This window comes from Ruegeria sp. C8, from assembly GCF_056537565.1.
Window position 1 is genome coordinate 114,758 of record NZ_JBQFRV010000002.1, and the last position, 56,849, is coordinate 171,606.

Consider the following 56,849-nt stretch of genomic DNA (forward strand, 5'->3'; position numbering starts at 1 on the left):
GCGAAATCAGATGGGGATCGGTGCGGCCTCGGCCACGATCATGCTGATGACCATTGCGGCGATCATGATCCCCTATCTCTACGCCGAATTGCGGGAGAAACGCTGATGTCCCAAGCAACTCAGGATACCGCAATCCGCACGGGCCGCGTTACGCGCACGCTGATCTATCTGGTGCTGCTGTTGTTTGGTCTTTTCTACCTGCTACCGCTCTACGTGATGCTGGTGAACTCGGTGAAGCCTTTGGAAGAGATCACCGGTGGCGGCATGATGAACCTGCCACAGGTGTTCACGATTGAGCCGTGGCTCAAGGCATGGTCTTCGGCGCAGATCGGCGTCGATCCGACAGGGCTGAAGCCCTACTTCTGGAACTCGATCAAGATGGTAGTTCCTGCGGTGATTGTCTCGACCATTCTTGGGGCGTTGAACGGCTATGTGCTGACCAAGTGGCGCTTCAAGTACGACACCATCCTATTCGGTCTGATGCTGTTTGCCTGCTTCATCCCGTTCCAGATTGTTCTGATCCCAATGGCGCGGATGTTGGGTATAATCGGGCTGGCAGGCACCACTTGGGGTCTTGCGCTTGTCCATGTTGTCTACGGGATTGGCTTCACCACGCTGTACTTCCGCAACTACTACGCCGTGTTCCCGACCGAGCTGATCCGGGCAGCGCAGATCGATGGCGCCGGGTTCTTCCAGATATTCTGGCGCATTCTTCTGCCCAGTTCTGGGCCGATCGCCGTGGTGTCGATCATCTGGCAGTTCACCAACATCTGGAATGACTTCTTGTTCGGCGCGTCCTTTGCCGATGCCAACAGCCAACCGATGACGGTAGCACTGAACAATCTGGTGCAGTCGTCAACCGGTGTGAAGGAATACAACGTTCATTTTGCAGGCGCCATTCTGGCGGCCATGCCAACTCTACTCGTCTACATCGTGGCCGGTCGATACTTCGTCCGCGGCCTGATGGCGGGTTCGGTGAAAGGATAAGACCTCATGGGTTTTCTAGACATAGACAACGCGACTAAATCCTACGGGGCGGTCGAGGTTCTGCACAAGGTCGATATCTCGGTGCAGGAGGGAGAGTTCCTGGTGCTGGTCGGCCCCTCGGGCTGTGGCAAATCCACTCTGCTGAACATGATCGCGGGGCTGGAAGAGATTACCAGCGGTGAAATCCGCATCAAAGATCAGGTGATGAACGGGGTGCACCCGTCCAACCGCAACATTGCCATGGTTTTCCAAAGCTATGCCTTGTATCCCAATATGACGGTCGGGCAGAACATCACTTTCGGGCTTGAGATGCACGGGGTGCCCAAGCCTGAACGCGACAAAGCGATGCAAGAAGTTGCCAAGCTCTTGCAGATCGAGCAATTGCTGGATCGCAAGCCCGGTCAGTTGTCGGGCGGTCAACGTCAGCGGGTTGCAATGGGTCGCGCGCTGGTGCGGAATCCTGATGTCTTCCTGTTCGATGAACCGCTCTCGAACCTCGATGCCAAGCTTCGCGTCGACATGCGAACCGAGATCAAGAAGCTGCATCAGAACCTCGGCACCACCATCGTTTATGTGACTCATGACCAGATCGAGGCGATGACGCTTTCAAGCCGCATCGCCGTGATGAACGGCGGCTATGTCCAGCAACTGGGCACGCCGCAGGAAATCTATGACACGCCTGCGAATATCTTCGTTGCAACGTTCATGGGCTCGCCTGCGATGAACGTGTTACCGGCCAAGGTTACGGTTTTGAATGGCCGCCCCCATGCAGAGGTCGCCGTTCACGACGGATCTATGGCGCAACTTCCGTTCAGCCAAGACAACTTGGCCGCATGGGATGGGCGCGAGATCTTGTTGGGAATCCGCCCAGAGACTATCACCGATATGGATGGTGCGGATCGAAAGTCGTCGAACATCGCGCAGATGACCAACCGTATCGTGGTGACGGAGCCCGCTGGATCGGACACCTTTGTCTCGATGCAATTGGGCGGGCGAGATGTGATCGCGCGTATGCGTTCGGATGCAGAGGTCGCACCGGGGCAGGATTTCAACTTTGCAGTAAACATGGAAAAGGCCGTGGCTTTTGATCCCGAAAGCGAGATGCGGATCCTTCCATGAATCGGGCTGACGTCATAATCATCGGGTCGGGTATCGGGGGGGCAACGCTGGCTGCGGCGTTGGCCCCGTCCGGTCGTCGCATTCTGATCCTTGAACGAGGTGAGAGATTGCAGCCCTCACCTCAGGATCGAGACCCAAGGGCGATCTTTGCTAGTGGGCACTTTCGCCCCGATGAAACATGGCTGGATGGAGCAGGCAAGCCTTTCAACCCCGGAAACTACTACTGCGTTGGTGGCAATTCCAAGTTCTACGGCGCAGCTTTGATACGTTATCGGAAAGAGGATTTTGAGCCGCGTCAGCATATGGGGGGCTACTCTAACGGCTGGCCCATGCCCTACGAAGAGCTGGAGCCGGACTACACCGCCGCGGAACAGATTTACGACGCGCGTGGGACCACCAAAGAAGATCCCACCGAGCCACCGCACAGTGGGGGTTACCCGCACCCACCTGTGCCGGATGAGGTTGATATTGCAGACCTGAGAAACCGGCTAAGCCATGCAGGCCTGACGCCGTCCTCAGTGCCTTTGGGCGTGGAAATTGAGACCTGGCTAGAGGCTGGGCAAACAACTTGGGATGCGTTTCCCAATACATGCGGCGGCAAAATGGATGCCGAAACCTGTGCGCTGGCCGAGGCATTGAAACACGGCAATGTCGAACTGCTAACTGACGCGCGTGTCCGTAAACTGAAGGCTGATGCCGTTGGTCGCGTCACAAGCGTCGAGGTTGAAGGCCACGGTGCTCTGCGCGCGCCGGTCATAGTGCTTGCAGCAGGTGCGGTACAGTCCTCAGTCCTGTTGCTGCAGTCCGCGAACGACGATTGTCCAACCGGTCTTGCCAATCGGTCCGATCAGGTCGGGCGGAACTTCATGAACCACAATTGCTCGGCGGTGCTGGCCCTTCATCCGCTGCGTCGCAACAGAGCTGTCTATCAAAAGACATTGATGTTCAACGACTATTACAACAGCGACGGGCAGGGTGGTTTGCCTTTGGGCAACATTCAGATGTTGGGAAAAATCACCGGACCGATTCTTGCGTCGCAAACCCATCTACCGGGTCCACTTGCAGCACTGATCGCCAATCGCAGTTTTGATTTTTATGCCATGTCCGAAGATCTGCCGAACCCAGACAGCCGGGTGACGGTCGAAGGTGACCAGATCAGGCTGGATTGGAAACGCTCGAATTGGGCCGCGCACGAGGCCTTGGTTGCGCGGCTAAAGGCGCATCTGAAGCAGGCCGGGTTTCCTGTTGTATTGTCGCGACCATTTGATCGGCGCACTCCGTCACATCAATGCGGCACAGCGCGGATGGGCAATGATCCGTCAAGCAGTGTCGTCGATACGTTCTGTCGTAGCCACGACCACAAGAACCTGTTCATCGTTGACGCGTCAATTCTTCCGACATCTGCGGCGGTGAATCCGGCCCTCACGATAGCCGCACTCGCACTCCGTGCGGGGCGTCATATCATTGAAACGGAGTTCGCCGCATGACCGGAACAGTATTGGTGACCGGAGGACAACAGGGCATTGGACTAGGGGTGGCGCGCGCCTTGATCGCGGCGGGGTATAAGGTCGCAATAGCCTCTCGCTCTGCACCCGACAATCCGGTCGTGAGGGCGGCTTTGGAAGAGCTTGGCCCAAGCGCAATTTATGTGCAGCACGACGTGTCCGACATTGATCACGTTCCGGCGCTACTGGATCAGATCGAAGCCGTTTTGGGCCCGATCACCGCGTTGATAAACAACGCAGGCGTAGGGGCACCGGTGCGCGGCGACATGCTGGATCTGAAGCCCGAGAATTGGGATTTCGTGCAGAATATCAACTTGCGTGGCGCGTTTTTTCTGGCGCAAGAAGTGGCTCGGCGCATGTTGGGGCAGCCGCACGATACCTATCGATCAATCACCTTTGTCACCTCTGTCAGCGCGACAATGGTGTCGATCGAACGTGCCGAGTACTGCGTGTCCAAAGCGGCCGCAGCGATGATGGCTCAGTTGTTCGCAGTACGCATGGCCCCCGAAGGCATCGGCGTCTTTGAGCTGCGACCGGGCATCATCGCGACTGAAATGACGGCTGGCGTGCGCGACAAGTACACCGACCGTATCGAAGGCGGACTTGTTCCGGCGGCTCGCTGGGGTGAGCCCGAGGATATTGGATCCGTCGTCGTCCCACTGGTTCAGGGCCAGATGCACTTTGCGAACGGCGCTGTCATCCCGGTGGATGGCGGCTTGTCGATTTCACGTCTGTAAGTCAGGGCGCATAAGAATGTCTGAAGGATATGATTTCATTGTCATTGGGGGCGGCTCCGCAGGCTCGGTGATCGCTGCGCGTCTTTCCGAAGAACCGTCGGCGCGTGTGCTGTTGCTAGAGGCCGGCTCCACCGACCGTCACCCGTTCTTTCACTTACCCGCCGGGTTCGCGAAGATGACCAAGGGTATCGGCAGCTGGGGTTGGTCCACGGTTCCGCAAAAGCACATGCAGAACAAGGTCTTCAACTACACCCAGGCCAAGGTGATCGGCGGCGGGTCTGCGATCAACGCGCAAATCTACACGCGGGGTGCAGCACAGGATTACGATGACTGGAGACAGATGGGGTGCGAGGGTTGGAGCTATGCCGACGTGCTGCCCTATTTCAAAAAATCCGAGGACAACGACACCTACGACGACGAATTTCACGGCAAGGGTGGACCGCTGGGCGTGTCCATGCCCGCAGCACCTTTGCCAATCTGCGATGCCTACATCAAGGCCGCAGGCGAAGTGGGGATTCCCGAAACGCGCGATGTGAATGGGGCGAAGCAGGATGGCGCGGGGTACTATCAGCTGACCCAACGCAATGCGCGACGATCCTCTGCTGCGATGGCGTTTATCGCACCGAACCGCAGCCGCCCGAACCTGACGGTGCGCACCGGCGCACAGGTCCGCCGCATCATGGTGGACAAGGGCAGGGCGACTGGTGTCGAGATGATGAACGGGGACAAGATCGTCGCCGCGAAAGAGGTCATTCTGTCCTCAGGTGCCATCGGTTCGCCGCGCTTGTTGCAACTGTCTGGTATTGGCCCAGCGGATCATTTGGACAGTCTTGGTATCGACGCGGTTTATCATCAACCTCAGGTCGGTGCGAACCTACAAGACCATTTGGACTTGTACTCCATCTGCGAAGTGACCGGCCCGCACACCTACGACCGTTTCGCCAAGCTGCACCTTTCAGCCTTCGCGGGCCTGCAATATCTTTTGACGCGCAAGGGACCGGTCGCGTCCAGCTTGTTCGAAACGGGTGGGTTCTGGTACGCAGACCCGGATGCGCGTTCACCGGATCTTCAGATGCATCTGGGTCTTGGTACCGGCATTGAGGCTGGGGTCGAGGCGATGCCCAACGGCGGGGTTACGCTGAACGCCTGTTTCCTGCGCCCCAGGTCACGCGGAACCGTTCGGTTGCAAAGCTCGGACCCCGCGGTGATGCCGCTTATTGATCCCAACTATCTGGCGGATCCTTACGATCGCGAGATGTCCATTCGGGGGCTGAAACTGGTGCAGAATATCCTCGCACAGGATGCGCTGAAGCCGTACATCCTGGCCGAACGTTTGCCGGGCCCGGACGTGCGGACCGAGCAGGAGTATTTCGAATTTATCTGCGTACATTCGAAAACATCGCACCACTGTGCTGGAACCTGTCGTATGGGCAGTGACGCCGAAGCTGTTCTGGACCCGCGCCTGCGATTCAATGGGATCGAAGGGCTTCGCGTCGCGGATGCGTCGATTATGCCGACGGTCAATTCATCGAACACCAATGCACCTACAATCATGATCGGGGAAAAAGCTGCCGACATGATCAAACAAGATCAGGGTTTCTGAACATGATCCGCCACATCGTACTGACCAAATTCCGCGCCGACGTAACCGAAGAGAAAATCGGAGCCATCTACAAAGGCCTCGAGGACGTGTCCAAGGCCCTTCCCGGAGCCAGCGGGTTCACCGGGGGCCGAAGTCAAAGCCCCGAGCAGATCGAACGCGGATACATGCATGGGTTCGTTATCGATTTCGACGATTGGGTCGCGCTGGAGACCTATCAGAACAACAAAACGCACAGGGCGCTGGGCGCGCAACTGGTTGAGAACGCCGTGGGTGGTATCGACGGCATTCTGGTTCTGGATTTGGAGGTTTGAGACAATGAAATTGATTTTGCCAAACCCTGATGGGCAGTTGGAACCCTATGCGTTGACCGGAACGCCGCTAGTTCCGCGTGCGCCGCAGGTGCCTCTGACGCGCACGGCCTTTGCAGCGGCTCATGTGGTTTCTGATCCGCTGGCAGAACGTAACCCCTGGGATGGACGCCCCGCAGTTGATTGGGAAGCGACCCTGCGATTTCGTCGGGGGCTCTGGGATCAGGGGCTGGGTCTGGCCGAAGCCATGGATACCGCGCAACGGGGTATGGGCGTCGATTGGGCGACCGCGTTGGAGCTGATCCAACGCACGATGAAGGCTGCACAGGCGCATCCATTGTCGCCTCGGGTGGCTTGTGGGGCAGGAACCGATCATCTGCCTCTAAGCGCGTTGAACACAGCAGGTGAAATCCTGTCAGCCTACGAGCATCAGACCGAGGCGATCGAAGCCGCCGGAGGGCAACTGATCCTCATGGCGTCACGCGCCTTTCCAGCGATCAACGCGGGTCCGGACGCCTACCATGATGTATACCGCGCGCTGATCGATGGGGCTGCGGAGCCTATAATCCTGCACTGGCTGGGCGATATGTTCGATCCTGCATTGACGGGCTATTGGGGGAGCACGGATATCGACGCGGCCAGCGATTTTGTGCTGTCCCTGATCAACGAAAACCCTGCCAAGGTTGATGGGATAAAGATATCCCTGCTGGATCAGGCACATGAAGAAGCCTTCCGCGCACGGTTGCCAGACGGTGTGCGCCTCTACACCGGTGACGATTTCAACTACGCTGATCTTATTGCCGGGGACGGAACGCATTTTTCCCACGCTCTGCTTGGCATTTTCGCTGCTATCGCCCCCGCCGCCAGCCAGGCGCTTGAGGCGTTGGCTATGGGTAACATGGAGCGCTACAACGCGCTGTTCTCACCGACTGTTCCCCTCAGTCGAGAGATTTTTAAGGCTCCGACGCGGTTCTACAAAGCCGGGATTGCCTATCTGGCATGGCTGAACGGAGTCCAGTCTCATTTCATCATGCCGAGTGGGTTCCAATCCAGCCGTGACATCTGCCACTACGCGCAAGTGTTCAGATTGGCGGATCAGGCCGGTTTACTCTCGGACCCTGAACTGGCTAAAGCACGGATGACCACGCTTCTCAGCTTGCATGGAGTTGAACAATAGCCTGAATGCGAAGACCCACGATCATAGATGTCGCCAACTCGGCGGGCGTTTCAAAGTCGACGGTAAGCCTTGTGTTGCAAGGCAGCACGCAGGTGAAGCCTGAGACACGCAAGCTCGTCCATACCGCGATGAAAGAGATCGGGTATGTCTACAACCGATCGGCGGCAAATCTGCGATCCACGGGAACGGCGCTAATAGGTTTAGTAATTAACGACCTAACCAACCCGTTTTTCACCGAGTTTGCGACTTCTTTGCAGATGGCGCTGGGGTCCCGAGGCTATGCGGTCGTATTGGCGAACACAAACGAAGACCCCGAACTTCAGGATCAGGTGGTGGGCGCTATGCTTGAGCATGGTGTTTCTGCCTTGATCCTGTCGCCTGCTTATGGCGATGTCACAAACACCCTCTCCGCGGTAGAGCGAGCTGGCATTCCATTGATGCAAGTCTTGCGACAGGTTGAACGCGAAACGGGCAGATTTCCCTTTATCGCTCCTGATTACGCAGAGGGTGGACGCGCGGCAACACAGTACCTGATCGAAACAGGCGCGCGAAACATCGCCTTTATCGGTGGTCTGGATGGTGCCGAAGTCACTCAGGAAAGGCTGTCCGGCTATATCAGTGCGATGAAAGACAACCACTTGCAGCCTATTGTAAAAACAGGGAAATCCAGCCGATCATTTGGACATGAAGCAACGGTTGGCCTCTTCAAAGAACACCCTGAATGCGATGCCGCAGTTTGTTTCAATGATCTCGTTGCTTTTGGGATGATCAATGCCTGCCATGAAACTCAGGTCAAGATTGGAACGGAGTTTCAGATCGTCGGTTTCGACGACATCAAGGAAGCATCAGAATGCTGGCCAGCTTTGTCTACAGTACATTGCGGCGTCTCTGAGTTTGGAGAACAAGTTGCGGACACTGTTTTGCTGTGGTTGCAGGATGGTGTCGCGCCTGCGCAACACACGCGGACTTCAACGCGCTTGGTATTGAGGCAAACTACGAAAGACACAGTGTAACAAAAGGCTATACCAGCCCTTGTCGAGAGGTCTTGTCGGAGGAACTATGGTTGAAGCGGGCAGGGCGGTTGCGTAGCTTTTGCCAAAACCAGACCTGACTTTTTTAAAACACTTTGAATCTTGTCCCGAGATCATCCGCATTGCGTTCACGCTATTCACTCGATTGCCGCTCTCGCTTCGGAATCTCCAAGATCTGCTGCACAAGCTTGGCATCGACGTGAGTCCCGAAACTTTCCACCAATGTGCTTATTGATCCTTGTCAAGAATTGAGCGGGCAAGAAGTGGTAGACTCAATGGCAATCTAGGGGAGGGGATTCATGGAAGACTTGATTGAAATCGGTAGATCCTTTGTCCAGGCGATGCGTGAGCGCCGGGGCCTCGGAAGTGTTGATGAAATGTATGCCGAAAACGCACAGTCGATAGAGGCCGTTGTGCCTCCGGTTCGACAATTCCGCGTTTCAAAGGGTCGCGAAGCTATCAAGGGAAAAAGAGAGGATTGGTTGGCATCGCATGAAATCCAGGAACTAGAAGTGGATGGCCCCTACGTCCACCCACCCAACCGCTTTGGAGTGCGCTTCAGAGCTGAAGTGGTTCAGAAGGCGACGGGTGAGCGTATGACCCTGCGCGAGATCGCAGTGTATTCGGTGGCGGAAGGCAAGATTGTGCTGGAAGAGTTCTTCATGCTGCCGAAGTAACATCATCGGCGATTTGTTGGTTCAGTCGGTGCGCACGGCTCTTGGGTGAAGTGAAATTCCGGGCGGAGGTCGGGAATGCAACACAGAACAGTGGCATATTATGTAGGAGTTGATGCGGAAGACGCGTCGATTTTGGAATGCGCTGAAACTGCCCGTACCCAGAACGACCACTTGAATTGCGTAGTGACCGGGGCACTACCAAACCTGCCTTACCTGAAGTATGGATCAAACAGGTTCGTTGAAGCGGGTCTTCCCTCAAACTGGTTGGACGTTCTTCACGCGAATAATGCCGCCTTGAAGTCTCGCGCCACTGAAGTTGAAGCGCTTCTTGCTGGGCAAGGCGTATCTGCAAATGTAACTGGCTTCATGGGACTTGGAGCAGAGTTACAGCAACTTGTAGCAGAACAAGCCAAATGCTCTGATATCGCTTATCTAGACGCTGGATTGCGAAAAGATCCTGATTTATTTCACAAGATCGCGTGCGGAGTTTTGTTTCATTCGCCGGTCGCTCTGATGATCAATGGAGACCCGTTTGCCCAACGCGAGCGCGTTTTTTTGGCATGGAATGACAGCTTGCCTGCGTCCAGGGCGACGCATTTAGCTTTACCCATTCTCGTGGTGGCCAAAGAAGTTGTGATTGGGTGTTTTGATTTGCCGTCGCCTGAGGACTTAGAAAGTAGCGTGCCCGGAACGGACCTAGCTGAATGGCTCGGCCATCACGGTTGCAACGTGACCGTGTCGCAGTTTCAGTGCGGGGGGAATTCAATCGCAGACTGCATTCAAGAACGAGCAAGCGAAGCGCGGGCCGATCTCGTTGTTATGGGCGCTTATGGGCATTCCCATTTGCGAGAGTCAGTTTTTGGGGGCACGACGCAAGCAATGTTGGAGCAGACAAGTTTACAAGTGCTTTTCGGACACTGATGAAGTGAGCCGATGACTGTAATTTTCTGGGAGCCATCGCTATTAAAATTCGTCAGTAAATAGTTGAGAAACCATTTTTTAAGAGTTTTCTTGAGGTTGAAGCGTATTTGCCTGACTGTTTTCGCCAAGGAAATCTATCACAATTGACGTTAGCTCATCCCAGTCAGTAAACTCCCTTGCCCCTTCTCGTGGATCGATTTTTCGACCGAGCAAGACGACGTGCTTGAGGATCTCCCTCTCAAAATACCCGTAGTTTTCGGGCCTTACCGCGCCTGCGATCAAAGCCGTTGCATTTGGTTCAAAACCTGTTCGAAGAAGCATTTCGTCAAGATAGTCGCGTGCTTCTTCTCGACCTGACGCGAAAGCAGCTTTTAAACCGATGGAAAGCACGAGAGACTTTCGCTTCATTAAGGCATCTCTATTTGAAGCGATAAATGCCTCGAATGAATTGGGGTGCCTACGCTCGTGGACAGGGGCCAGGAGAATAACCTTGACCACATCGTCAAGCGAAACGTGGCTGGGTATTTCATCGGTATTGATCAGCTTTGCGTCGAAACCGGCCTTCTTAGCGAGATCGGTGATGAAGCGCGCAATTTTTGCAGTTTGGCCTTCGACCGTCGCGAATGCGATGAGTACGGTCATTCCGATCCTCCCATAAACCGGTCTGAATAGATTGCTTATTATGAATAAGTGACGTGCGTTGCCCTTGATCTCTATCAAAGGCGTTTCTTCGGACCATATCGGGATCGTTGTAGTACGCTTTTGCTGTCTACGCAGTGCAAGTTTTTAGGGAAGTTCGCGGCGGCATCCATCTCGGAGAAAACCTGCCTTTTCGGCCGATAGCCTTGAAGCTAGCCAACCCTTGGTAGTCTAGCTTGCTACCTTAAGCAAAAGGCTAAGACAGCAACGAAGATTGTAAAACTGATGAACCACACTGCGAGTTTCACTTGTTGGCGTGCAGGCAGGTTTCCGAGCATTCTAATCATAGTCAAACCTTTCAGACAAAATCCGGCGTGACGCAGTGCCCCGCTCAATCAGATGATCTTCGACGGTGTCCATCATGGCAGGGGGTCCGCAAAGAACAAAAAGCCAGCTTTCAAATTGTTCAGAAGACAAATTGCGGTCCAAAAGAGGACCGTCGATTAAGCCTGTTTCTCCGCACCAGTCCTTTGGCGGTTCGGATGGAACAAAAACTGTGTCTTCTTTGGACAACTCCTGACGAAAAACAATCTGCTCCTCCGCCCGGTTTCCATAGATAAGCTTGAGATCGTGCCGTGTTCCACTCAGTCGAACTTGACGCATAATGCTCAACATGGGCGCGATCCCTACACCACCTGCGATCAGAACAATACCTGTCTCAGTGCGGTGGCTGATCGACAGATTCCCGTGCGGGGCATCCAGATAGGCCGTGGTTCGCGGAGCGATCTGTCCGAGGCCGCATGTGAAATCCCCAAGCTCCTTTATCACGAATGAAACCTCAGGGCCTTCTGCTGGTGCCGAACTAATCGAGAATGGGTTCTCATGCAGAGAAAAGGCACTGTGGCCGACGTTTAGCCAGGCAAACTGCCCTGCTTCGAAGTTTAGTCCGTTGTGACCATGGGGCATGAGGCGCAACTCCCATTGCTTCTGTGATAGTCGAGACACAGATGAGACGCGCCACGACCTTTTCCTCTGACGTAAAGGGCGAACGAGATAGACATACAGCAAAGTTCCAACCGCAATACTGGTCAAGGCAAGCCAGAGATACATCAACAGCGGATGCCCACCGTAGCGCCCAGCATAGACTGTGTGATGTAACAGCAGGCATGCAATCACCAAGGCTCCCAGCCCGTGTAAGAGGCGCCATGTTTCGTATTTGTAATCAAGGGATTTGTGGGCAATTGCGGAGGCGACCAGAATGAACAGTAAAAAATATGCGCCGATACCCGATACCAGCGTAGAAAAGTCGGTCGAAATCGTAAGTTGGCTTGTTACATCCCACGGGCGGCGTCCGCCAGAGGGCGTGCCCTGATACAGCAGCGGGTGTATCAGCGCAAAGCCGAGTGCTGCACGCGCCATCAACTGATGCACGCGCATGGTTACATCCATACCCAGTCCGGAAGAGATGAACCTGAACCGCCCAGACAGCAGGAACTCGACTAAGATTATTGAAAAAGCAAGCATCCCAAGCCCGGACGCGAGCTCTTGATGAAACGATCGTGGGGGCCATCCCAAAGACCAAGAAAAACCCATGGGAGCCAAAATCAGCAAAACGTAAATCAGCGCCAGATAAGGCCATTTCATACAGTTTTGCTCCACTGTGCTAAAGCTAGGCAGCTCGGGCTCATTCAAAATAAACGCTAAGCTGACCTGGGATTCCGATCAAGCCTACTGAGATTGGTGCTAACTCCACCACGACGTGGCAGGTTTAGTGCACGAGGGTTCCCGTTTCAGTTCGTTCAGCCGCTGAGTTCGGTCTGGCTGATGCTGAGGTTGCATGCTTGCGCAAGATCAAGGTCCTTGACCGCTTTTCCTGTCATAATGTCGCGCGCGCGAAATTCGACCAAAGGAGGAGGCTCAAAATGTTGGAAGACAAAAAGTCACCGCAACTTTTCACTGGAATGCAACCGCTCTCTGACAACTTTCGGCGTGAAATGGAAACACTGATGTCGCGTTTTTTTGGGGGAGTATCACCCTTCCTGCCGATGGAAACGGCTGCGCAACGCACGGGTTTTCCGTCTCTTGATATGACAGGTGCGATTTCACCGGCAATCGATGTCCAAGAAACGGATTCTGCGATTGTCCTGACGGCTGAATTGCCGGGGCTCGAAGAGGATGATGTGGAAATTGAAATCAAGGACCGCAAACTAGTCTTGAGCGGTCAGAAGAAGATTGCGCATGATGAAACGGGCGATTTGCGTGTCAGCGAAAGAAGCTATGGCAGCTTTTCCAGAGCCATGTCGCTGCCAGACACGGTGGAAATCGACAAGATTTCAGCTGAATTCGACAAAGGCGTTCTGCATATCGAAATGCCGAAGACTGAGCCTCAGGATCCAAGCCGTAAGATCAAGGTATCTTCGAAATAGACGGTCTGGTGGCTCGATACCGTGCAAAAAAATGCCAAGGCAGAAGGTCGATCATGGATCGGCCTTCTTAGAGTTGTGGCCTGATAAGTGTCTTTGGTTGAGTCCTAGCAGACATCGCAAGTATCTGTACAAACGTGTTTTTTGCACATTCGTACCAGGCCATGGGTTTGGCGTTGAAGCGTGGTAGAATGCCCTCACGCGTTTGGGTAGGGGGCCACAATGCGAAAACCAGAAGAGAGTGGCATGACACCCTCAGGACATGCTGGTGAAGGTGAGGTGCGGGCCTTTCTGGAGAGCCTGACCGGACCATCGCGCGGCCAGGTGAACTGGCTGGTCGACAAAGCCCTAACTGTTTCAGTTGACGAGGGCAGGGTGCTAAGCCTTCGACCTAAAGACGACCTGCCTCAGCATGACAACGATATTGCGACCCTACAGTGGGCTGACGACGGTTACACGATAACCGCGTCGGTTGGGCGTAATGTGTGGGTAAACGGGCAAAAAGCCTCGTTAGCGTCGCTTAGGCATGGCGACATGATCGAGTTCGGTGAAAAGGGTCCTATGTCTCGATACAGGTCGTGCGATCACTCATTTCCCGCGCACCATACTGTCGAGGATATCCTCAGTGATGCATATGCTTACACCCGAACGAGCCGCAGGCCTTTCGCTAAAAAGATGTCTGGTGCCCTACGCGATAGTGGGCGGCGGCTTGCCTCCCAAACCACGATATTGTTCAGGATCACAGTTATAGCGACGCTTCTTGTGATCGCGGGGTTTGGGTACCTGCTCTACCAAAACGACCGGCGCCTGGCGGCTAGTATCGAACAGGAGGCCCGCAAGATCGAAGCGGTCGCGGTTATGCTCGCTCAGACGCGAGAAGACGCACTTACGCCTGATGACTTGGCTTCGTTGCGTGACGCTTTTGAGAACCAGGTCATGTCGACCGAGGAGCGTCTTGGAACCTTGGAGCAGCGTGCGGGAGCACCCACGCGCGTGATCGCTGCGTCAATTCGATCCGTCGCTTTCCTTCAGGGGGCTTATGGGCTGCGCCACGTGGAAAGCGGCAAGATTTTGCGGCATGTGTTGGGACCGAACGGAGAAAACCTGAAAACTCCGTTTGGCCAGCCTTGGATCGAACCGGACGGGACCGGCGAACCCGCAGAATTTCAGTTTACCGGAACCGGGTTTTTGATTGCTGGGGTACCGTTGATGGCCACCAACCGTCATGTTGCGTTGCCTTGGACATCAGGGGACCGAGAGAAGGCGCTGAGAGACGCGGGTCTTGAGCCAGAGATGTTGAGGCTGCTGGCCTATTTGCCTGATCAGACGGAACCAATAGAGGCGCGTCTGGTCCGATTCAGCGACGCGGCGGACTTGGCGATTTTGGCAGTTGAGCCAAGCCGCGTTCAGGACCTCGGAATTCCTTTGGCGGATGTCACGTCGCGCGTAGGTGAAGAGCTGTATCTGTTGGGATATCCAACGGGTTTGAAAGCTTTGATCGCGCAGGCTGGTCCGGGCTTTTTAGAGGAACTGGAAGCAGAAGGAACGTTGAACTTCTGGTCGATCGCGTCCCGGCTTTCATCTCAAAGCAAGATACACCCGCTAGCAAGCAGAGGGATTGTCGCGCGGACAAGTGGGAGCGCCATCGTTTATGACGCCGAGACCACGACCGGTGGAAGCGGGGGGCCAGCATTGAACCGGCGGGGTGAGGTCGTTGCCATCAATGCTGCGATCCTGCCCGAGTTTGGTGGCTCAAACATCGGCGTCCCGGTCTCACATCTCAGAGCTCTGCTGGAAGAGGCGGAAAGTCAGTGATCATTCGCTCGTTCGGAAGCGTGAGTTTTGAACGAAAAACACTGTGACCAGTGGAACGATCACCGAGATCACGGCCACGGAGATCAGCAAGTACCCAAGTTGACTGTAGTCAGCGGTTGACGTGACCTCACCGGTTTCCGGGTTTGTGACAGCGCGCGTGACGACGTATGTCTGGTTGAGGTATTTGGTGCTTAGGCTGCTGGCCGACAGAGCCATGTTTGTGAACGATGCCATCACCGCAAAGAAGGTCGCTTTCAACTGAACAGGGGCATTGCGTGCGATCCAAGCCAACATCGGGACCATGGCGATCTGTCCAAGCGGCGACTCAACGGCTGTATCAAGAATGGCAATGAACCTTGCATCGATAACTCCGCCGGTACGCGCCGCCGTCCATTCGTGCACGCCATAGTAGAGCGCAAGGTTGGGCAGGGCGAGAACGCCCGCCGCAATCGTCAGCAACACCACCACATGCGCAATGGAGCGGTTGGCCATAAATGGTCGAAGGACGATTAACCCGAGCAGGGCCAGCAGCGAAGTCAGCAAAGCCAGGATTGCCAGGAACTGTTCATCGAACCCCAGTTCATCGATTTCAAACCATGTCAGGCCTGGTCCTGGTAGCGGCACAGCGCGAAACACAAAAATGATTGTTGCTGTCCCGATCAAGGCTTTGGCTTGGGCCGGTTCCAGCTCTTTCAGCAGACGCGACATGAGGTAGAGGATCACCGTCAGGGAAACCGCAAAAACAGTCTCTTGCGCAAACTCGAAATCTGCGGTTCCCAGCACGATGCTGAGCAAAACGAATGCAAGACCGCCGAGCAATATGGACCATTTGACTTCGGTGACTTCATCCGGTGTGTGAGGCGGGTGGCCGCGCTTGACAAGCTGACGCTGGATAAAGCTATGAAGAACCACTCCACTGACGGACAACACCGGGATGGCCAGAGCTATCAGGTATACTTGGCCATAGAGCGCAAGGCGTTCGGATTTTTGCAGTTCTTCGGTCCCAGAGAATATCCAGATGTTTACAGCCGCAACCGCCGCGAACCCGGAAATGATCGAAACTCTGCCCAAGGTTTGCATCGTCGTGTGCTGAGCACGGGTTTCTTCTGGCGTAAACGGTAGGCCGCGCTGGTCAACCTTTGGGACCGCCTCAACAGTCATGGCGTCAGCGACAACATCCTGAATGGCATAGCCGGAAGGCGCCAAGAGCAGGGCAACAACGTACCAGTCTTCCAACGGCATGAACTTGGACATCTGTGCAGGCGCGGTCACGAGACCGTGCATTGTGAGTAAAGACAAAGTGATCAGGGATGCGCCGAACAAGATCAGCAGGGACTTCCAGCGCCAGAACAGGTCCACGACATGGCCAAGTGGCATTTTGAGGATCCAAGGGAGACCGGCCCAAAATGCAAGTCCTGCAACGAAAGAGGCGGATAAATCGAGATAGTCTTTTAGGAAAAAAGCTCCGACGACCGAGGTTAGGCCGGACACACCAGCCGCGAAATAGACCATCAGTGGCGGCAAATAGGACCATTGCAGCTGCTGAACCAGATCCACAAACGTTCTATGCCACCAGGCCGAAATTTTTGATCCTATGGAAGCTTGGTCAGTCGTCATATGCCGTGGCAGTTCGTTGAGGCCTTTGGGTCGTTGTATCTAGTTAGAGAAATCCAGATCCGAAAAGCAATGCACTGGTGATCACTCCAAGGATCGGTACCACAAGAGGAACGCGGAAGTGTTTGGCGGCCTCGTCCGGCTTCATCTTCAGCAGGATCAGCGAGACATTGACCAGTACAAAGACACCGAGAACGATCTGAGACGTGCGCTCTGCCAGAGTACCAATCGGTATAGTTTGGGTCAGCAAAACGATGGTTGCGACGACCAACAAAGTAGCGACAACAGGTGTCTGAGTTGCTTTCGGGACAATCGCCAGATCCTTCGGCAAATGGTCACGGTCCGCCAGGCCGTAGATCACCCGTGAGGCCATGATCATCTGGATAAGTACTCCATTGACTGTCGCCACAATCGCGACTGCGGAAAAGCCCTGTTTGATCACCTCGGGCGCGTTTGAAAACACAAGCGCGAGGGGCGCTGCAGATGTCGACAGAACATCGATCGGAACAACAAGTAGAACCGTCATTGAAGTTCCCAGATACAACACGGCCGCCAGAACGAGCGTAAGTAAAATCGCTTTTGGGATCGTGCGGACTGGGTCTTTGACCTCTTCTGCGACATTGGCCATGTCCTCGAAGCCAACAAATGCAAAGAAGGCGAGGAGCGATGCTGCGAAAATGCCTCTCCACGCGTCGATTTCAAGCGGGGGAAGCATCGAACTGATCTCGTATCCCTGCCGATCCTGAATCGACATACCCCAGCCAATCACAAAGAGAAGGCCTGCGATCTCGATGATCGTAATGACAGCCGCAACAAAGACCGACTCAGTGATCCCCCAAAGCGCGATTAGACCCATGATCAAAACGACGCTGATGGTCAAAACAGGGATCGCAAAACCGGTTAAAGCGTGCAGGTATGACGCCGCGCCAATTGCAACTGCAGAAGCAGAGACAATCCCCGAAGCTGCGACCGCGAGCCCGACGAAAACCGCCATCCATCTTTTCCGAAATCCGGCTTCAACATAGGCAGCTTCGCCTGCGCTGACGGGAAATCGTGTTGCGAGTTCTGCATACGAAAGCGCGGTGAGTGATACGACGAGCGCGGCTACAACGAACGAAAACGCTGCAAACGGTCCGGCAATGTCTGCTGTCGCGCCGACTAAAACATAAATGCCCGCTCCGACCGTTACCCCAAGGCCATAAAGCGTGAGCAAAGGCGTAGTAAGGGCTCGACGGAGTTTCTGTTCGTTTGGATCAACAGAGTTCATTAGCGATTTCCACCAACTGCCCATTCAGAATGTCGTCTGTGGCGTCCCTCCCAGTTTTGTCCGTGATCGGCGGAGCGGCGCGATCCGATGGTCAAAGCTGCACCGAATGCCTTGTATCTCAACGTCTGGGCGCATCGGACGCCAATAAACTAACTGGGGGCTCGCCACCACTTCTGCCGAGCCCCCAGTGGGTGGAACTTCCACTCCTTCAGAATTCCGTTCACCTTTGTGTTTGCTTGGGGACAGACCGGTGAACGTAGAACAAGCTGAAACATTCGTATTTCACTATGTGATTCCTATTGGTGCTTTGATCTATGTCAATCAACTCGCGGTCGCCGGTCTGCGAGGCTGAATCCCAACCAACTGTCGTTTGCCGTCGAACTTAAAGGCATAGCAAACATGTCAGGCGGTTTGAGATTTAGGGTGGAAGGCAATTCGCAATGCTCTGGAACCTGTTACCAGCACTGGGCGGCATCGGCCTGTTCCTTATCGGCATGCTGTTGATGACGGACGGTTTGAAGGCGTTGGCAGGGGCGCGATTGCGAGATATTTTGGGCCGGTTCACGTCGACACCGTTTACCGGGGCGATAACAGGCGCGGTCACGACAGCTGCGATCCAGTCTTCCAGCGCGACGACTGTCGCAGCCGTCGGATTTGTCGCGTCTGGCCTGCTCACCTTTCCCCAAGCGCTTGGGATCATCTTTGGGGCCAATATCGGAACGACCATGACAGGTTGGCTCGTCGCGCTCTTGGGGTTCAAGCTGGACTTGGGGCAAGTGATGTTGCCCGTTGTTTTTGTTGGGGCTTTGCTGGCGCTTTCAGGAAAAAAAGCGGTTGCCGGCCTTGGGCTGGCGTTGGCTGGATTCAGCTTGATTTTTATTGGGATCGAGCAGCTCAAGTCCGGGCTGGACGCCTTTCGCGGCGTAGTTACCCCAGCCGATTTTCCACCTGACACATTGCTGGGCAGGCTGAAGCTTGTATTGATCGGCGTCCTTATCACGATGGTGACGCAGTCTTCGAGTGCTGGTGTTGCAACGACATTGGCTGCGTTGAGCGCAGGTGCCGTGAACTTCCCTCAAGCAGCAGCTCTCGTCATTGGAATGGACGTGGGGACAACTTTCACTGCTGTTCTGGCTACCTTGGGTGGGGGCACGATGGCGCGTCGAACCGGTTTTGCGCATGTGATCTACAATGTGATGACAGGAGCAATGGCATTTTTTCTGCTGGGGCCGTTTACTTCGGTCTTTGTAAGTGGGACGGGGGCCGGAAACTCACTGACTGCGCTTGTCGCGTTCCATAGTTTCTTCAACGCCATAGGCGTAGCGCTGATCTTGCCGTTCGCGAAACCCTTCGCCAGATTTATCGAGGCGCTCGTACCCGACAGAGGTGCTGAGTTGACGAGGTCTCTGGATCCGCTCGTTCTTGGGGTGCCGGAAATAGCGGTGGATGCAGCAAAAGCTTCAGTCGAACAAATTGCTAGGGCCGAAGTGGCGCACCTTCGTTCATGTATGGGGGCATCTCAGCCAAGCGGAGCCGACTTTGGGCAGGACAACATTGAGACGGCTGTTTCTGAGGCGCGCTCGTACCTAGACAAGATTGAACTGCCAAGCAGGTCCGAGGCAGAGATATCCAGCATCAAGGGTATGTACCATGTCCTCGATCACCTTGACCGGCTGCTTTACCGGTGTAGCCAAGATGATCGGATAAGCGAGTTACCGAAAGACCGGCGTTTGAAGCGGCTCGCTTCGGTGTTGATTACAGCAACGGATGGCTACTTGGAGATCGACAATCCGGTGCAGTGTGAAAACACGCTGAACCGTCTTCGCCGTTTTCTGCGGCGACAGAGGAAACTTCGCAGAGACTTGCTCATTTCCGACGCGGCAACTGACAATCTGCCGGACGACGTGGTTTGGGCTCGGCTGGATGCCCTCAGATGGTTACATCGCGTGTCTTATCACCTCTGGCGAATTCGTTGGCATTTGAACGCATTGGAACGAGAGTCGCCTGGGCGCAAGGGTGGTGAGGTCAATGTCGAGCTGGCGTAGTTGGAGGCCGGCCTGGAATGGCCTTGGCACGTGCCCAAACGCTGTTCGACCGAAACGCCAATCTTCGTGCCGAAGGGTGCAACATGAGCAAGGTCAAAGAAGTTTCTTAAGGATGCGGTTTAATAAGATCTGTATCCGGGGCAGCAAATTGGAGGAGCATATGCAGATTGTTCGCGGGATTTTACTGGCACTGTTCGTCACGGGACCTGCGCTGGCACAGGACGTCAGCGTCGATGAGGGACGTGATTTGTACCGGACGTATTGCTGGCAATGTCACGGTTTCGAAGCGACTGGAGACGGGCCGATGGCCGAAATGATGGCTATTCGAACGCCCGACCTTACCAAATTGGCGGGCCAAAACGACGGTGTGTTTCCGACAGATCGCATAGCTGAACAGATTGATGGTCGTTCACAATTGCTCGCCCATGGGGGCGAGATGCCGATCTTTGGCGCGGTGTTTGAAACAGACCAACAAATCGCGGTGGCTTTGCCTAACGGGCAACGAATGATGGTTGGCCTGCCGTTGGCGAATTTGCTCGCCTTTTTGGACTCGATCCAAGCCGACTAGTCACGGACCAATCTGCTAGTCCGTATCAGCCGTGCGTCTGATTGACATGAGAGTCAGTGGCGGCCCCAACACTTCGAAGGCCACAGTGCTGGCAAGAGTAAACGCCATGATGGACGATGCCCAGTTCGGAAATTGCTCTCCGGCAACGAGGGCCATTCCTACCGCGACACCAGCCTGTGGCAACAAAGCGGGGCCGTACCAGCGGGTCTGATGGCGAGGCAGGCCGCCCAGTCTCGCTCCGCAATACCCTCCGACAAGACGGGCCACGGCGCGTAAGATCAGGAAAAGAGCACCAGCCCAGCCCATCAAGCCGAAGGCTTCGATATCCAATGTGGCGCCAGCCAACAGGAAGAACAGGATCATGAATGGCCACTGAATGTGCTCGATCTCATGAAATGCACGGTCGTGATGGCGGGCAAGATTCCCTATGACGGCCCCCGCGACCATGCCTGCTACCAAGAATGAAACCTCCAGCCAAAGCGCGAGGCCGGCTGTAAGAAAGACTATACCCACTGCTTCTGCCTGCATTGGCTCTCCCGGTTTCAAGCGGCCGGTCAGGTAAGCGGATGGGACGCCTAGTGCGATACCCAACAAAATAGCCCCTCCGAAATCCCACATCGCTGTGGTCGTGACGGTTGCCCAGCCATCCGAATGACCGGCCAGAACCAGGGCGATACTGAATACGATCAGACCCCAAGCGTCATCAATTGCGACGACGCCCTTTAATGTCTCGGTGAAGCTGTTGGACACCCCAGATTGCTTGATCACGTCTGTCATGGCGGCCGGAGCTGTAGCTGTAGCAATTGCCGCCAGCACCAATGCCAACCCGAAGGGTACGCCGATTGCGGTCAATCCAGCAGACACGATAACAAGGGTTGCAACCACGATTGAAATCGAAATCGTCAGAATGGCTCGGCCGTGCCGAACCAGGTTCTCGCGGGTCAAAGATCCTCCAAGAAGGAACGCGACCATCGTCAAGGCCACGATGGAAATCTCGTCGAACCACATTGCAACGTCGAGTGGGATCAACCCCATTCCGGCGTTTCCGGCGATCAGACCGAGGAAAAGTAAGGTTGTAACACGAGGAAGATGCGTGGCCCGGCCAAGTTGGTCAGCCGCCAATCCGGCAAGGAAGAGGACACCAAGGGTAATCAGAAAGCCGGCAATGTGCATAGAAAACCAAGCATTTAGTTCTTGTCTAAACTATTCTAACTCCAACACTGCCTTCTAGGAACCGATGTCGGAGAGAATGCGGGTGTCCCGTCGCAGCTTAGGCCGAAGACCTGAAGAATAAGGGATATTGATCTGTGTTAAGGCGACGGCGCGCCGCAAGTGGCACAATAACTCATTCAGGAAATGAGGAGGAACATTCGATGCCGACAAAGAAAACTAACACAAACAGCCCGACCTCACTGTTGGATGTTTTCAAGCAAATGCAGCCACCCATTTCTGGCAATCCAGCCTTCGGAGCCCAGATCGAACAATTTTGGGACGCGCAAGAAAAATTGCTCGAAGAAACTGAGGCCTTTGCACAGCATTGGTTCGAACGGCGTCATGAGGCGGTCCGGACGGCTCTACAAGCTGCACGCAAAGTGTCTTCCGCGAACCCGTCCGATCCATCGAAAGCCTTTCAGAGCATGGCGGAATGGCAGCGCCATTCGGCTGAACGGTTGGTTGCAGACGCGCAGGAATGGTTCGAAACCGTTTCCCGTTGTGCATCTTATGTCGCTGAAACAGAAGCTGAAGCTGTTGAGAAAACAGTTGGTGATGTTGCAGCTGCTACAAAGAGCGCGGGGAAATCCTCGAAATCTGAGCCTGTGTAGGGTGCCTGCTGCCGAAAAATTATACCGAAATCATCCGAGCAGTAGATAGGAGGTCAAATGTACAAGAATATCCTGATCCCGGTTGCTCTGGACAAAGAACACGACACACAAGCATCGTTTGAGGCCGCGCGCCAATTGGCTGATGCCGACGCTGTTTTCACCGTTGTGCACGTCCAAGAACCTATTCCGGCATATGTAGGGTCTCAGATTCCAAGCGAAGTGCTGGCACATACGCGGCATGAGATATTGGAAAACCTGAATCAGACTGCCTCTGAAATTTCAGACGCGAAGGTACAGCTCATCTCTGGGCACGCGGGTAGGGCTATCGTTGACTTCGCAAATCAGAACGACGTTGATTGCATCGTCTTAGCGTCACACAAGCCAGGATTCGAGGACATATTTCTAGGCTCCACTGCGAACAGAGTCGTGCATCATGCCAAGTGTTCGGTTCACGTAATTCGGTGATCCAAAGCTAGCGATACGAGATTCTTTTGTAATGGCCCCTTACTTGCTGAACCAAAATAAAGGCTTCTCAGAGGAACTTGTCTTGAGTCGGGTAGGGGGCTTTTGTAGCCCCTGCTCGTGAAAAGACGAGTTCCCTTCAAGTGTTATAAAACCAGCCCAGAAATCATTCTCTTGGCGGTAATGCTACGTGTTTGGTTTCCTCTGTCGCTTAAAAATGTGGGAGACCTGATGCGTAAGCATGGCATCGAAGTCAGCCACAAGACCGTGCGGTAGTAGCGGAACTGGTTTAGCCCGATTTTCGCATCGGAAATTCGGAAAAAACGGATCCAGCAGTTGCGGGCATACCCAAAATTGAAATGGCATGTCGACGAAGCGTTTGTTTAGATCAATGGAAAGCGGCTAGACCTGCGGAGCGTCATTGATCACGAAAGAGAGGTGTTCGAAGCTGTCGTTACCAATCGCCGAACCAGGCGGAAAGCATAAAAAATAGTAGAGAAATTTTGGAAACGCTACGGTGTTGCGAAGAATGTGGTCACGGATCGTTTCGTATCATATCGGGCAGTTCTCAGGGAACTTGGTGCCAAGGGAAAACAACAAACGAACAGGTGGCTCCACAATCGCGTTGAGATTTCGCACCTTCCTTTCCGACGACAAGAATCCGATTGCCGTTACTTAAACTTGTCAGCTTGCGTCGGGTTGGTTTTCCGGGCGCGCCTGATCAAAAGCGGTAAGGGACAGCGCGTGTTTTTCGATCTCGAACAGTCGCGGAAAGTGTGTCATGTTCACCCCCCAGCGATGCGCGTTATAGAGCTGGGGGACAAGGCAGATATCGGCGAGGGTTGGGGTGTCTGTGAAACTGAAACGGGTGTTTTGCGGCAACAGCGCCTGGTAGGCGGCAAACCCTTCGGTCATCCAATGGTGGAACCAATCGGTTTGTCCGGCAGAGTCCATTCCCATTTGAGATTTGAGGTAGGTCATGACCCTCAGGTTGTTCACCGGGTGGATGTCCATCGCGATGGTGTGTGCGGCGGCTTGGACGCGCGCGCGCAGCAGGGGTTGGGGTGGAAGGAGCCGAAGTTCTGGCGCGATGGCCTCCAGATAGTCGATGATTGCAAGCGATTGGGTCAGGACCCGGGCCGTCCTCAAGAACCATGGTCGGAACACCCTTGCCAGGGTTGAGCGCGGTGTACCCGGGTTCGCTTTGCTTTCCGGCGACCAGATCGACCGGGCATTAATCGTAGCCGACGCCCTTGAGGTACAAGGCGATGCGAACCCGGTATGAAGTCGTTGAGCGCCAGTAGGAATGGAGTTTCATGTTATCATCCTGTAGTTGTTCCAAGGTTGTTGCATTTGCAGCGAAATTCAACTCGAAGAAAATCGACGCGAGTCTGGCGTTCTTCCGAGGTCGGTTTCAGTAACCCTCTGAACACTCGATGTTGACAAGGTAGGGGTGTTGCTATGACAAGCAGAAGGGGGTGCGCGAACTTGAAGTTGTGTCCTTATGTGGCGGAAGAACATGCTAAAACTTCGTGCTGCGGCGTGCCTGCGATAACATCTGTCAACCCGATTGAGGGGTCTTGAAAAATGAACATAGCCTGCTGGTCTGGCCCCAGAAATCTGTCCACTGCGATGATGTATGCTTTCGGCGCGCGCGAGGACTGCGCCGTCTGGGATGAGCCGTTCTACGCGGCCTATCTGGCCGAGACCGGGCTAGATCATCCGATGGGAGATCGGATCATCGCCGAGGGTGAAACGGACCCCCTTCAGGTCGGACAGGGTTGCGCAGCGCAGCCGCCAGAGGGCAAGGCGCATATCTACCAGAAACACATGACGCAGCATATGGTTTGGGGCTTGGATCAGCCCTGGATGGATGGGCTGAAACATATCTTTCTGATCCGCCACCCCGCGCGTGTGTTGGCCAGCTATGCCGCAAAACGCGAAAACCCGACGCTTGAGGATATTGGTTTTGTGCAACAGGCCGAGATCTACAATCTGATCTGCGCTCGAACCGGGGCAGGGGTGATCGTCGACAGCTATGACATTCGTCAGGCGCCCGAACGGATGTTGCGAAAACTATGTGCGGCAATTGATCTGCCCTTTGACCCGGCCATGTTGTCTTGGCCTGCGGGCGGCCATCCCTCGGACGGCGTGTGGGCCAGCCACTGGTACGGGGCCGTACATGCCTCAACCGGTTTTGCGGGCGCTGAGGGGGCGCTCCCGACCTTGCCGCCCGCGCTTCAATCCATATGCGACGCGGCAATGCCGTATTATGAGCGGCTCAGGTCGGATGCGCTTGTTCTGGAAGGTGATGCATGACAACCGAACTCTCAACCCATGACGCGGAATACGATGCCCGCAACGAGGACCTGAAAATCTGGGTCGATGGCGTACTGGTTCACAAGGATGAAGCCAAGGTCTCGGTCTATGATTCCGGCTTCATGCTGGGCGACGGCATGTGGGAAGGGCTGCGGCTCTATGATGGATGCTGGGCCTTTTTTGACGAACACATGGATCGGCTGTTTGACAGCTGCAAGGCCGTGTCTCTGGACATCGGCAAAACGCGTGAGGATATTCGCGAGATTCTGGACGCCACCGCTGCCGCCAATGGTGCGACAACCGATGCTCACGCGCGGCTGATGATCACACGCGGTCGCAAGGCCAAGCCGTTTCAGCATCCCAAGCTTTCGCGCTGGGGGCCGACCATCGTGGCCATCGTCGAACACTCCAAACCCGCCGAGGCGCTGACCGCGCGGGGGATACGTTTGGCGACTGTGCCCCAGGTGCGGGGGTTGCCGACCAGCCAGGACGCGAAGTTCAACAGCCACTCCAAACTGAACTGTGTCATCGCCTGTTTGCAGGCGGAACAGGCAGGCGCGGATGAGGGGCTGATGCTGGACCCGCATGGCTTTGTGAACACCACCAACGCCTGCAATTTCTTTATCGTGCGCAAGGGCGAGGTTTGGACCTCGACCGGGGACTACTGCATGAACGGGGTGACGCGGCGGAAGGTGATCGACCTGTGCCGCGCCAATGACATACCGGTTTTCGAAAAGAACTACTCACTCTACGAGGCCTACGGTGCGGATGAGGTGTTTCTGACCGGCACCTTCGGCGCGCAAACCCCAGTGGCCGAGATCGACGGCAAACAGATCGGAGAGGGCAAGGCTGGTCCGATGACATTGCGGATTCGCGCGCTCTACAAGGAACTGGTCGCCCGGAACGTGGCCGCGCAAACGTGATCCTTGGCCAACCAGCGGGGTCGTGATCGCGCTGTTTGAAGTGCCCTGCCTCAAGGAAAGTAAGTGCAATTTAGTGCGGACAAAAAAGCAATTTTCATCTGGTCTAAGCGTTCAACAATATCTATGATAGCGCTAACTCTGAGGCGAGAGCAGCCGCCATTCAGACGTAACGCTAAGACATCCGCCGCCTTGGGTGGAGTTGGGACCTGTTCGGCGGTCTTATGAGCGCAATAACTTGGGCCAGTCTTCAAGACTGCCACTGGATAGGGTCTGAGATGTCGTGGCCCGCTGGCGAAAATGGGGGCGGATTTGCAGATCGAACAGGCGCGCTTGCAGGACAGAAACATGTCCGTCAGCCTTCTAAACTATGGTGCGATCACCCAAGGGTGGTGGATAGATGATACCCCGTTGATCCTCGGATATGACGATCCTCAAGCCTATCTGCGCGATCCCTTCTATCACGGGGCAATTGTCGGGCGGGTCGCGAACAGGATAAAGGGCGCAGGCTTTGATCTTGCAGGCATGCGATACCGGCTGGACCCGAACGAGGGTGCCAACACACTGCATGGCGGGGCCGAGGGCCTGTCTCGCCAAGTCTGGATCCTACAGCAGCTCTCGGATCGTGAGGCGGTGATGAGCTATCTCTCCCCGGATGGCGAAGGCGGCTTTCCGGGCGAGGTCAGGTTTGAGCTGCACGTCTCGCTCAGTTTTCCCAATCTGACCTATACCATCACGGCCCAGCCGGACCGACCAACGCCGATCAGCATTGCGCAACATAACTACTATACACTTGGCAGTCCCGCAGGCGTTGAGGATTTTAGCCTCCGAATAGATGCCGGGCATGTGCTTGAGACCGATGCGCAGGGTGTGCCAACCGGCAACCTGCAAGACGTACAAAACACGGCGCTAGATTTCACGCACCCGGGCCGCCCGCGCAAAAACCTCGATCATTTCTACGTGTTCGACAGCGACCGCGACGCGCAGCAGCCAATCGCCACGATTGACGCCGCAAATGGTTTGGGATTGCACGTATTCTCCGATCAGGCCGGGGCGCAGGTCTATTCTGCTGGTTCATTGGGGGCCCCGTTTCACGCAGGCGCTGGTCTGTGTATTGAGCCATCAGGCTATCCCAACGCGCCCAACATCAGCGCGTTCCCCAGCATGGTTTTTTCACCTGAGCGGCCCTATCATCAGACACTTACGCTCAAACTCACAGGGACTTAGGCATGAGGGTAGTTTCGGCGATTGGAATGATGGGATTGGCCTCGGCCGCACAGGCGCTGGACCTTGGCCCACCTCCTGAATTCGCGGAACCTGATCTGGCCGTTGTCGATCTGGGGCAGTTGCTGTTTTATGACCCCATCCTGTCCGGCAACCGAAACATCAGCTGCGGGTCCTGTCACCATCCGCGTCTAGGAACGTCCGACGGGTTGTCTCTGGGCGTGGGTGAGGGCGGCATCGGGCTGGGAGTGACACGTGCTTTGGACCCCGAAAACCGCCCGGAACAACGCATTCCTCGCAACTCTCCGGCCTTGTGGAACCTTGGCGCGGATGAGTTCACGGTATTCTTCCATGACGGACGGCTCGAGGCTGACCCGAGCCGCCCGAACGGCATCCGCACTCCGTTGGGAACGCATATGCGGCCGGGGTTCAAATCCGCCCTTGCGGCGCAGGCTATGTTTCCGGTGCTGTCTCCGGACGAGATGGCCGGGCATTACTCCGAGAATGAAATCAGCAAAGCAGTGCGTCTGGGTCTGCTGGCGCAAGAGGGCGGGGCCTGGGACCTGATCGCCGCGCGTGTCGCAGCCATTCCCGAATACCAGACACGGTTCGAAGACGCTCTGCCGGGCGAGGAGATCACCTTTACGACGATCGCCAACGTGCTTGCAGATTTCATCGCCTTCGAATGGCGGGCCGACAACAGCCTGTTTGATCAGGCGATGCGCGGAGAGGCAGAGCTGCCGCCCGAGGCGCAGGCAGGGTTGGATCTGTTTTACGGTGAGGCGGGGTGTAGCGCCTGCCATTCCGGATGGCTCCAGACGGATCATGGGTTCCACGCCATCGCGATGCCTCAGATCGGGCCGGGTAAAGGTGCGCGGTTCGAAAGTCACGCGCGTGACGATGGACGCATGCGGGTGACCGGTGAGGCCGGTGACGCCTTTGCCTTCCGCACGCCGTCACTGCGCAATGTGACCCTGACCGCCCCGTATGGCCATAGCGGTGCCTATGCCGAGTTGGAGGATGTGGTGCGTCACCACCTTGATCCGGTGGGGTCGTTGCAGCGGTATTCGCTGGAACAAGCACGTCTGCCCGCGTTTCCGGGTGCAGATGATCAGCGTGCCTTGATTGATACGACCGAGGCTATCGCTGCCGCCAATAGCCTGGAGCCGGTTTCGTTGAGCGACGATGAGGTAAACGCGATTCTCAGCTTTCTGAACACCCTTGAAGACCCGGCCCAAAGGCTTGGTGTTCCCGAAACCGTTCCCAGCGGGCTGCCTGTGGATCAGTGATGGAGGCGGATGATCTGGTTGGCGTCATACGCCTGCCAGTCGCTTGTGGAGCCATCCGGCCAGATCATCCGCAGCTCGATCGCCTCAGCCGATCCCAATCCGAAATGATGCAGGCCTGAAGTCCCCCCGGCATGGCCTCCGCCAATGGTGATCTCGCGGGTCTGCAGGCCGGAGGGCATTCGCATCTCGATAAACCCGCCCACCGCAGCACGGTTGGAGGTGTTCTGAGAGACATCGACAAGAACCCAGTTTCCAGCGGTAGTTGTGTTCTGGTGAACTTCCAACGGCGCGCCCCGGTTGACGACGACCACATCCAATTGGCCATCATTGTTCAGATCGACCAAAGCGCCGCCGCGCGACTTGGCCATCGAGGCCACGCCCGCCTCGGCAGCAGCTTCGATAAAGGACCTATCAGGCTGTTGCAGCATCAGGTTGTTCGGGTCGTTTAAGGCCGCGACAGGCATCTGTTCGACATTGCCTTTAGTCACAAAAATATCGTCTAGCCCGTCGTTGTTGGCGTCTCCGAATTGCGCATGCCATCCGGTCGAAGGTCGCCCATCGCCGCCGACATGCGGTCTGTGCGCGGTGGTGCCTTTCTCATAGGTCGCATCGCGCCAGGTGGGGCTGTCATCGGAGGGGTCAAACACCTGAAACTTCTGGTCGCCCATCGACGTCAGGTAGACGTCGGAGAACCCGTCACCCGTGAGATCGCGCGAAGCAATCCCCATTCCCCAGATCGAGTAGGGCAGCCATCCGTCATCCTCGGTGTACAGCCGCGGTTCAGCCTCCATCGCCCAGAGTTGCTCCTGCCCGCCGCGCACGTAGTAGTGGCGATCATTGCTGACCCGCAGGTCTGCCCGACCCGTGCGCGCCCAGTCGGAAAACAGGATCGACAATGAACAATAGCCCGGCTCTAGCAGTGACGGTGCTCTGTATCCTGATCCTTCAGGACGGTAGAGGAGCGTCGGACCACAGGTCTCGAAAGGACCCTCGGGGTCAAAACGGTCGACATAGGTGCCGAAGGCCAGCGTTGGCAGCGTCTCGCCGTCCTCCCATGTGGCCGAGAAACCGGTGGTCCAATGATCATCTGATTGGAAGTTCAGATCGGCAAAAGGGGTAAACTGGCAGTCAGGCTGGCCTTGCAACAAAAGGTCCTCACCAACCCTCAGAACCGCCAGATCCTGAAAGCCGTCACCGTCGATATCCAGTGGATAGGCCCCGGTCACACCGGTCAGTGACAGCGCCTCTGGCGTGTCGACGCGGAAAGAGAGATCGCCGTCCGAGGTGTTGTGGAACAGCTGCGATGTGTTTGACCCACCTGCAGCGAAGAGGTCGGGCAGGCTGTCGCCGTCGCAGTCGAACACCGCAACGCCTCCGCCCACGAAATGTTCCCAGCCGCCGTCATAGACATGTGCGGCAACCTCGATCTGCTGAAAGCTTGGTATGGGCTGATCGGCCGCAACAACTGTGGCGCTTGCAAAGAGGAGGGCGCACTCACGATACATGGGCCGGCATCTCGCGTATCTTCAAGGTTGAGACCTGTTCGATGGCATAGGCGATGGCGCCTTTGGCCCACATGGTGTCATCCCACTGGTTGACCTTGATGTCGGGCAGGGGGGCATCGACGTGGACGACCCCCTTACGTATCCGCTCCATCACGCTGTCGGAATAGAGGTGCTGAAAGCTGACCTGACTCCCCGAGATGATGATACATTCGGGATCGAACAGATTGATCAGGTTCGAAACGCCCATTCCGAATACCTGCCCCGCCCGATCCAGCACGGACAAGGCATGTTGATCACCAGACTGCGCATTGTCATGCAGATCGGCAATGGTGATCTGGTCGCGATCCTGACCGGCATTCGAGGCCTCTCGGATCAGGGCGTATTCCCCGACATAGGCCTCGAGACACCCATGCTGGCCGCATTGGCAGATCGCGCCATCCAGTTGCACCTTGGTATGACCGAATTCGGCCCCGCATCCGCGCTCGCCCCGGTAAAGCTTGCCGCCCAGCACGATCCCTAGGCCGACGCCGTGTTCTATCGTGATGACAAGAAAGTTTCGCAGACCTTTGCCCAGCCCGAATAATTGCTCCGCCTTTGCAACAAGATTGGCGTCGTTTTCAATGAAAACAGGGCAATCAACCTCTTGCTGCAGAAGCGGGCCAAGGTGCACGTTCCGTTCCGAGATCGAGGAGGACCAATGGACAAAGTTGTGCTCGGCATCAATCAGGCCCGCAATTCCGATCGAGACCCCTGCGATATCCGACATCGAAATTGACGCAGCTGCGCAGGCGCTTTCCAGCGCCTCTCGGATGGTTTTGGCAAAGTCGAGCGGGGTCATGCAGGCTTCGACCAGCGGGAATTTGATCGACGCTATCTCAAGACCTTCGAAATCTGCGATCAGAACCGAGACATAGTGGCGTGTGACCTTGAACCCCGCAATCAGCAGTGATCCACCGTTCAGCTTGAGCAATACACGGGGCCGCCCGCGTCGTGGGGACTCTGACTGAGTGTCGCCTTCAACCTCATGGATCAGGCCCGCAGACAACAGGTCTGCCGTTGCGGTGGTGACGGTGGCGGGGCTGGTCTGCAAAGCACCCGCAATATCAATGCGAGAGATCGCCCCCTTGCGGCGGATATGCTCCAGCACGCGCAGCCGCGTTACGTTCCGCTGCTCGGTAGAGATAGAAGAGGCTTTGTTTTTCAGCATCTTGCCCTCGCGAATCTCATCTTGGCATTCACCTTAGTTAGATTCTCATGTTAGCGATAGCATAAATATTTTGCCGACTGAAATAAATGTGCTACTCAGGTAGGTGAAGTCCTCGAATCACTTCGAAGGGACTCGAACAACCGGGAGGAAAGCATGAAGAAATTCCTAAGCATTTCAGTCGCGGCTGCTCTGATGAGCACGGCTGCCTTCGCTGAAACCGTCGTTGGCGTCAGCTGGTCGAACTTTCAGGAAGAGCGTTGGAAGACTGACGAAGCCGCGATCAAATCCGCGCTTGAGGCAGGTGGTGCCGAGTATATCTCTGCCGACGCGCAGTCATCTTCTGCAAAGCAGCTGGCGGACATTGAAAGCCTGATCGCACAGGGCGTGGACGCGCTGATCATCCTTGCGCAAGACTCGCAGGCGATTGGCCCGGCGGTTCAGGCTGCGGCAGACGAAGGTATCCCGGTTATCGCATATGACCGCCTGATCGAAGATGACCGTGCATTCTACCTGACCTTCGACAACGTCGAAGTTGGCCGCATGCAGGCCCGCGCGGTGTTCGAAGCGATGCCCAAGGGCAACTACGTTATGATCAAAGGTTCCCCGACTGACCCGAACGCAGACTTCCTGCGTGGCGGTCAGCAAGAGATCATTCAGGCCGCTGTCGACAGCGGTGACGTTGTAATTGTCGGCGAAGCCTATACCGATGGCTGGCTGCCCGCGAACGCGCAGCGCAATATGGAGCAGATCCTGACAGCGAATGAAAACAACGTGGACGCCGTGGTTGCCTCGAATGACGGTACTGCCGGTGGTGTTGTTGCCGCGCTGACAGCGCAGGGCATGGAAGGTATCCCTGTCTCGGGTCAGGACGGTGACCATGCCGCGCTGAACCGCGTCGCGCTAGGCACTCAGACCGTATCCGTCTGGAAAGACGCGCGTGAACTGGGCAAAGCCGCAGGCGAGATCGCAGTCGCGCTGAGCGGTGGCACTGCTGCAGGAGATGTTGAAGGCGCGGTCAGCTGGACGTCGCCTGGTGGCACCGAGATGACTTCGGTCTTCCTGGCACCGGTTCCGATAACAAAAGACAACCTCTCGGTTGTTGTAGATGCAGGCTGGATTCCGCTGGAAGACCTGTGTCAGGGCGTGGAAAACGGCCCAGCCCCCTGTAACTAAACTACCATAATTCCCGGCCTGCGTAGGCGGGCCGGGATTCCAATCGCTGAACATGAAAGATCGGATATGACCGAAACTTCGTCTCAGCCGGTACCCCAGAAAAGCAAGCAAAACTTGTTCCAGCAGCTTGAGCTGGACATGCGGCTATTGGGTATGATCGGCGCGTTTATCATCCTTTGCATCGGGTTCAATATCGTCACGGAAGGGCGTTTCCTGACCCCTCGCAACCTGTTCAACCTGTCCATTCAGACCGTATCGGTTGCGATCATGGCCTGTGGCATGGTGTTCATCATTGTGATGCGCCACATCGACCTTTCTGTCGGCGCCTTGTTGGCGACGACATCCGCCGTGATGGCCATGACCCAAACCGAGCTTTTGCCGAACATGCTGGGTATGGGCCTGAACAACCCCGCAACTTGGGCGATCACTCTGGTCGTAGGGCTTGCGGTTGGAACCCTTATCGGGGCGTTTCAAGGCTGGATGATCGGGTACCTGACAATTCCCGCCTTCATCGTGACCCTCGGTGGGTTTCTGGTTTGGCGTAACGTCGCCTGGTACATGACCGATGGCCAGACCATTGGCCCGCTGGATAGCACATTCCTCATGTTCGGCGGCACCAACGGAACACTTGGCACCACGGCCAGTCTCTTGTTTGGCCTTGCCGCGACAGGTGCCGCGATTTGGGCGCTTTGGAGTGCGCGCCGGTCCAAGGCCGCACATGGTTTCCCGGTCAAACCCGTCTGGGCGGAAACAACGCTGGCCGGGATCATCGGCATCGCGATTATGGGCTATGTCTTCATCGTCAACAGCTACGCCATCCCGACCCGTCGGCTCGAGCGTATGTTCGAAGCGCGCGGCGAGATCATGCCCGAGGGTCTGGTCGTCGGCTACGGTATCCCGATCTCGGTTCTGATCCTGATCCTGGTAGCCGTCACACTGACCGTCGTGGCCCGCAAGACCCGGTTCGGCCGCTATATCTTTGCAACTGGCGGCAATCCCGACGCGGCGGAGCTTTCTGGCATCAACACGCGCATGATGACCGTCAAGATCTTTGCCTTGATGGGCTTCCTGTGCGCACTTTCCGCTGTTGTGGCTTCGGCCCGTCTGGCCAACCACTCGAACGACATTGGTACGCTGGATGAGCTGCGTGTTATTGCTGCAGCTGTGATCGGCGGGACAGCCCTGTCCGGTGGTCTGGGGACGATCTATGGCGCGATACTGGGTGCTCTGATCATGCAGGCGCTGCAATCGGGGATGGCTATGGTCGGTGTGGATGCACCGTTCCAGAACATCGTCGTCGGTGCTGTGCTCGTCCTGGCTGTCTATATCGACATCGTCTATCGCAAACGTTTGGGAGCGAAATGATGCAAGCTGAAGAAACGCACAACACAAATTCGGGTCGCGGTTCAGGCCAGCCACCTTTGGTCGAAATGAACGACATCTCGATTTCCTTCGGGGGCATCAAGGCGGTGGATCACGTGTCGGTCGACCTCTACCCCGGCGAAGTTGTGGGCCTGCTGGGCCACAACGGGGCAGGGAAGTCCACGCTGATCAAGGTCCTGTCCGGCGCCTACCAGATGGACAGCGGCGAGATCCGGATCGACGGCGAAAAGGTCGAGATCAACAACCCTCGGGACGCGCGGGCCAACAATATCGAGACGATCTATCAGACGCTCGCTTTGGCCGACAACCTCGACGCCAGCTCAAACCTGTTTCTCGGGCGCGAGATGGTGACACCGATGGGCTTGGTCAACGACGCCGCGATGGAGGCCGAGTGCCGCAAGATCATGGGTCAGCTGAACCCCAACTTCCAGAAGTTCAATGACCCGGTTTCGGCCTTGTCAGGCGGTCAGCGTCAGTCGGTTGCGATCGCCCGGGCGGTGTATTTCAACGCCCGCATCCTGATCATGGATGAACCTACAGCCGCATTGGGCCCGCATGAGACCCAGATGGTCGCGGAACTGATCCAGAAGCTCAAGGCGCAGGGGATCGGGATTTTCCTGATCGACCATGATGTGCATGCTGTGATGGAACTGTGTGATCGGGCTTCGGTCATGAAGAACGGTCAATTGGTCGGAACCGTCGACATCCCCGATGTCACCGATGATGACCTGCTGTCGATGATCATTCTGGGCAAAAAGCCCGGCGAAAAGACTGAGTGAGGGAAGACAATGGTGAGTGGTTTCTTTCAAGAGATCGAAAAGATCCGGTACGAGGGCGAAGAAAGCAAGAACCCGCTCGCCTTTCGTCACTACAATCCGGATGAAGTCATCATGGGCAAACGCATGGAGGATCACCTGCGTTTCGCCGTCGCGTGGTGGCACTCGTTCGCTTGGGAAGGGGGCGATCCGTTTGGCGGCCCGACGCTTGAGCGTCCCTGGCATCCGCAGGATGATATGGGTCGTGCCAAGATGAAGGCCGACATCGCGTTCGAGATGTTCGATATTCTCGGGCAGCCCTATTTCTGCTGGCACGATGCGGATATCCGACCCGAACAGGGCAACTATGCGGATAACCTGAGAACTCTGGAAGAGATCACCGACTATATCGGTGAGAAGATGCAAGTTTCGGGCACCAAGCTGCTTTGGGGAACTGCCAATATGTTCAGCCATCGCCGCTGGATGGGTGGGGCGAGCACGAACCCTGATCCGGACGTGTTTGCCTTTGCGGCTGCAACGGTGAAATCCTGTATCGACGCGACCCATAAGCTGGGGGGCGAGAACTACGTGCTGTGGGGTGGGCGTGAAGGCTATGAGACGCTGCTCAACACCGATATGGGGGCCGAGCTTGATCATATGGGTCGGTTCCTGAACATGGTGGTCGAGTACAAGCACAAGATCGGCTTCAAGGGCGCCATTCTGGTCGAACCCAAGCCGCAGGAGCCGTCCAAGCATCAGTATGACTATGATGCAGCCACTTGCATCGGTTTCCTTCGCAAGTATGGCCTTGAAGATGAGGTCAAGCTGAATCTCGAACAGGGGCACGCCATTCTGGCCGGTCACAGCTTCGAGCATGAGATCGCGACTGCGACGGCCGAAGGCATGCTGGGTTCCATCGACATGAACCGCAACGACTATCAATCGGGTTGGGATACGGACCAATTCCCCAACAACACGCCCGAGGTCGCCTTGGCCTATTATCACATCCTCAAGGCCGGAGGCTTCACCACGGGCGGCACCAATTTCGACGCGAAGATCCGGCGTCAGTCGATCGACGCCGAGGATCTGATCGCCGCACATGTGGGTGGTATGGATATCTGCGCGCGCGGTTTGAAAGCGGCTGCCGCAATGATCGAAGATGGCGGGCTAGAGGCCGCGCTGGCGGACAGATACGCGGGCTGGTCGACGGACACTGCGCAATCCATGCTGTCCTCTGGTCTGGATGAAATCACGGCCCGCGTCTTGGCCGAGGATATTAACCCGCAGCCTCGCTCCGGTCGGCAGGAAATCCTCGAGAACTACGTCAACCGGTTCGTCTGAACCGACACGCTTGGGCGGACGTCTCGCCCAACTACTCTGTCAAAGGCCCGCTGCACAACCTGAGTGCGCGGGCCTTTTTGTGGTTAGTCGCTCTGAACGACCTGTTGATGAACCTCGATCACGTTGCCCTCGGGGTCTTGAAAGAAGACCTGATGCCATTCTTTCGCGAAGGTGGTGCCGTAGTCAGAATAGGGGATGCCGCGCTCGTCCAGCAGCTTCAGGAACGCTGGCAGATCGTCGGTACGAAAGGCGATATGGCCGCGTTCCACTGGGTTGATCACTTGGCCGTTCTTGAAGGCGACGTCAAAGGTGCGTTCGGCCAGATGCATCTGCATATGGCCCTCGGTCGCAAAGCGGATCTTGCCGTCATAACCGCTTTCCTCATCGGCCTCGGTCCGTGGGAAATTGTCCTGTGGGATGTCATCCAGCCCCAGCACGTTGGTGTAGAAATCGTGCATGCGATCAACATCATCGGCGACGAAGTTGATGTGATGGAATTCCAGTTTCATGCTCTGCCCTTGCCCTGAACCTTCGGTGTCTCAGGACCTCTAGCATGTCGGTTGGTTTCTGTGGATGGCAAATTGGCAAGGCGACCCCTTTGCGCGGGGTCGCCCGTTTTTTTATTCGAAGTTGTAGGGCACGCCAGCCTGATTGATGACGCTGTTATACTCTTGGAAGATGCCGATGATCTTCTGGTGGACTTCGCCTTCCTGAGCAATCTCGTCCCAGAACTCCTTGGCCGCGTTCTCCACCTCGGCCCATTCGCCGGGTGGAACCGAGCGCAGCTCCAGCTTGTCGCCATTGGCGCGCAGCGCCGCTTCGCCACCCCAGTACCACTGGTTCCGATAGGTGTGCCCAGCCTCGATCCCGGCCATCACGACGGATTTCAAGTGATCCGGCAGCTCGTTCCAACGCTCTTGGTTGGCGAACCATGATCCGATCCACGCGCCTGAGATGTTGTTGGTCAGGAAGTAGTCGGTCACATCAGCCCAGCCGACCGTGTAGTCCTCGGTAATGCCGGACCAGGCCATGCCATCCAACTCGCCCGTCTGAACGGCCACTTCGGCGTCCTCATAGGGGATGTTCACTGGAACCACGCCGAACTTGGCAAGGAAGCGGCCAGCTGTCGGGAAGGTATAGAGTTTCAAGCCATCCAGATCGGCGACCGAGGTGATCTCCTTCTTGGTGTTGAAGTTGCACGGGTCCTGACCGGCGGCAGACAACCATTGCACACCGACCTTGGCATATTCATCCCGCCAGATATCAGCCAGACCGTATTGGTTAAACAGGACAGGAACGTCGAGGATGTGCTTGGTTGCGAAAGGGAAATACCCTCCGAACACGCGCAACGGCGTGGGTGAGGCCATCGAGTCATCGTCCGAATGCACACCGTCGATGGTGCCGCGCTGAAGCGCCTGGAACAGCTCTCCGGTGGGGACGATCTGGTCGGCATAGAACAGCTCGATCTCAAGCTCGCCATTGGCATTGGCGTTGATGTAATCGATGGCCGGTTTGGTCACATGCTCACCCAACGCACCCCCTGCGTAGGTCTGAAAGCGCCATTTGATCGGGGCCTGCGCTTTGACGATTGCGGGCGCTGCCAGTGTCGCAGGCGCGGCCAAAGCAGCAGTGCGTAAAAATCTGCGTCTTGTTGTTGTCATAGTCTTCCTCTCCTGTGCTTTTTGTTGAAATCGAACCGGTTTTCCCGGCTTCTTCTCTTGTATGCTCAGTTTCCGTAGACGATGCCCGGAAGCCACAATGCGATGTCGGGGAAGGCCATCACCAATCCCAGTGCCACAGCCATCACGCAGACAAACGGGATGATTGAGCGGTAAATGTCTTTGATCGTCACCTCAGGCGGGGCCATGGCCCTCATCAGGAACAGGTTATACCCGAAAGGCGGTGTCATATAAGCGATTTGGCAGGTGATCGTGTAGAGCACGCCATACCAGATCAGGTCAAACCCAAGCGCGCCGACCAGCGGCACGTAAAGGGGCGCGACGATGACCAGCATGGCCGTGTCATCAAGGAATGTTCCCATGAGCAGAAAGCTCAGTTGCATCAGGATCAGGATGATCCACGGGTTCAGGCCGAGTTGAACGGTAAACAGGTTCTCAATCGCTTTGACCGCGCCCAGACCGTCAAAGACGGCCCCAAAGGCGAGTGCGGCGAGGATGATCCACATGAACATGCAGGTGATGCCCAGCGTCTGCTTGATCGAGGTTTCAAAGACCTGCCATGTCATGCGACGTTTGAGAACGGCCGCCAGAAAGGCCGCGATGGCACCAAGGGCGGAGCTTTCCACCAGGGACGTCCAGCCGTTGACAAAGGGCACCATCATCACGGCGAAGATACCCAGCGGCAGCAGGCCAGCGCCCAGTAGACGCATCTTTTCGCCCCACGTGACTTCTGCGCGTTCCTCCGCGCTCATCACCGGGCCAAGTGCCGGATTTATGCGGCAGCGGATGGCGATGTAGATGATGAACATCGTCGCCATCATCAGGCCGGGGATCACGCCGGCCAGCCAGAGTTGCCCGACCGGCTGGCGCGCGATCATGGCATAGAGGACCAGCACGACTGAGGGTGGCACCAGAATGCCCAGTGATGATCCGGCCTGTATCACGCCGGTGACCATCAGCTTGTCATAGTTGCGACGTAGCAGCTCGGGCAGGGCGATGGTGGCTCCGATCGCCATACCAGCCACAGACAGCCCGTTCATGGCTGAGATCAGAACCATCAGGCCGATGGTGCCAATGGCCAGTCCTCCGGACAGTCCACCCATCCAGACGTGGAACATTCGATAGAGGTCATCGGCAATCCGTGACTCGGAGAGGATATAACCCATGAAAATGAACATCGGCAGCGTCAGCAAGGGATACCATCGCATCACCTTGATCGCCGCCGCAAAACCGAGATCGTATCCTCCGCGGTCGCCCCACAGGAAGAAGGCGGCGATTACGGCGACAAAGCCAATCGCGCCAAAGACCCGCTGACCGGTCAGCAACATCAGCATCATGGTCGAGAACATGAGCGCGGCAATCAGTTCGTAGCTCACCCGCGATGCCCTCCTTCAAGGTCTTCGGGGGCCATGTGGACGGGCTCATCATCCTTTTTGCCCATGTCAAAGCCTTTGAGGCGCAGGATGTCCTTGCAGAGTTCCGATATCGCCTGAAGCAGCATCAGAAAGATGCCGATAACCATGATGGTCTTGATCGGCCAGATATAAGGCCGCCAGGCCGAGGAGGAGCGCTCACCCCCATACTGGAACGAATACATCAAGCTGTCCCAGCCGCCCCACAGCAAAAAACCGAGGTAGGTAATCAGAAACAACACGGTCAGCGCGTCGATCTGGCTTTTCTTGCGGTCGGTCCATTCACCATAGAGCAGATCCATCCGAACATTCGCGCCCATCTGCATCGCGTAAGGCCCGCCCAGCATGTAATAGGCCACCATCGCGAATTGGGCCATCTCAAGCGTCCAGAGGGACGGCACGAAGAACGTCTTGGAGACCGAGGAATAGAGCAGGATCGCCATCATCACGAAGATGCCATACATGATCACGCGACCCAGCATCCGGTTTGCGCGGTCGATGAACCGCACGTAAGTCATCATGGGTCCTGTCACGAGAGGCAGACTTTCAGGCGTTTGGGGTCATCAGACCGAACGCAACCATGCCGATAGCGATGCTGACAGCAGCGCGTGATCCAGACAATGCATTGGTTTGATTCAGTGTTTTTGCTCACGCTGGTATCAGAACGAGATGGTTGGATTCTGTCAAGCACGGCTTCGGCTCAGGGCTTGCAAAACCCGACTCAGTGGTGATCGCCCGGAAATGGCCTGCCTTTTGGGCGAAACGAAACAGTTGACGCTGCGCCGCCATCTGAGAAGGTGACGGAACCCAAACGCCGTCGCAGAGCAGGTAGGACATGGCCAATCAATCCCAAGGCGAAGCCGTTTTCCTGAGTGGCAGCCTGATGCGACATGTCACGCGTATGTCTCTGACAACCAGCATCGGCCTGATGGCGATCTTTGCGGTCGATTTCGTCGACATGGTGTTTATCTCGATGCTTGGCAATGACGCGTTGGCCGCCGCCGTGGGATATGCCGGAACGCTTCTGTTTTTCACCAATGCAATCAATATCGGCCTGTCGATCTCGGCCGGAGCGTTAACGGCGCGGGCCTTGGGGGCAGGGCGGCCAGAGGAGGCGCGAAAATATGCCTCCAGCGTGGCAACGCTGGGTCTGTGCGTCGGGCTGGTAACCCCGGTTCTGGTACTTTGGAACCTCAGCGCGTTGTTGTCGTTATTGGGGGCAGAGGGCGAGGTGTTGAGGCTCGCCACACGCTATGTGTCGATCATTTTGCCGACCATGTGGGTGATGGCGATTGCAATGGTTGCAATGGCGGTTCTGCGGGCGCATGGGGATGCGCGGCGATCCATGATGGCCACGATCTATGGCGGCGTGGTGAATGCGGTTCTCGACCCGATCCTGATCTTCGGGGTTGGTTTGGGGCTCGACGGTGCAGCGATTGCATCGGTGCTGGCGCGGATTTGTATGCTCGCCGCTGCGCTTTGGCCCGCCCTGCGCGTCCACCGAGGCTTTTCCCGCCCATCGCTGCGGCAAGTCGCATCCGATCTTAAACCAGTCCGGGCCATCGCGATCCCGGCTGTGCTGACCAATGTGGCAACGCCGATCGGCAATGCCATCGTCGTGCGTGAAATCGCCGAGTACGGAACGGATGCGGTGGCCGGAATGGCTGTGATCGGGCGACTTTTGCCCGTGGCGTTCTCGGTTATCTTTGCGCTGTCTGGGGCAATCGGTCCCATCATCGGGCAAAACTTCGGGGCCGAGCAGTTCACGCGCGTGCGCGAAGCCTTTCTGGCCGGCATCAAATTTACTGCGATCTACGTTCTTGGGATGGCGGCGGTCCTTTTCCTGTTGCGCGCACCAATCGCGGATTTGTTCGCGGCCGAGGGCGAGACCCGCGTGCTGATCTACCTGTTCTGCGGGCCTCTGGCGCTGGCGTCTTTCTTCAACGGTGTCATCTTCGTCGCCAATGCCAGCTTCAACAACCTTGGCCACCCGGTCTATTCCACATGGATCAACTGGGGCCGCCATACTGTGGGCACTTGGGTCTTCGCCTCAATTGGATCGGCACTGGCCGGGGCGTCCGGAGTTCTTTTGGGGCAGGCTTTCGGCGGCATCATCTTCGCCGCGATCAGTTGGAATTTGGTCGGCCGTGTTGTGTCTAGCTTAGAACGCGCGCAGGCGATCGACCCGTTTGCAGGTCAGAACCGCTTGCATTCTCTGTTTGGCCGTCGCGGCTGGTAGCACGAGGCGTGTGTGGGTGAACCATGGCGCCGCGCTTGCCGTCGGTGCAACGATCTGTTTGAGAGCGAAACGCTCGAGGGGCATGACACGCTGGCGTAGGTTTGGGGCTCTGGAACGAAAGGTTGCCTTAGTGTTCCGCACGAAAAAACCTGTGGCAACCACAACTGAAAAAGCGCCGATAGAAATCAAAGAGAGAAGCATCAAAGAGAAAGCAGCTTAAGACTGAAGCCAGACTTCTGGTTTTCTTCTAGATATTGAATGCTGGTGAAGTGGCAGCCCGTAGGGGAATCGAACCCCTCTTTCCAGGTTGAAAACCTGGCGTCCTAACCGATAGACGAACGGGCCACTGGGGCAGTGTTCACAAGCAGAAATGGTAGCCCGTAGGGGAATCGAACCCCTCTTTCCAGGTTGAAAACCTGGCGTCCTAACCGATAGACGAACGGGCCACGCTAGCTTGTGGAGGGCCTTTTACGGTTTCACCCCGACCCCCGCAAGCCGAAAAATGCAGGGATGCGAAAGTTTTTTGACCTGTCCTGCCGTTGCCTTGAAACCGGTCATTTCGCCTCGGCTGCGTCCTCAAGACGAAGCTGTACGTTTTGGCGACCACCCCACGTGTTCACCTCAAGCCGACCAGCAAAATGAAAGCGCGCTCCGCCGTGATTTGAGAGCTTTTCGCCCATCGGCCCGTCGAAGGCTCCGAATGCGATCGCGTCCAGCCCGCCGCCAAGGCCATCCGCAAGCGAGAGTTTCAGGTGCGACTCACCGACCCGTTTGGCAAAACGCACCTGCAGGTCAGGAAGGGCGTATCGCGGGGCAGGGGCGCTGGCTCCGAAAGGCCCGGCTTTCTCAATCTGTTCGATCAGATCCACCGTCGCTGCGCCGGGCATCAACGCCCCGTCGAGCTTCATGTCCGCGGGACCACCTTGCCCTGCGCCTTGCTTCTCAAGCAGTTCTGACAGGCGCTTCATGGCCGGTTCCAACTGGTCGCGCATCACGGTCAGCCCGGCCGCCATCTTGTGACCGCCACCTTTGACCAACAACCCCTCAGCCGCCAGCCGCTGGATCGAGGCCCCTAGATCAACGCCCGACACCGACCGCCCTGATCCTTTGCCTTCATCCCCGTCGAAGCCAATCACAATTGCCGGACGATTAGCGTTTTCCTTCAGGCGCGAGGCGACGATACCGACAACGCCCGGATGCCAACCTTCGCCAGCGGCCCAGACCAAGGGCGCGTCCAAACCGCGCTCCTCCGCTTGCTCAAGCGCAGCAGCGCGTACGGCGTTTTCGATATCGCGCCGCTCAGAGTTCAGCGCATCGAGCCGCTCGGACAGGGCCTGCGCTTCGTGCACAGAGGCGGTGCTGAGCAGCCGCGCCCCAAGGTCGGCCTGACCGATACGCCCGCCCGCGTTGACCCTCGGTCCCAACAGAAACCCGAGATGATAGCTATTGGGCGCGGCATCCATACGAGCGACATCCGACAGGGCCACAAGGCCAGGGCGCTGACGGCCTGCCATGACCTTCAAACCTTGTCGGACCAAAGCGCGGTTCGCTTCAATCAGCGGGGCAACATCGGCGACAGTCGCCAGCGCGACCAAATCCAGCAGAGGCACCAGATCCGGCCCTTTAGCCCCAGCCCCACGCATCTGCCGGCCAGCCTCGACCAGCATCAGGAAGACAACGCCTGCCGCGCAGAGATAGCCCAGATCGCCGCTTTCATCCTGCCGGTTCGGGTTCACCACGGCCACACAATCCGGCAAGGTCTCACCGCCCAGATGGTGATCCAGTACGATCACATCCGCGCCTTGTGCAGCCGCGATCGGTTCATGGCTCAGCGTGCCGCAATCCACGCAGATGATCAGATCATGCGCCGCTGCCAATGACTGCATAGCAGGCACGTTAGGCCCATAGCCTTCGTCGATGCGGTCCGGCACATAGAGCGTCGCCTGCAGACCCATCTGTCGCAGCCAGACCAGCAGCAACGCCGCCGAACTGCCTCCATCCACATCATAATCCGCAAAAACTGCGATCCGCTGCCTTTCGCGCACCGCTTTCAGAAACCGGGTCGCAGCGGCTTCCATATCCTTCATGCTGCGTGGGTCGGGCAAAAGCTCTTTCAGCTTTGGCTCCAGAAAACCAGCAGCCTCCATCGGAGGGACGCCCCGCCGCGCCAGCACTTGGCAAACGGCACGCGGTAAACCTGCCTGCTGCACCAACATTTCAGTCGCGCGCTCAACTTCAGGCGAGGGCCCCACCCAGTGCCGGCCTGTCAAAGATTGCTCAACCCCAAGAAAACTCATCGCACCTCTCATATGCTAAGGCCGGACCCAATTTGGACCCGGCCTCTTCATCTTTTCACAGATACTCTCGCCGAAGGCATCGGCGCAAGCCGCTTAGGCTTCGTCGTGCGACCACATTGGCGTACGGTAGGACATGCGGCGAACCGATCCGGTTTTCGAACGCATCAGAAGGGTGGTGGTTTCAACCCAGCCCGGCTCACGCTTGATGCGCGGCAGCAGAGAGCCACCGGTTACGCCGGTTGCGGCAAAGATCACATCCGCCGTCACCATCTCGTCACGTGCATAGACACGGTCAAGATCGGTGATGCCCGCCTTGGCGGCGCGGCCACGTTCGTCATCGTTGCGGAACAACAGGCGGCCAAAAATCTGACCACCCATGCATTTCAGAGCAGCGGCAGCCAGAACGCCCTCGGGCGCGCCACCCTGGCCCATGTACATGTCGATGCCGGTGGTTTCGCTTTCGGCGCAGTGCATGACACCAGCCACATCGCCATCAGTGATCAGACGGATCGAAGCGCCGGTTTCACGCACCTCGGCGATCATCGTCTCATGGCGCGGACGCTCCAGAATGCAGACGGTAATATCGGCCGGTTCGCAACCTTTGGCCTTGGCCAGTGCCTCAACACGTTCGCGCGGGCTCATATCGAGCGAAACGACGCCTTCGGGGTAGCCGGGGCCAACCGCCAGCTTGTCCATATACACGTCCGGCGCATGCAGCATCGAGCCGCGCGGGCCCATGGCGATCACGGTCAGCGCATTGGGCATGTCCTTAGCGGTCAGAGTGGTGCCTTCCAGCGGGTCCAGAGCGATATCCACGCCGGGGCCTTCGCCAGTACCGACCTCTTCGCCGATATAGAGCATCGGCGCTTCGTCACGCTCGCCTTCACCGATGACCACGACACCCGCGATATCCAGCAGGTTCAACTGCTCGCGCATCGCGTTCACGGCGGCCTGGTCGGCGGCTTTCTCGTCACCGCGTCCCACCAGCGAGGCCGAGGCAAGCGCGGCCTGTTCCGCAACCCGCGCAAGGCCCAAAGACAGCAGGCGGTCGTTAAAATCGATTTTGGCAGCGTTCATGCGTTGTATTCCTTTGGCAGGCAATGGCGTTTCGTCTGGCATAGCCTGCGGATGGCGCAGGCTGCAAGGGTTCAGACCTGTTCAATCCGCAGCGCCACAGGCTCACCGGCAACAACATCGGTTGTGCGGAACCCGTCCAGCGCCACGTCCAGAGTGGCCCGAGTGGTTTTGTGGGTGACAATCAAGACGGGGGCTGTGCTGTCGCTGTGGCCGTACTGCCGCATCCGGTCAATCGACACGCCCGCGTCGCCCAAAATGGCCGCAACCTTGGCCAGCGCACCGGGTTTGTCCAGCAAGCCCAGACGCAGGTAATACGGCGCAGGCAGGCCTGTGATTGCGGGGGTGGCATCTTCGAGGCTGGACGCAGGGCGCCCGAAGGTCGAGATTTTCAGACCCCGTGCCAGATCGCACACATCGCCCATCACTGCGCTTGCGGTTGGTCCTTCGCCCGCTCCGGGGCCGCGCAGCACCACTTGTTCAACTGCGTCGCCTTCGATCACCACCATATTGGTGCCGCCTTCGAGTTGACCCAGCGGCGAGTCGCTGGGCACGAGGCAGGGCTGCATACGCTGTTCCAGACCGCGTGCGGTGCGTTGCGCAAGACCCAGCAGCTTGATCCGATAGCCCATGTCATGGGCCTGATGGATGTCGTCGAGGCTGATTTGCTGGATACCTTCAATCTCGATCCCTTCGAAATTCGGTTTCGTGCCGAACGCGATTGAAGACAGCAGGGCCAGTTTATGCGCCGCATCAATGCCCCCAACATCCAGGTTCGGATCCGCTTCGAGGTAACCCAACTCAGCGCATTCGTCGAACAGCGCGTTATAGCCTTTTTCCTGCGATTGCATGCGGGTCAGGATGTAGTTGCAGGTGCCGTTCATCACGCCCATCACGCGGGTGATCTCGTTTCCGGCCAGACCTTCGGTGAGGGATTTGATCACCGGGATGCCTCCGGCGACGGCGGCCTCGAACCGGATCACGCGGTCTGCGGCTTCGGCTTTTTCGGCCAGCTCCTGACCATGGATGGCCAGCAGGGCCTTGTTGGCCGTGACAACATCCTTGCCGCTGGCCAACGCCGCCTCGACCGAGGCTTTTGCCGGACCGTTTTCGCCGCCCATCAACTCGACAAACACGTCCACGTCATCGCGTTTTGCCAAGGCTACGGGATCGGTTTCCCACGCATAGTCCGACAGGTTCACGCCCCGATCCTTGCTTGAATCACGGGCCGAGACGGCGACGATTTCGATCGGGCGTCCGGTGCGTGACTGCAGCAGATCGGCATGACGCCGGACAATCCGGACAACACCCACACCAACAGTTCCCAAGCCCACAATTCCAAGCCGCAGCGCCTGTGTCATCCCGTGGGTTCCTTTCGCTCGCACCAGTCTGATTTCGGGCCTTTTACCCGTTCAGCGCTGCCTTAGCTGGTTCAGGGCACGGGCGCAATCCGTCACGCGCCAGCAGGGGCTGGGAAAAGCCGATCTTTAGTTGATCTGAGCGTTTTGCAGCGCTTCGGCTTTCTTCGCCAAAGCCTCGCTTCGGGCACTAAGGTCCTGCTCAACGGCAGATGCTTCGCTGACCGGATCGGCAGGCGCGCCCAGAACGTTGGGTAGGGGCAAAAGCTTGGGGTAAGGCGCCGTCTTGACCGCGCGGGATTCGCTGCCTTCCAACTCAGGGAAGTTTGTGCATCCGGCAAGGGTCAGGATCAGAACCAGAACTGGCAGGCGCTTCATAACAGGTGCTTTCACAAGGGACTGGTCTTGTGATGCCTCTTTTACCCGATCTGTTCAAGCGGGGTTCTATCTGAACATACGTTCAGATAGTGTCGGTCCATGGCTCGTACACAGGGATCACATTCGGACATAACCGGCCCGCGCATCCGCAAGGCAGCGTTGGGTCTTTTTGCGCGCCATGGCTATGCCGCCGTTTCGATGCGCCAGATCGCCAAAGAGGTCGGCGTTCAGGCCGGGGCGCTGTATAACTACACGCCCGACAAGCAAAGCTTGTTGTTTCGCCTGATGCGCGACCACATGCAGGAGTTGCAGCAAGCCTATGATGCCCTTGGTGAAACCGGCGACGTGCAAGAGGCTTTGCGCCGCTTTGTCGGGTTCCACATCCGGTTTCATCTGGAACGCCCCGACGAGGTTTTCATCGCCTACATGGAGTTGCGCAATCTGACGCCGGACAACTTCGCAGAGATCGAGGATCTGCGCCGCGCTTACGAGGACTCTCTGGAGCGGATATTGAGTGAGGGCCAGAAAGCAGGTCACTTCGCGATCTCGGACACCAAGATCGCCACGCTGGCGGTGATTGCGATGCTGAATGGTGTGATGACCTGGTATCGCTCGGGTGGGCGATTGTCGTTGGACGAGGTCGAGCAGATCTATTGGGACATGGTTCGCCGCGCAGTGACGGCCTGACCTGAAGGTGGGTCAGGCTTGGCTCTAGTGGGCAGGGCGAATGAAGGTTCCATTGCGTAGCTCACGAAACGCTTGCTCCAACTCGGCTCGCGTGTTCATGACGATGGGGCCGTGCCACGCCACAGGCTCATCAATCGGAGCGCCCGAGATCAGCAGAAAGCGAACACCTTCGGGCCCGGCCTGAACAGTGATCTCATCCCCGGTGCCGAACCGCACCAGAGTGCGGTCTCCGGACATGTCGCGGATATTGACCTCTTGCCCTGCGACTTCCTTTTCCAGCAAAACTCCGGTCGGCTGGGACGCATCGGCATAGGCCGCCTGACCTTGGAACACATAGGCAAAGGCACGGCGGTAGGTGTCGATCTTGAAAGTCTTTTTGACACCGGCCGGAATTTGCACGTCCAGATACTGGGGATCTGCTGCAATACCGTCCACTGGGCCGGTTTTGCCCCAGAACTCACCCACGATAACACGTACAGTAGTGCCGTCATCGTCGACGACCTCGGGGATCTCTTTGGCCTGAACATCCTGATAGCGCGGAGCGGTCATTTTCTGATCCGAGGGCAGGTTGCCCCAGAGCTGAAACCCGTGCATCTGGCCCGAAGCATTGCCGTGCGGCATTTCCTGATGCAATATGCCCGACCCCGCCGTCATCCATTGCACATCACCCGCGCCGAGCGTCCCGCTGTTGCCCAGCGAATCCGAATGCTCGACTGTGCCAGACAGCACATAGGTGATCGTCTCGATCCCGCGATGAGGATGCCAGGGAAAGCCGGCCTGATAGTCCTGCGGGCGCTCATTGCGAAAGTCGTCGAACAACAGAAACGGGTCCAATTCGGACGGGTCCTCAAACCCGAAGGCGCGATGCAGCTTGACGCCCGCACCTTCCATCGTCGGTACGGCCTTGCGTGTTTCGAATGTGGGTCTGAGGGACATGACAACCTCCTTCATTTGTTCGCAGGATGTATGCCCATCCGGGGACTGGTCAATTTGCGCAGGAGCACCATGAATGTGCGCAAATGTAGGGCAGGGGAGGGCCTGTTTATTTCTACGCAAAGCGGATACACGAGACAGCAGACAGACAGGAGGCAGTCATGCAGGACGAAGTGCTAGCAACGATCGAGGCATCATCCCCAAGACGGGTGGCCGGTGTTGCTATGCTGGGCAGCGTAGGTGTTTTGGTGATTTACGTGGCGCTGGCTTCTCCGCCCGAACTCGTCTGGCAGGTGTTTTTGTTGGCGGTTGGCGCGTCGTCCTTGTGGTTGGCCTATCGCGTCTGGATTGCCACTCAGGACAGGATCGAGCTGACTGCATCAGAGCTGCGCACCGGATCGGGGCAGGTGATTGCGCGGGTAGATGAGATTGAAGCCGTGGATCGAGGTGTTTTCGCGTTCAAACCATCCAATGGCTTTCTGGTGCGAACGCGCGAAAAGGCCGGTAACGTCTGGGCGCCTGGCCTGTGGTGGCGGCTAGGCCGCCGGGTTGGCGTCGGCGGCATGACAGCATCCGCCGAGGCCAAGTTCATGTCCGAGATACTCTCGGCTATGGTGTTACAGCGTTGACGGCTCCACGGTGGTGTTATCTTCCGGAGTACTGTCGTCATGTCCGCTATCAACAGTGCCGTCGTCCACGTTGTTGGCGTCCTTGCAAGAGTCTGGCCCTTGGATGAAGGTGTATCCGCGGGGTTGCGTGAAGATGAATTTGTCGATGAAGAACTCGTTGCTACCGAATCCGATTTTGAACGGACGCACGTAGTGATGCCGTGTCTCGACCAAGATCATCGTGGCGTTATCTGCCATTATTGGAATGCGATCCGAGACTTGATCAACTGTTTCGTTGGACCACCGTGTCAACCCTTCACCGCGTGTGCAGGACCATTCGACAAAGTGACGATCATCTGTGTCTGTGCTTTCATCGCCAGTGTCCCATCGTACGAAAGAGATCCGCAACGACAATCCGTTGCCTTCACTGATCATGTATCTTTGTAGATCATACATGGATGTGATGTACTGGTCCGTTACCGTGTCTTTCTCTCGGGAAAGAATATCAGCGACAGCGTAGGCCGCTTTCAGGTTGCTAGCACCCTGACGGTATCCGTCGAAATAGGTATACGCCGTCCAGACCGACCAGAACAGTAGGGGAAACGTCATAATGGCTTCGATGCTAACGACACCATCTTCTCTCTTTAGAAAGCGTGATGTCACACCGGCCAAGTGTTTTTGAATGAAAGATTTAAGGTTCATGTACAAACACCGTCGTTGCATGAAGTTCGTATTGTCCGTCGGGATCTTGCCGAGCAAGCCGACCAAGCGTTGTACCGAAGAACAAAGGAGTGATTTCTACGCACGCGCGTATGATCATTAGTTCGTTGGCCGTTCCGGGTGTAAAAATCTGATCGTCTTTGCCTCGAATCTCTTCCGGCGTATCAACGCAAAATGGCCGATCAAAGTTGCCAGTAAGAACTGCACTGCTGTCGAAATGATTGACCCTTGTCATCTCGACAGCCAGATTTTGCTGACAATCCGGAATGGCGCCGGCCTCTTCGCAGATGATCCGCTTTAACAGGTCGTGCGTCCAGGCTGTTTCGCCTTCATAAAGATCAATTCGATTCATGCGGACATCCTGGATCGTCGCATCTAGGGCGCGCTCTAGGTTGGCATGGTTCCACGCCACAATCCCGATCTCGATACCGGAATAGGTGGTTATCATGAAGATCGGAAACCACATCACAAATTCGATTGTGGCCATTCCCTTTTCTTCGCGGCGAAACCTTCGCAGCACTTTTTTCAGATGTCGGATCATTGGGTCAGCCTCAGATTCTGGATGCTCGCCGCGATATCGTCGAAGACTTCGCCAATCTCGGATCCTGTTGGTGCGAAATATGCGTTTTCATCCGATTTGCAGTACCACAGGAGGTTTCGACCATTGGTGGTGGCCTCGTAGGCGACCGAGAAGATCAGGATGTTTCTTGCGCCGGATTTCGCATAATCGCACATCGCTTCGACCTGATCGTCTTTTCTGGAACGGTTTTCTGTCTCGGTCGCCGCATAATACCAGTTGTATGCATCGCTCGAACCGACGGAATCATATAGCAACTGATAGATTTCGTACCGCGAGGTACGCTCCCACAAGGCGGGCCATGTCAGAGACAGGGCGCTCCCATCTTCATCGAGCTGGCGAACTTCGCCCCTGTCAAGGTTGTCGCAATAGCCGCTGCTGTAGTAATTTCCTCTGCAAAGGTAGACATTGAAAGTGTCGTTTCCGTACGCGTGGTCCTGAAACTCGTCGCGCACCCAGTATCTGCCGCGACTGCTGTCCCAGTATGCCCTGTCCACACCCAGCCACGCATATCTGAAGCTATCGTCGTCTTCGTCATAGTGGTTCACATTGACGGAATAGACTTCTTCGTCTCCATTCCACCAAATACCCGATTGACCATCATTGTATGGCGGTTTCACCCATGTGCGAGAAGTGTTCTCGCCATCGGTCATCAGAACGATAACTTTCATGGTGTCACTACCGACGCTGTCGGCGGGGCGACCTGCAAAATCTGCCGGTATCTGGCCGTTTGCGATCATGTTGGTGACAACGGGGCGGAAGTTTTCGTCCAACAGCGTCAGTGCCCATTTCATGCCGACATTTATCGACGTGTTGTCGCGCGCATAAAACGAGTCAATGTAAGTGTGCAGGTTCGTTTCGTTGTTCTGGTGAACAACAAGCTGACGGCTGGCCTCAGAACGGCACCGTTCGTCGATGCGCGGTGAACTGAACCCACCTGACGGGCGCTGATCCCCGCCGTAGCGAGAATAGTACAACGATTGATTGTAGGTCTTTGAAAGATCGAATGTCCCTGCTGCCAGATCTGAGGTTTCAAAGTCGATACAGTTGGCGAATCTGTTGGAGCCAGCGGTCGTAAGCTGGTTCATGACGGCAGAAGGGACACCCACCTGCGTTGCGTAAGGAATGATCGAGATCGAGAGTTTGTCAGAACTCGTGTTCTCATACATTTTGGTGACAAAGCTCTTGGCCGCACCTTTCAGGTTGGTCAGGCGCGACCCTCTCATGGAGCCTGAAACATCCAGAACCATAGCGATTTCGACGTTGCCGATGGACTCTTCTGCGACGCTGACGACGTTCACGTCAATCGAGTCGACGTCCCACCATTGCATGAAATGCATACCGACCGGCATCGTTGCTCTCGCTTCGACGCGGCGCTGTCCGACGATCAACTTGTTGCCGTCATCATCGCAAGACCTCGGGGTGACTATGACTTCGCCATCCAGAAACTGGTCCAAATTTTCTTTGACCAAGTAGTCCTGTACAACGTCTTTTGGGCAAAGGTTCTGTTGGAGGTCTGCAGCGGCCAAAACGGCGCGGTCCAACGAATACTGAAGGCGCGCTCTTTCATGGTCATAGCGCATCATGTCGACGGCAAATCCACCCACAGTGAAGATGACAAGGATTAGGCCCAGCGACAGGATGGTCATGGTCCCGCGCTCCGAGCGCAAGAACGGCGCAGCGCCCTTGTCGGAGCAGCTGGATTGCTCAGTTCGTTTGGATTCAGAATTCCTAAACACTTTTTTCATATCTAGTCCCTGCAGGTAATCCGGCGCACGGAAGGCGGGTCATATCAACTTTAAGAATTTAGTCGGCGAACGTGGCGAGATTTGGGCGACTTTGCCACTATGCTGCTGGGATTGAACGGCAAACTGCCGCATTTAACGGGGTGGTGAGGGTTTTGTTTCTGTTGTGTTGACAATTAGCGCCGCGAAAATTTCCGAGGCGACTCAGTAAGGGGTTGTTGTCGCCCGTTCATGAAGTGATGAATTTTTCATCATAAAAGATTGCAGCTTTGCGCCAGTGGTGCGACAAAACGCCATAACGTTCGTCATTCACCGGTACGGAGGGATTAATGACCAGCACCAAGGAACCGAGCTTTCGCGAAAGTGTGGATCTTATGTTCAACAGGGCGGCATCCCTGATGGATCTGCCGCCCGGTCTTGAGCAGAAAATCCGGGTCTGCAATGCCACCTACACGGTTCGTTTCGGGGTGCGTCTGCGCGGTGAGATTCACACCTTCACCGGCTACCGTTCCGTACATTCCGAGCATATGGAACCGGTCAAGGGCGGTATCCGTTATGCCTTGGCAGTGAACCAGGACGAGGTTGAGGCGCTTGCGGCTCTGATGACCTACAAATGCGCCTTGGTTGAGACGCCGTTTGGCGGCTCGAAAGGCGGGCTGTGTATTGATCCGCGCAAATACGAAGAACATGAGATGGAGCAGATCACCCGGCGCTTCGCCTATGAGCTGGCCAAACGCGATCTGATCAACCCATCACAAAACGTTCCGGCCCCTGACATGGGTACGGGTGAGCGTGAGATGGCCTGGATGGCTGATCAATACGCACGGATGAACACCACCGACATCAACGCACGCGCTTGTGTGACGGGCAAACCGTTGAACGCAGGCGGCATCGCGGGTCGGGTCGAGGCAACGGGGCGCGGTATCCAATATGCGCTGCGCGAGTTCTTCCGTCACCCTGAGGACATCGCCAAGGCCGGTTTGTCCGGCAAGTTGGACGGCAAGCGAGTCGTTGTGCAGGGATTGGGTAACGTGGGCTACCACGCGGCCAAGTTCCTTGCTGAGGAAGATGGATCGCGCATTATAGGGATCATCGAATGGGACGGTGCGCTTTATAACCCGGACGGTATCGACGTTGAGGCGGTGCGCAACTGGATCGTCAAACATGGTGGCGTAAAGGATTTCCCGGATGCGACTCATTCAACCGATGGTGCCTCGGTGCTTGAGGCCGATTGCGACATCCTGATCCCGGCGGCTCTGGAAGGCGTCATCAATCTGGACAATGCAGACAGGATCAAGGCTCCGCTGATCATTGAGGCCGCGAATGGTCCGGTGACCGCGGGTGCAGATGAAATTCTGCGCAAGAAGGGCACCGTCATCATTCCTGACATGTATGCCAATGCGGGCGGTGTGACGGTCTCGTATTTCGAATGGGTGAAGAACCTCAGCCACATTCGATTTGGTCGCATGCAGCGCCGTCAAGAAGAGGCACGGCATGAGCTGATCGTCAGCGAGCTTGAACGGTTGGATCGCTATTTGGGCGATGCCTGGTCAATGTCGCCTGACTTCAAGGCCAAATACCTCAAGGGTGCGGATGAGCTGGAGCTGGTTCGCTCAGGCCTCGATGACACGATGCGGATTGCCTACCAGTCCATGCGAGACGTCTGGCACAGCCGCGACGATGTCGAGGATCTGCGCACAGCCGCCTACATCGTTGCGATCGATCGCGTGGCTAAAAGTTACCGGGCCAAAGGCCTTTGACATCCGGCGCGCGGGGTGGCTTTTCTGCCCCGTGCGCAAACTGAATTCTGCTCGTCGATTGCGAAAACGGCGCTGGCAGGTAAGCTGCGGCCAGACAAACGAATCCGGGAGACCTCAATGTTGCGTATCGCCATCGCTGCAGCCTTGCTTGCAACGCCTCTGGCCGCCGCCGAAACCAAGGAACAAAGCTGCCAGTATCAGGCCGATGTGGTGGCCGCGATCCAGAAAGCGCGTCTGGACAAGGTGAAAGAGCGCGATGTTGTGCAGGCGGTGGCTGAAACCAGCCCCACATGGCCCGAGAACTATAACGCAGCGATCCCGTTGATCACGCCCTGGGTCTATGAGCAAAAGATGCGCGACGTGCGCAAAAAGGATCTTGGTGCGGCATGGCTCGAGCTATGTTTGCAGCAATAATCCACGACTCAGCAATTTCCCTGTGGACAACCGCGCGTCATCCCCTTGGCGCGCGTTTTCATTTCTGGCAGGTTTGAGCCATGTCATTGCCCCCCGGATTTCTCGATGAGCTGCGCACCCGGCTGAGCCTGTCTCAGGTTGTTGGGCGTAAAGTCATGTGGGATCAGCGAAAATCCAATCAGGGCAAGGGGGACATGTGGGCGCCGTGCCCGTTTCACCATGAAAAAACGGCTTCTTTTCATGTAGATGACCAAAAGGGATTCTACTACTGCTTTGGCTGTCACGCCAAAGGTGACGCGATCACCTTCGTGAAAGAGACCGAGAACGTCTCGTTCATTGAAGCCGTTGAAATTCTGGCGCGCGAAGCTGGCATGCCGATGCCTGCGCGCGACCCGAAAGCACAGGAAAAACAGGACCGTCGATCGCAACTGGCCGAGGTTATGGAGCAGGCGGTTCAGTTCTTTCGCCTGCAACTCAAGACCGGGGCGGGCAGTGCGGCGCGTGACTATCTTGCCCGTCGGGGTTTGGACGCCAAGGCGTTGGAGCGATGGGAGATCGGTTTTGCCCCGGACGGCTGGCAGGCGCTGTGGGACCATCTGACCGGCAAGAACGTAGCCGAAGATCTGATCCTCGGGGCGGGTCTGGCTAAGCCGTCGAACAAGGGCAAGAAACCATATGACACGTTCCGCAACCGGATCATGTTCCCGATCCGTGATCCGCGCGGTCGGTGTATTGCATTCGGCGGTCGGGCGATGGACCCGAATGATAATGCCAAGTATCTGAACTCACCCGAGACCGAGTTGTTCGACAAGGGCCGCAGCCTTTATAACCACGGGCCTGCGCGGCAGGCGACCGGGAAGGGGCAGCCGCTGATCGTGGCCGAGGGTTACATGGACGTCATCGCGCTGGCCGAGGCCGGGTTCGGCGCGTCGGTCGCCCCTTTGGGCACGGCGATAACCGAAAATCAGTTACAGCTGCTCTGGCGGATTTCGAACGAGCCGATCATCGCGCTGGACGGCGACACCGCGGGCCTGCGCGCGGCGATGCGGGCCGTTGATCTGGCCTTGCCGCTACTTGAGGCCGGAAAGTCCCTGCGCTTTGCGCTGATGCCCGAAGGAAAAGACCCGGATGATCTGCTACGGGCCGACGGTGCAGGGGCGGTTCAGGCCGTGCTGGACGGGGCCATCCCGATGGTGAAGCTGCTGTGGCAGCGCGAGACTGAGGGCAAGGTCTTTGACAGCCCCGAACGCAAAGCCGCACTCGACAAGGTTCTGCGGGACAAGATCAAGCTGATCCGTGACCCCTCGATCCGGTCCCACTACGGGCAAGAGATCAAAGATCTGCGCTGGCAATTGTTTCGGCCGCAGAGACAGTCACAAAACCGTGCGTGGCAACCAAAAGGGAAGTGGCAGCCGCAGAAACAGCCTGCGACCGCGGGCGCGCGGGCCTCGTTCCTGGCGTCCTCGGACAATGCGGACATCCATCTGCGCGAAGCCGCGATTCTGGCCATTGCGATTCTGAACCCTCAGGTCGTGGTGCAATTTGAGGCGCAGCTGGAAGAGATGGATTGTCACGACCCTGATCATGCGGCCTTGCGTCATGCCATTCTGCGCCATGCGATTGATGATCCTGAAAACCTTCGGGACCACATCGTTGAAACTTTGGGGGCCGAACCCCTTGAAAACCTGCTGAGCCTTCGCCATGTCGCAGTCATCCCCTGTGTGTTCAAACCAGGCGACGTTGAAAAGGCCGAGATGACACTGGCCGAGGAACTCGCGAAAATCAAAGCGCTCCGGGGTTTGGATGCTGAGATTGCCGAAGCCGCAGAGGAACTGTCTGATCTGGCCGATGAGGCGTTGACATATCGGCTGGCGCAAGCCGCCGAAGAGCGTAACCGCACAAGCCGCAGTCAGAATGAGGACAGGGCCGTTTTCGACATTGCCGACAATGGCGCGCGAATCAATCGCGACGAAAAGGATGCGTTCAAGGCAATCATGTCCGGGATCAATTTCGAACGGAAACGTCGCTGAAGTGATGTTTTCGTAAAGCACTGGAAAAGAAAAACAGGTAAACGGGTGGCCGAATCAGTTTCACGCGCTAATGATTCGGATCAAACGAATCACCCATCCCTGCAGGAGCATTGAATGGCCGCCAAAGACACGTCAGAAGATCGCAAGTCAGACGAGCAGGAACAGGAAATCTCGCTGGACATGAGCCAGGCCCAGGTCAAGAAGATGATCGCCGAGGCCCGCGAGAAAGGTTACATCACTTACGACCAGCTCAATCAGGTTCTGCCGCCTGATCAGGTCAGCTCGGAACAGATCGAAGACGTTATGTCGATGCTGTCCGAAATGGGCATCAACATCATCGAAGATGAAGAGGCCGAGGAAGAAGAAAACAAAGGCTCCACCGAACTGACCACCACGGACAACAACCGTGAGGTGGCTCTGGCCGGTGCCGCAACCGAAAAGCTGGACCGTACCGACGACCCCGTACGCATGTATCTGCGTGAGATGGGTTCGGTCGAACTGCTGAGCCGCGAGGGCGAGATCGCCATCGCCAAGCGGATCGAAGCGGGCCGGAACACTATGATTGCGGGTCTGTGCGAAAGCCCTCTGACCTTCCAGGCGATCACCATCTGGCATGACGAACTTCTGTCTGAAGACATTCTTCTGCGCGACGTCATTGATCTGGAAACCACCTTTGGCAACCAGATGGACGAAGATGGTGACGTGCAAGAGCCGGTCGTCGATACCTCGGCCGTGCAATCGGCCAAACCCGCCAAAGACACCGGCCCCGAGTTGGATGCCGATGGCAACCCGCTGAGCAATGACGATGATGATGACGAGGACGATCAGGCCAACATGTCGCTGGCCGCGATGGAAGCCGCCCTCAAGGATCAGGTTCTAACCACGCTTGAACGGATCTCGACCGATTTCTCGATGCTGTCCGAGATGCAGGACAGCCGGATTTCGGCCACTTTGAACGAAGATGGCTCGTTCAGTGAAAAAGACGAAGAGACCTATCAGAAGCTGCGCGCTGAGATTGTTGAACTGGTGAACGGTCTTCACCTGCACAACAACCGGATTGAGGCGCTGATCGACCAGCTCTATGGCATCAACCGCCGCGTC

Annotated in this window: 52 protein-coding genes, 2 tRNA genes and 2 pseudogenes (2 of these 56 running past the window's edge); 34 read left to right on the forward strand and 22 right to left on the reverse strand. The window is 56.7% G+C overall.

All coding sequences use genetic code 11. From position 1 onward, the window contains the following. The 12 genes and pseudogenes from ACR0KL_RS04160 to ACR0KL_RS04215 all read left to right on the forward strand — a co-directional run. Positions 1–106, forward strand: partial view of a carbohydrate ABC transporter permease gene (locus ACR0KL_RS04160; protein ID WP_170376146.1) — the 3' portion only. 788 nt of this gene lie to the left of the window's left edge; 106 of the gene's 894 nt are visible here — the last part of the coding sequence; its start codon lies beyond the left edge, outside the window; its stop codon occupies positions 104–106. Continuing rightward, on the forward strand, positions 106–987 hold the full coding sequence (locus ACR0KL_RS04165; RefSeq protein ID WP_068340098.1) for a carbohydrate ABC transporter permease: 882 nt from the start codon (positions 106–108) through the stop codon (positions 985–987). The genes ACR0KL_RS04160 and ACR0KL_RS04165 overlap by 1 nt, the downstream gene beginning before the upstream one ends. Positions 988–993: 6 nt before the next feature. Further along, positions 994–2,106, forward strand: coding sequence for a sn-glycerol-3-phosphate ABC transporter ATP-binding protein UgpC (locus tag ACR0KL_RS04170; RefSeq protein WP_170639052.1), 1,113 nt, complete (start codon positions 994–996; stop codon positions 2,104–2,106). Further along, positions 2,103–3,593, forward strand: a complete 1,491-nt coding sequence (locus ACR0KL_RS04175) for a GMC family oxidoreductase (RefSeq protein WP_170677435.1) — start codon at positions 2,103–2,105, stop codon at positions 3,591–3,593. The genes ACR0KL_RS04170 and ACR0KL_RS04175 overlap by 4 nt, the downstream gene beginning before the upstream one ends. Next, positions 3,590–4,348 carry a 3-ketoacyl-ACP reductase gene (locus tag ACR0KL_RS04180; RefSeq protein WP_170677437.1) on the forward strand — a complete coding sequence of 253 codons (759 nt, stop codon included), beginning with the start codon at positions 3,590–3,592 and terminating at the stop codon, positions 4,346–4,348. The genes ACR0KL_RS04175 and ACR0KL_RS04180 overlap by 4 nt, the downstream gene beginning before the upstream one ends. Before the next feature lie 16 nt (positions 4,349–4,364). Then, positions 4,365–5,951, forward strand: a complete 1,587-nt coding sequence (locus ACR0KL_RS04185) for a GMC family oxidoreductase N-terminal domain-containing protein (protein ID WP_170677440.1) — start codon at positions 4,365–4,367, stop codon at positions 5,949–5,951. A 2-nt stretch (positions 5,952–5,953) separates the two neighbouring features. Further along, positions 5,954–6,262 carry a Dabb family protein gene (locus ACR0KL_RS04190; protein WP_170677442.1) on the forward strand — a complete coding sequence of 103 codons (309 nt, stop codon included), beginning with the start codon at positions 5,954–5,956 and terminating at the stop codon, positions 6,260–6,262. 4 nt (positions 6,263–6,266) lie between these two features. Then, complete coding sequence (locus ACR0KL_RS04195) at positions 6,267–7,436, forward strand: dihydrodipicolinate synthase family protein (RefSeq protein WP_170677444.1); 1,170 nt, start codon at positions 6,267–6,269, stop codon at positions 7,434–7,436. Positions 7,437–7,441: 5 nt separating this feature from the next. Then, positions 7,442–8,449 (forward strand): LacI family DNA-binding transcriptional regulator, encoded by a 1,008-nt coding sequence (locus tag ACR0KL_RS04200; RefSeq protein ID WP_480776661.1) that lies wholly within the window; start codon positions 7,442–7,444, stop codon positions 8,447–8,449. 94 nt (positions 8,450–8,543) lie between these two features. Beyond that, a pseudogene (locus tag ACR0KL_RS04205) lies at positions 8,544–8,681 on the forward strand (IS6 family transposase); the annotation flags it as partial. 85 nt (positions 8,682–8,766) lie between these two features. Continuing rightward, complete coding sequence (locus tag ACR0KL_RS04210; protein ID WP_170677448.1) at positions 8,767–9,144, forward strand: nuclear transport factor 2 family protein; 378 nt, start codon at positions 8,767–8,769, stop codon at positions 9,142–9,144. 75 nt (positions 9,145–9,219) lie between these two features. Then, positions 9,220–10,065 (forward strand): universal stress protein, encoded by an 846-nt coding sequence (locus ACR0KL_RS04215; protein WP_170677450.1) that lies wholly within the window; start codon positions 9,220–9,222, stop codon positions 10,063–10,065. Between the two features lie 78 nt (positions 10,066–10,143). On the opposite strand, the gene ACR0KL_RS04220 is transcribed toward ACR0KL_RS04215, so the two are convergent. Together ACR0KL_RS04220 and ACR0KL_RS04225 are read right to left on the reverse strand one after the other, a co-directional pair. After that, positions 10,144–10,707, reverse strand: coding sequence for a flavodoxin domain-containing protein (locus tag ACR0KL_RS04220; protein ID WP_170677452.1), 564 nt, complete (start codon positions 10,705–10,707; stop codon positions 10,144–10,146). Positions 10,708–11,043: 336 nt separating this feature from the next. Beyond that, positions 11,044–12,348, reverse strand: coding sequence for a ferredoxin reductase family protein (locus ACR0KL_RS04225; RefSeq protein ID WP_480776662.1), 1,305 nt, complete (start codon positions 12,346–12,348; stop codon positions 11,044–11,046). Positions 12,349–12,626: 278 nt separating this feature from the next. On the opposite strand from ACR0KL_RS04225, the gene ACR0KL_RS04230 reads away from it, so the two are divergent. Further along, positions 12,627–13,130 carry an Hsp20/alpha crystallin family protein gene (locus tag ACR0KL_RS04230; RefSeq protein ID WP_170677456.1) on the forward strand — a complete coding sequence of 168 codons (504 nt, stop codon included), beginning with the start codon at positions 12,627–12,629 and terminating at the stop codon, positions 13,128–13,130. A gap of 243 nt (positions 13,131–13,373) precedes the next feature. Next, entirely contained in the window at positions 13,374–14,942 is a 1,569-nt protein-coding gene (locus tag ACR0KL_RS04235; RefSeq protein ID WP_480776663.1) for a trypsin-like peptidase domain-containing protein, read from the forward strand. Here the strand turns inward: ACR0KL_RS04235 and ACR0KL_RS04240 are convergent, their stop codons facing one another. Together ACR0KL_RS04240 and ACR0KL_RS04245 are read right to left on the reverse strand one after the other, a co-directional pair. Continuing rightward, the gene (locus ACR0KL_RS04240; protein ID WP_480776664.1) at positions 14,943–16,559 is read right to left on the reverse strand and encodes an MFS transporter; all 1,617 of its coding nucleotides are present in this window, start codon (positions 16,557–16,559) and stop codon (positions 14,943–14,945) included. Between the two features lie 43 nt (positions 16,560–16,602). Continuing rightward, positions 16,603–17,847: an APC family permease gene (locus ACR0KL_RS04245; protein WP_480776665.1), complete on the reverse strand. Its 1,245-nt coding sequence runs from the start codon at positions 17,845–17,847 to the stop codon at positions 16,603–16,605. A gap of 416 nt (positions 17,848–18,263) precedes the next feature. Here ACR0KL_RS04245 and ACR0KL_RS04250 point away from each other — a divergent pair, with 416 nt between their 5' ends. After that, a complete protein-coding gene (locus ACR0KL_RS04250) occupies positions 18,264–19,868 on the forward strand; it encodes a Na/Pi cotransporter family protein (protein WP_480776666.1) in 1,605 nt (534 codons plus the stop codon). 160 nt (positions 19,869–20,028) lie between these two features. Then, positions 20,029–20,436, forward strand: coding sequence for a c-type cytochrome (locus ACR0KL_RS04255; RefSeq protein WP_480554609.1), 408 nt, complete (start codon positions 20,029–20,031; stop codon positions 20,434–20,436). Positions 20,437–20,451: 15 nt separating this feature from the next. On the opposite strand, the gene ACR0KL_RS04260 is transcribed toward ACR0KL_RS04255, so the two are convergent. After that, entirely contained in the window at positions 20,452–21,609 is a 1,158-nt protein-coding gene (locus ACR0KL_RS04260) for a cation:proton antiporter (protein ID WP_480776667.1), read from the reverse strand. A gap of 200 nt (positions 21,610–21,809) precedes the next feature. On the opposite strand from ACR0KL_RS04260, the gene ACR0KL_RS04265 reads away from it, so the two are divergent. From ACR0KL_RS04265 to ACR0KL_RS04275, 3 genes and pseudogenes are all read left to right on the forward strand, one after another. Continuing rightward, positions 21,810–22,259 (forward strand): phasin family protein, encoded by a 450-nt coding sequence (locus ACR0KL_RS04265; protein WP_170677468.1) that lies wholly within the window; start codon positions 21,810–21,812, stop codon positions 22,257–22,259. Between the two features lie 57 nt (positions 22,260–22,316). Beyond that, positions 22,317–22,724, forward strand: a complete 408-nt coding sequence (locus tag ACR0KL_RS04270; protein WP_170677470.1) for a universal stress protein — start codon at positions 22,317–22,319, stop codon at positions 22,722–22,724. A 111-nt stretch (positions 22,725–22,835) separates the two neighbouring features. After that, a pseudogene (locus ACR0KL_RS04275) lies at positions 22,836–23,381 on the forward strand (DDE-type integrase/transposase/recombinase); the annotation flags it as partial. 24 nt (positions 23,382–23,405) lie between these two features. Here the strand turns inward: ACR0KL_RS04275 and maiA are convergent. Further along, positions 23,406–23,870, reverse strand: coding sequence for a maleylacetoacetate isomerase (gene maiA / locus ACR0KL_RS04280; RefSeq protein WP_480776668.1), 465 nt, complete (start codon positions 23,868–23,870; stop codon positions 23,406–23,408). A 438-nt stretch (positions 23,871–24,308) separates the two neighbouring features. On the opposite strand from maiA, the gene ACR0KL_RS04285 reads away from it, so the two are divergent. The 4 genes from ACR0KL_RS04285 to ACR0KL_RS04300 all read left to right on the forward strand — a co-directional run bounded on the left by ACR0KL_RS04285 (position 24,309) and on the right by ACR0KL_RS04300 (position 28,473). Continuing rightward, positions 24,309–25,040, forward strand: a complete 732-nt coding sequence (locus ACR0KL_RS04285; protein ID WP_170677472.1) for a sulfotransferase-like domain-containing protein — start codon at positions 24,309–24,311, stop codon at positions 25,038–25,040. Next, positions 25,037–25,963 (forward strand): aminotransferase class IV, encoded by a 927-nt coding sequence (locus tag ACR0KL_RS04290; RefSeq protein ID WP_480776669.1) that lies wholly within the window; start codon positions 25,037–25,039, stop codon positions 25,961–25,963. The genes ACR0KL_RS04285 and ACR0KL_RS04290 overlap by 4 nt, the downstream gene beginning before the upstream one ends. 297 nt (positions 25,964–26,260) lie before the next feature. After that, a complete protein-coding gene (locus tag ACR0KL_RS04295; protein WP_480554605.1) occupies positions 26,261–27,187 on the forward strand; it encodes an aldose epimerase family protein in 927 nt (308 codons plus the stop codon). Positions 27,188–27,189: 2 nt separating this feature from the next. Next, positions 27,190–28,473 (forward strand): cytochrome-c peroxidase, encoded by a 1,284-nt coding sequence (locus tag ACR0KL_RS04300; RefSeq protein ID WP_480776670.1) that lies wholly within the window; start codon positions 27,190–27,192, stop codon positions 28,471–28,473. Here the strand turns inward: ACR0KL_RS04300 and ACR0KL_RS04305 are convergent. Continuing rightward, entirely contained in the window at positions 28,467–29,978 is a 1,512-nt protein-coding gene (locus ACR0KL_RS04305; RefSeq protein ID WP_170765780.1) for a CRTAC1 family protein, read from the reverse strand. The genes ACR0KL_RS04300 and ACR0KL_RS04305 overlap by 7 nt on opposite strands. Beyond that, entirely contained in the window at positions 29,968–31,185 is a 1,218-nt protein-coding gene (locus tag ACR0KL_RS04310) for an ROK family transcriptional regulator (RefSeq protein WP_170765778.1), read from the reverse strand. The genes ACR0KL_RS04305 and ACR0KL_RS04310 overlap by 11 nt, the downstream gene beginning before the upstream one ends. A gap of 153 nt (positions 31,186–31,338) precedes the next feature. Between ACR0KL_RS04310 and xylF the strand changes: the two genes are divergently transcribed. The 4 genes from xylF (at position 31,339) to xylA (ending at position 35,837) form a co-directional block, all read left to right on the forward strand. Next, positions 31,339–32,358: a D-xylose ABC transporter substrate-binding protein gene (gene xylF / locus ACR0KL_RS04315; protein WP_170470315.1), complete on the forward strand. Its 1,020-nt coding sequence runs from the start codon at positions 31,339–31,341 to the stop codon at positions 32,356–32,358. A gap of 66 nt (positions 32,359–32,424) precedes the next feature. Then, positions 32,425–33,723 carry a sugar ABC transporter permease gene (locus ACR0KL_RS04320; protein ID WP_170677486.1) on the forward strand — a complete coding sequence of 433 codons (1,299 nt, stop codon included), beginning with the start codon at positions 32,425–32,427 and terminating at the stop codon, positions 33,721–33,723. Next, positions 33,723–34,520: an ATP-binding cassette domain-containing protein gene (locus ACR0KL_RS04325; RefSeq protein ID WP_170677488.1), complete on the forward strand. Its 798-nt coding sequence runs from the start codon at positions 33,723–33,725 to the stop codon at positions 34,518–34,520. The genes ACR0KL_RS04320 and ACR0KL_RS04325 overlap by 1 nt, the downstream gene beginning before the upstream one ends. A 9-nt stretch (positions 34,521–34,529) precedes the next feature. Further along, positions 34,530–35,837 carry a xylose isomerase gene (gene xylA / locus ACR0KL_RS04330; protein ID WP_170677490.1) on the forward strand — a complete coding sequence of 436 codons (1,308 nt, stop codon included), beginning with the start codon at positions 34,530–34,532 and terminating at the stop codon, positions 35,835–35,837. A gap of 83 nt (positions 35,838–35,920) precedes the next feature. Here xylA and ACR0KL_RS04335 read toward each other — a convergent pair whose 3' ends face one another. The 4 genes from ACR0KL_RS04335 to ACR0KL_RS04350 all read right to left on the reverse strand — a co-directional run bounded on the left by ACR0KL_RS04335 (position 35,921) and on the right by ACR0KL_RS04350 (position 39,449). Beyond that, entirely contained in the window at positions 35,921–36,346 is a 426-nt protein-coding gene (locus ACR0KL_RS04335) for a VOC family protein (RefSeq protein WP_170677492.1), read from the reverse strand. A gap of 111 nt (positions 36,347–36,457) precedes the next feature. After that, entirely contained in the window at positions 36,458–37,498 is a 1,041-nt protein-coding gene (locus ACR0KL_RS04340; RefSeq protein WP_170376212.1) for a TRAP transporter substrate-binding protein, read from the reverse strand. Positions 37,499–37,563: 65 nt separating this feature from the next. Then, positions 37,564–38,892: a TRAP transporter large permease subunit gene (locus ACR0KL_RS04345; protein ID WP_170677494.1), complete on the reverse strand. Its 1,329-nt coding sequence runs from the start codon at positions 38,890–38,892 to the stop codon at positions 37,564–37,566. Next, positions 38,889–39,449, reverse strand: a complete 561-nt coding sequence (locus ACR0KL_RS04350; RefSeq protein ID WP_170376848.1) for a TRAP transporter small permease subunit — start codon at positions 39,447–39,449, stop codon at positions 38,889–38,891. The genes ACR0KL_RS04345 and ACR0KL_RS04350 overlap by 4 nt, the downstream gene beginning before the upstream one ends. 314 nt (positions 39,450–39,763) lie before the next feature. Between ACR0KL_RS04350 and ACR0KL_RS04355 the strand changes: the two genes are divergently transcribed. Continuing rightward, a complete protein-coding gene (locus tag ACR0KL_RS04355; RefSeq protein ID WP_480554601.1) occupies positions 39,764–41,167 on the forward strand; it encodes an MATE family efflux transporter in 1,404 nt (467 codons plus the stop codon). 270 nt (positions 41,168–41,437) lie between these two features. On the opposite strand, the gene ACR0KL_RS04360 is transcribed toward ACR0KL_RS04355, so the two are convergent. The 6 genes from ACR0KL_RS04360 to ACR0KL_RS04385 all read right to left on the reverse strand — a co-directional run bounded on the left by ACR0KL_RS04360 (position 41,438) and on the right by ACR0KL_RS04385 (position 46,289). After that, positions 41,438–41,512: transfer RNA gene (locus ACR0KL_RS04360), tRNA-Glu, on the reverse strand. A gap of 26 nt (positions 41,513–41,538) precedes the next feature. Next, positions 41,539–41,613 (reverse strand) — tRNA-Glu (locus ACR0KL_RS04365). A gap of 108 nt (positions 41,614–41,721) precedes the next feature. Further along, complete coding sequence (recJ, locus tag ACR0KL_RS04370) at positions 41,722–43,464, reverse strand: single-stranded-DNA-specific exonuclease RecJ (RefSeq protein WP_170677496.1); 1,743 nt, start codon at positions 43,462–43,464, stop codon at positions 41,722–41,724. 93 nt (positions 43,465–43,557) lie between these two features. Further along, on the reverse strand, positions 43,558–44,541 hold the full coding sequence (gene glpX / locus ACR0KL_RS04375; RefSeq protein ID WP_170639024.1) for a class II fructose-bisphosphatase: 984 nt from the start codon (positions 44,539–44,541) through the stop codon (positions 43,558–43,560). A 71-nt stretch (positions 44,542–44,612) separates the two neighbouring features. Beyond that, positions 44,613–45,899, reverse strand: a complete 1,287-nt coding sequence (locus ACR0KL_RS04380; RefSeq protein ID WP_170677498.1) for a homoserine dehydrogenase — start codon at positions 45,897–45,899, stop codon at positions 44,613–44,615. 126 nt (positions 45,900–46,025) lie between these two features. Then, complete coding sequence (locus tag ACR0KL_RS04385; RefSeq protein WP_480554599.1) at positions 46,026–46,289, reverse strand: hypothetical protein; 264 nt, start codon at positions 46,287–46,289, stop codon at positions 46,026–46,028. A gap of 84 nt (positions 46,290–46,373) precedes the next feature. Between ACR0KL_RS04385 and ACR0KL_RS04390 the strand changes: the two genes are divergently transcribed. After that, a complete protein-coding gene (locus ACR0KL_RS04390; protein WP_170677500.1) occupies positions 46,374–46,961 on the forward strand; it encodes a TetR/AcrR family transcriptional regulator in 588 nt (195 codons plus the stop codon). Positions 46,962–46,985: 24 nt separating this feature from the next. Here the strand turns inward: ACR0KL_RS04390 and ACR0KL_RS04395 are convergent, their stop codons facing one another. Next, a complete protein-coding gene (locus ACR0KL_RS04395; RefSeq protein WP_480776671.1) occupies positions 46,986–47,897 on the reverse strand; it encodes a pirin family protein in 912 nt (303 codons plus the stop codon). Between the two features lie 158 nt (positions 47,898–48,055). Here ACR0KL_RS04395 and ACR0KL_RS04400 point away from each other — a divergent pair, with 158 nt between their 5' ends. Then, positions 48,056–48,523, forward strand: coding sequence for a hypothetical protein (locus ACR0KL_RS04400; protein WP_170677504.1), 468 nt, complete (start codon positions 48,056–48,058; stop codon positions 48,521–48,523). Here the strand turns inward: ACR0KL_RS04400 and ACR0KL_RS04405 are convergent. The 3 genes from ACR0KL_RS04405 to ACR0KL_RS04415 all read right to left on the reverse strand — a co-directional run bounded on the left by ACR0KL_RS04405 (position 48,512) and on the right by ACR0KL_RS04415 (position 51,448). Further along, entirely contained in the window at positions 48,512–49,111 is a 600-nt protein-coding gene (locus ACR0KL_RS04405) for a hypothetical protein (RefSeq protein WP_170551703.1), read from the reverse strand. The genes ACR0KL_RS04400 and ACR0KL_RS04405 overlap by 12 nt on opposite strands. Positions 49,112–49,193: 82 nt before the next feature. Then, positions 49,194–49,763, reverse strand: a complete 570-nt coding sequence (locus ACR0KL_RS04410; protein WP_170470275.1) for a TadE/TadG family type IV pilus assembly protein — start codon at positions 49,761–49,763, stop codon at positions 49,194–49,196. Continuing rightward, the gene (locus ACR0KL_RS04415) at positions 49,760–51,448 is read right to left on the reverse strand and encodes a VWA domain-containing protein (protein WP_170551700.1); all 1,689 of its coding nucleotides are present in this window, start codon (positions 51,446–51,448) and stop codon (positions 49,760–49,762) included. The genes ACR0KL_RS04410 and ACR0KL_RS04415 overlap by 4 nt, the downstream gene beginning before the upstream one ends. A gap of 425 nt (positions 51,449–51,873) precedes the next feature. Between ACR0KL_RS04415 and ACR0KL_RS04420 the strand changes: the two genes are divergently transcribed. From ACR0KL_RS04420 to rpoD, 4 genes are all read left to right on the forward strand, one after another. Next, a complete protein-coding gene (locus ACR0KL_RS04420) occupies positions 51,874–53,304 on the forward strand; it encodes a Glu/Leu/Phe/Val family dehydrogenase (protein ID WP_170639016.1) in 1,431 nt (476 codons plus the stop codon). A 117-nt stretch (positions 53,305–53,421) separates the two neighbouring features. Continuing rightward, positions 53,422–53,718, forward strand: a complete 297-nt coding sequence (locus tag ACR0KL_RS04425) for a hypothetical protein (protein ID WP_170470269.1) — start codon at positions 53,422–53,424, stop codon at positions 53,716–53,718. 80 nt (positions 53,719–53,798) lie between these two features. Beyond that, entirely contained in the window at positions 53,799–55,748 is a 1,950-nt protein-coding gene (gene dnaG, locus ACR0KL_RS04430) for a DNA primase (protein ID WP_170677506.1), read from the forward strand. Between the two features lie 114 nt (positions 55,749–55,862). Continuing rightward, on the forward strand, positions 55,863–56,849 hold the 5' portion of the coding sequence (gene rpoD / locus ACR0KL_RS04435) for an RNA polymerase sigma factor RpoD (protein WP_170470263.1). Its footprint extends 1,002 nt past the window's final position; the window shows 987 of its 1,989 coding nt (coding positions 1–987); it begins with the start codon at positions 55,863–55,865; its stop codon lies off the right edge, out of view.

What these genes read in the sequence shown, in the direction of transcription:
- ACR0KL_RS04350 (WP_170376848.1), bottom strand. Translation starts at nt 39,449, where the DNA reads ATGATGACTTACGTGCGGTTCATCGACCGCGCAAACCGGATGCTGGGT.
- ACR0KL_RS04215 (WP_170677450.1), top strand. Translation starts at nt 9,220, where the DNA reads ATGCAACACAGAACAGTGGCATATTATGTAGGAGTTGATGCGGAAGAC.
- ACR0KL_RS04400 (WP_170677504.1), top strand. Translation starts at nt 48,056, where the DNA reads ATGCAGGACGAAGTGCTAGCAACGATCGAGGCATCATCCCCAAGACGG.
- ACR0KL_RS04195 (WP_170677444.1), top strand. Translation starts at nt 6,267, where the DNA reads ATGAAATTGATTTTGCCAAACCCTGATGGGCAGTTGGAACCCTATGCG.
- ACR0KL_RS04410 (WP_170470275.1), bottom strand. Translation starts at nt 49,763, where the DNA reads ATGATCCGACATCTGAAAAAAGTGCTGCGAAGGTTTCGCCGCGAAGAA.
- ACR0KL_RS04260 (WP_480776667.1), bottom strand. Translation starts at nt 21,609, where the DNA reads ATGCACATTGCCGGCTTTCTGATTACCCTTGGTGTCCTCTTCCTTGCC.
- recJ (WP_170677496.1), bottom strand. Translation starts at nt 43,464, where the DNA reads ATGAGTTTTCTTGGGGTTGAGCAATCTTTGACAGGCCGGCACTGGGTG.
- dnaG (WP_170677506.1), top strand. Translation starts at nt 53,799, where the DNA reads ATGTCATTGCCCCCCGGATTTCTCGATGAGCTGCGCACCCGGCTGAGC.
- ACR0KL_RS04270 (WP_170677470.1), top strand. Translation starts at nt 22,317, where the DNA reads ATGTACAAGAATATCCTGATCCCGGTTGCTCTGGACAAAGAACACGAC.
- glpX (WP_170639024.1), bottom strand. Translation starts at nt 44,541, where the DNA reads ATGAACGCTGCCAAAATCGATTTTAACGACCGCCTGCTGTCTTTGGGC.
- ACR0KL_RS04325 (WP_170677488.1), top strand. Translation starts at nt 33,723, where the DNA reads ATGCAAGCTGAAGAAACGCACAACACAAATTCGGGTCGCGGTTCAGGC.
- ACR0KL_RS04255 (WP_480554609.1), top strand. Translation starts at nt 20,029, where the DNA reads ATGCAGATTGTTCGCGGGATTTTACTGGCACTGTTCGTCACGGGACCT.
- ACR0KL_RS04200 (WP_480776661.1), top strand. Translation starts at nt 7,442, where the DNA reads ATGCGAAGACCCACGATCATAGATGTCGCCAACTCGGCGGGCGTTTCA.
- ACR0KL_RS04295 (WP_480554605.1), top strand. Translation starts at nt 26,261, where the DNA reads ATGGGGGCGGATTTGCAGATCGAACAGGCGCGCTTGCAGGACAGAAAC.
- xylA (WP_170677490.1), top strand. Translation starts at nt 34,530, where the DNA reads ATGGTGAGTGGTTTCTTTCAAGAGATCGAAAAGATCCGGTACGAGGGC.
- ACR0KL_RS04425 (WP_170470269.1), top strand. Translation starts at nt 53,422, where the DNA reads ATGTTGCGTATCGCCATCGCTGCAGCCTTGCTTGCAACGCCTCTGGCC.
- ACR0KL_RS04415 (WP_170551700.1), bottom strand. Translation starts at nt 51,448, where the DNA reads ATGACCATCCTGTCGCTGGGCCTAATCCTTGTCATCTTCACTGTGGGT.
- ACR0KL_RS04225 (WP_480776662.1), bottom strand. Translation starts at nt 12,348, where the DNA reads ATGAAATGGCCTTATCTGGCGCTGATTTACGTTTTGCTGATTTTGGCT.
- ACR0KL_RS04250 (WP_480776666.1), top strand. Translation starts at nt 18,264, where the DNA reads ATGCTCTGGAACCTGTTACCAGCACTGGGCGGCATCGGCCTGTTCCTT.
- ACR0KL_RS04210 (WP_170677448.1), top strand. Translation starts at nt 8,767, where the DNA reads ATGGAAGACTTGATTGAAATCGGTAGATCCTTTGTCCAGGCGATGCGT.
- ACR0KL_RS04175 (WP_170677435.1), top strand. Translation starts at nt 2,103, where the DNA reads ATGAATCGGGCTGACGTCATAATCATCGGGTCGGGTATCGGGGGGGCA.
- ACR0KL_RS04265 (WP_170677468.1), top strand. Translation starts at nt 21,810, where the DNA reads ATGCCGACAAAGAAAACTAACACAAACAGCCCGACCTCACTGTTGGAT.
- ACR0KL_RS04305 (WP_170765780.1), bottom strand. Translation starts at nt 29,978, where the DNA reads ATGTATCGTGAGTGCGCCCTCCTCTTTGCAAGCGCCACAGTTGTTGCG.
- ACR0KL_RS04220 (WP_170677452.1), bottom strand. Translation starts at nt 10,707, where the DNA reads ATGACCGTACTCATCGCATTCGCGACGGTCGAAGGCCAAACTGCAAAA.
- ACR0KL_RS04420 (WP_170639016.1), top strand. Translation starts at nt 51,874, where the DNA reads ATGACCAGCACCAAGGAACCGAGCTTTCGCGAAAGTGTGGATCTTATG.
- ACR0KL_RS04190 (WP_170677442.1), top strand. Translation starts at nt 5,954, where the DNA reads ATGATCCGCCACATCGTACTGACCAAATTCCGCGCCGACGTAACCGAA.
- ACR0KL_RS04320 (WP_170677486.1), top strand. Translation starts at nt 32,425, where the DNA reads ATGACCGAAACTTCGTCTCAGCCGGTACCCCAGAAAAGCAAGCAAAAC.
- ACR0KL_RS04310 (WP_170765778.1), bottom strand. Translation starts at nt 31,185, where the DNA reads ATGCTGAAAAACAAAGCCTCTTCTATCTCTACCGAGCAGCGGAACGTA.
- xylF (WP_170470315.1), top strand. Translation starts at nt 31,339, where the DNA reads ATGAAGAAATTCCTAAGCATTTCAGTCGCGGCTGCTCTGATGAGCACG.
- ACR0KL_RS04395 (WP_480776671.1), bottom strand. Translation starts at nt 47,897, where the DNA reads ATGTCCCTCAGACCCACATTCGAAACACGCAAGGCCGTACCGACGATG.
- ACR0KL_RS04245 (WP_480776665.1), bottom strand. Translation starts at nt 17,847, where the DNA reads ATGGGCAGTTGGTGGAAATCGCTAATGAACTCTGTTGATCCAAACGAA.
- ACR0KL_RS04300 (WP_480776670.1), top strand. Translation starts at nt 27,190, where the DNA reads ATGAGGGTAGTTTCGGCGATTGGAATGATGGGATTGGCCTCGGCCGCA.
- ACR0KL_RS04240 (WP_480776664.1), bottom strand. Translation starts at nt 16,559, where the DNA reads ATGACGACTGACCAAGCTTCCATAGGATCAAAAATTTCGGCCTGGTGG.
- ACR0KL_RS04340 (WP_170376212.1), bottom strand. Translation starts at nt 37,498, where the DNA reads ATGACAACAACAAGACGCAGATTTTTACGCACTGCTGCTTTGGCCGCG.
- ACR0KL_RS04180 (WP_170677437.1), top strand. Translation starts at nt 3,590, where the DNA reads ATGACCGGAACAGTATTGGTGACCGGAGGACAACAGGGCATTGGACTA.
- ACR0KL_RS04380 (WP_170677498.1), bottom strand. Translation starts at nt 45,899, where the DNA reads ATGACACAGGCGCTGCGGCTTGGAATTGTGGGCTTGGGAACTGTTGGT.
- ACR0KL_RS04285 (WP_170677472.1), top strand. Translation starts at nt 24,309, where the DNA reads ATGAACATAGCCTGCTGGTCTGGCCCCAGAAATCTGTCCACTGCGATG.
- ACR0KL_RS04290 (WP_480776669.1), top strand. Translation starts at nt 25,037, where the DNA reads ATGACAACCGAACTCTCAACCCATGACGCGGAATACGATGCCCGCAAC.
- ACR0KL_RS04355 (WP_480554601.1), top strand. Translation starts at nt 39,764, where the DNA reads ATGGCCAATCAATCCCAAGGCGAAGCCGTTTTCCTGAGTGGCAGCCTG.
- ACR0KL_RS04335 (WP_170677492.1), bottom strand. Translation starts at nt 36,346, where the DNA reads ATGAAACTGGAATTCCATCACATCAACTTCGTCGCCGATGATGTTGAT.
- ACR0KL_RS04170 (WP_170639052.1), top strand. Translation starts at nt 994, where the DNA reads ATGGGTTTTCTAGACATAGACAACGCGACTAAATCCTACGGGGCGGTC.
- ACR0KL_RS04165 (WP_068340098.1), top strand. Translation starts at nt 106, where the DNA reads ATGTCCCAAGCAACTCAGGATACCGCAATCCGCACGGGCCGCGTTACG.
- ACR0KL_RS04390 (WP_170677500.1), top strand. Translation starts at nt 46,374, where the DNA reads ATGGCTCGTACACAGGGATCACATTCGGACATAACCGGCCCGCGCATC.
- ACR0KL_RS04230 (WP_170677456.1), top strand. Translation starts at nt 12,627, where the DNA reads ATGTTGGAAGACAAAAAGTCACCGCAACTTTTCACTGGAATGCAACCG.
- ACR0KL_RS04405 (WP_170551703.1), bottom strand. Translation starts at nt 49,111, where the DNA reads ATGACGTTTCCCCTACTGTTCTGGTCGGTCTGGACGGCGTATACCTAT.
- ACR0KL_RS04185 (WP_170677440.1), top strand. Translation starts at nt 4,365, where the DNA reads ATGTCTGAAGGATATGATTTCATTGTCATTGGGGGCGGCTCCGCAGGC.
- ACR0KL_RS04235 (WP_480776663.1), top strand. Translation starts at nt 13,374, where the DNA reads ATGACACCCTCAGGACATGCTGGTGAAGGTGAGGTGCGGGCCTTTCTG.